The 57,237-nt window shown below is 49.9% G+C and carries 54 protein-coding genes, 1 tRNA gene and 1 pseudogene; 27 read left to right on the top strand and 29 right to left on the bottom strand.

The window, feature by feature from the left end; genetic code table 11:
• Positions 1-308: 308 nt before the first annotated feature.
• Together asnS and pncB are read right to left on the bottom strand one after the other, a co-directional pair.
• Complete coding sequence (gene asnS, locus CNE01S_RS05540) at positions 309-1,709, bottom strand: asparagine--tRNA ligase (protein WP_039291539.1); 1,401 nt, start codon at positions 1,707-1,709, stop codon at positions 309-311.
• 177 nt (positions 1,710-1,886) lie between these two features.
• Positions 1,887-3,089: a nicotinate phosphoribosyltransferase gene (gene pncB, locus CNE01S_RS05535; protein WP_061274345.1), complete on the bottom strand. Its 1,203-nt coding sequence runs from the start codon at positions 3,087-3,089 to the stop codon at positions 1,887-1,889.
• Positions 3,090-3,468: 379 nt separating this feature from the next.
• Between pncB and pepN the strand changes: the two genes are divergently transcribed.
• Entirely contained in the window at positions 3,469-6,081 is a 2,613-nt protein-coding gene (gene pepN, locus CNE01S_RS05530) for an aminopeptidase N (protein WP_061274148.1), read from the top strand.
• A gap of 61 nt (positions 6,082-6,142) precedes the next feature.
• Here pepN and ssuB read toward each other — a convergent pair whose 3' ends face one another.
• Genes ssuB through ssuE form a run of 5 tightly spaced genes read right to left on the bottom strand, consistent with a single transcriptional unit; the run spans position 6,143 to position 10,398 of the window.
• Positions 6,143-6,913: an aliphatic sulfonates ABC transporter ATP-binding protein gene (ssuB, locus tag CNE01S_RS05525; protein WP_061274146.1), complete on the bottom strand. Its 771-nt coding sequence runs from the start codon at positions 6,911-6,913 to the stop codon at positions 6,143-6,145.
• Complete coding sequence (gene ssuC, locus CNE01S_RS05520; protein ID WP_061274144.1) at positions 6,910-7,701, bottom strand: aliphatic sulfonate ABC transporter permease SsuC; 792 nt, start codon at positions 7,699-7,701, stop codon at positions 6,910-6,912. The genes ssuB and ssuC overlap by 4 nt, the downstream gene beginning before the upstream one ends.
• Before the next feature lie 9 nt (positions 7,702-7,710).
• A complete protein-coding gene (gene ssuD / locus CNE01S_RS05515; RefSeq protein ID WP_061274141.1) occupies positions 7,711-8,856 on the bottom strand; it encodes an FMNH2-dependent alkanesulfonate monooxygenase in 1,146 nt (381 codons plus the stop codon).
• Positions 8,853-9,830 carry a sulfonate ABC transporter substrate-binding protein gene (locus CNE01S_RS05510; RefSeq protein ID WP_061274139.1) on the bottom strand — a complete coding sequence of 326 codons (978 nt, stop codon included), beginning with the start codon at positions 9,828-9,830 and terminating at the stop codon, positions 8,853-8,855. The genes ssuD and CNE01S_RS05510 overlap by 4 nt, the downstream gene beginning before the upstream one ends.
• Positions 9,823-10,398, bottom strand: a complete 576-nt coding sequence (gene ssuE, locus CNE01S_RS05505; RefSeq protein ID WP_061274138.1) for an NADPH-dependent FMN reductase — start codon at positions 10,396-10,398, stop codon at positions 9,823-9,825. Before ssuE ends, CNE01S_RS05510 begins: the two co-directional genes overlap by 8 nt.
• 247 nt (positions 10,399-10,645) lie before the next feature.
• Between ssuE and pyrD the strand changes: the two genes are divergently transcribed.
• Both pyrD and zapC read left to right on the top strand, forming a co-directional pair.
• Positions 10,646-11,656, top strand: coding sequence for a quinone-dependent dihydroorotate dehydrogenase (gene pyrD / locus CNE01S_RS05500; RefSeq protein ID WP_039291554.1), 1,011 nt, complete (start codon positions 10,646-10,648; stop codon positions 11,654-11,656).
• 153 nt (positions 11,657-11,809) lie between these two features.
• The gene (zapC, locus tag CNE01S_RS05495) at positions 11,810-12,352 is read left to right on the top strand and encodes a cell division protein ZapC (protein WP_039291557.1); all 543 of its coding nucleotides are present in this window, start codon (positions 11,810-11,812) and stop codon (positions 12,350-12,352) included.
• Here the strand turns inward: zapC and CNE01S_RS05490 are convergent.
• Positions 12,349-13,464 (bottom strand): YcbX family protein, encoded by a 1,116-nt coding sequence (locus tag CNE01S_RS05490; RefSeq protein ID WP_061274136.1) that lies wholly within the window; start codon positions 13,462-13,464, stop codon positions 12,349-12,351. The genes zapC and CNE01S_RS05490 overlap by 4 nt on opposite strands.
• A 103-nt stretch (positions 13,465-13,567) precedes the next feature.
• Between CNE01S_RS05490 and rlmKL the strand changes: the two genes are divergently transcribed.
• The 6 genes from rlmKL to rmf all read left to right on the top strand — a co-directional run bounded on the left by rlmKL (position 13,568) and on the right by rmf (position 21,509).
• Positions 13,568-15,691, top strand: a complete 2,124-nt coding sequence (rlmKL, locus tag CNE01S_RS05485) for a bifunctional 23S rRNA (guanine(2069)-N(7))-methyltransferase RlmK/23S rRNA (guanine(2445)-N(2))-methyltransferase RlmL (protein ID WP_061274134.1) — start codon at positions 13,568-13,570, stop codon at positions 15,689-15,691.
• 5 nt (positions 15,692-15,696) lie between these two features.
• On the top strand, positions 15,697-17,604 hold the full coding sequence (locus CNE01S_RS05480) for an ABC transporter ATP-binding protein (RefSeq protein ID WP_061274132.1): 1,908 nt from the start codon (positions 15,697-15,699) through the stop codon (positions 17,602-17,604).
• Between the two features lie 16 nt (positions 17,605-17,620).
• Positions 17,621-18,889, top strand: a complete 1,269-nt coding sequence (gene pqiA, locus CNE01S_RS05475; RefSeq protein ID WP_061274130.1) for a membrane integrity-associated transporter subunit PqiA — start codon at positions 17,621-17,623, stop codon at positions 18,887-18,889.
• Complete coding sequence (gene pqiB / locus CNE01S_RS05470; protein WP_061274128.1) at positions 18,879-20,519, top strand: intermembrane transport protein PqiB; 1,641 nt, start codon at positions 18,879-18,881, stop codon at positions 20,517-20,519. Before pqiA ends, pqiB begins: the two co-directional genes overlap by 11 nt.
• The gene (pqiC, locus tag CNE01S_RS05465) at positions 20,516-21,082 is read left to right on the top strand and encodes a membrane integrity-associated transporter subunit PqiC (RefSeq protein ID WP_061274126.1); all 567 of its coding nucleotides are present in this window, start codon (positions 20,516-20,518) and stop codon (positions 21,080-21,082) included. Before pqiB ends, pqiC begins: the two co-directional genes overlap by 4 nt.
• 259 nt (positions 21,083-21,341) lie before the next feature.
• Complete coding sequence (gene rmf, locus CNE01S_RS24300) at positions 21,342-21,509, top strand: ribosome modulation factor (protein ID WP_008461244.1); 168 nt, start codon at positions 21,342-21,344, stop codon at positions 21,507-21,509.
• A 71-nt stretch (positions 21,510-21,580) separates the two neighbouring features.
• Here the strand turns inward: rmf and CNE01S_RS05460 are convergent, their stop codons facing one another.
• From CNE01S_RS05460 to CNE01S_RS05440, 5 genes are all read right to left on the bottom strand, one after another.
• Positions 21,581-22,651, bottom strand: a complete 1,071-nt coding sequence (locus CNE01S_RS05460; RefSeq protein WP_061274125.1) for an ABC transporter ATP-binding protein — start codon at positions 22,649-22,651, stop codon at positions 21,581-21,583.
• Positions 22,644-24,413: an ABC transporter permease gene (locus tag CNE01S_RS05455; protein WP_061274123.1), complete on the bottom strand. Its 1,770-nt coding sequence runs from the start codon at positions 24,411-24,413 to the stop codon at positions 22,644-22,646. Before CNE01S_RS05455 ends, CNE01S_RS05460 begins: the two co-directional genes overlap by 8 nt.
• A gap of 88 nt (positions 24,414-24,501) precedes the next feature.
• Entirely contained in the window at positions 24,502-25,590 is a 1,089-nt protein-coding gene (locus tag CNE01S_RS05450) for an ABC transporter substrate-binding protein (RefSeq protein WP_061274121.1), read from the bottom strand.
• Positions 25,591-25,822: 232 nt separating this feature from the next.
• Positions 25,823-26,341, bottom strand: a complete 519-nt coding sequence (fabA, locus tag CNE01S_RS05445) for a bifunctional 3-hydroxydecanoyl-ACP dehydratase/trans-2-decenoyl-ACP isomerase (protein WP_008461248.1) — start codon at positions 26,339-26,341, stop codon at positions 25,823-25,825.
• A 68-nt stretch (positions 26,342-26,409) separates the two neighbouring features.
• Entirely contained in the window at positions 26,410-28,164 is a 1,755-nt protein-coding gene (locus tag CNE01S_RS05440) for an AAA family ATPase (protein ID WP_061274344.1), read from the bottom strand.
• A 176-nt stretch (positions 28,165-28,340) separates the two neighbouring features.
• On the opposite strand from CNE01S_RS05440, the gene matP reads away from it, so the two are divergent.
• Entirely contained in the window at positions 28,341-28,793 is a 453-nt protein-coding gene (matP, locus tag CNE01S_RS05435; RefSeq protein WP_008461251.1) for a macrodomain Ter protein MatP, read from the top strand.
• A gap of 91 nt (positions 28,794-28,884) precedes the next feature.
• On the opposite strand, the gene ompA is transcribed toward matP, so the two are convergent.
• Both ompA and sulA read right to left on the bottom strand, forming a co-directional pair.
• Entirely contained in the window at positions 28,885-29,940 is a 1,056-nt protein-coding gene (gene ompA / locus CNE01S_RS05430; protein WP_061274119.1) for a porin OmpA, read from the bottom strand.
• Between the two features lie 357 nt (positions 29,941-30,297).
• Entirely contained in the window at positions 30,298-30,807 is a 510-nt protein-coding gene (gene sulA / locus CNE01S_RS05425) for an SOS-induced cell division inhibitor SulA (protein WP_061274117.1), read from the bottom strand.
• Between the two features lie 217 nt (positions 30,808-31,024).
• Between sulA and CNE01S_RS05420 the strand changes: the two genes are divergently transcribed.
• Positions 31,025-31,654, top strand: coding sequence for a TfoX/Sxy family DNA transformation protein (locus CNE01S_RS05420; RefSeq protein ID WP_061274115.1), 630 nt, complete (start codon positions 31,025-31,027; stop codon positions 31,652-31,654).
• On the opposite strand, the gene yccS is transcribed toward CNE01S_RS05420, so the two are convergent.
• Positions 31,639-33,777, bottom strand: a complete 2,139-nt coding sequence (yccS, locus tag CNE01S_RS05415; protein WP_061274342.1) for a YccS family putative transporter — start codon at positions 33,775-33,777, stop codon at positions 31,639-31,641. The two genes, CNE01S_RS05420 and yccS, sit on opposite strands and share 16 nt — an antisense overlap.
• Before the next feature lie 12 nt (positions 33,778-33,789).
• Entirely contained in the window at positions 33,790-34,236 is a 447-nt protein-coding gene (locus tag CNE01S_RS05410; RefSeq protein WP_061274113.1) for a YccF domain-containing protein, read from the bottom strand.
• A gap of 130 nt (positions 34,237-34,366) precedes the next feature.
• Here CNE01S_RS05410 and helD point away from each other — a divergent pair, with 130 nt between their 5' ends.
• Positions 34,367-36,421: a DNA helicase IV gene (gene helD, locus CNE01S_RS05405; protein WP_061274111.1), complete on the top strand. Its 2,055-nt coding sequence runs from the start codon at positions 34,367-34,369 to the stop codon at positions 36,419-36,421.
• Here the strand turns inward: helD and mgsA are convergent, their stop codons facing one another.
• Both mgsA and csgI read right to left on the bottom strand, forming a co-directional pair.
• Positions 36,422-36,880: a methylglyoxal synthase gene (gene mgsA, locus CNE01S_RS05400; RefSeq protein ID WP_008461260.1), complete on the bottom strand. Its 459-nt coding sequence runs from the start codon at positions 36,878-36,880 to the stop codon at positions 36,422-36,424. It abuts the gene before it with no gap.
• Positions 36,881-36,980: 100 nt separating this feature from the next.
• Positions 36,981-37,628, bottom strand: coding sequence for a curli synthesis inhibitor (gene csgI / locus CNE01S_RS05395; protein ID WP_061274340.1), 648 nt, complete (start codon positions 37,626-37,628; stop codon positions 36,981-36,983).
• Positions 37,629-37,796: 168 nt separating this feature from the next.
• On the opposite strand from csgI, the gene CNE01S_RS05390 reads away from it, so the two are divergent.
• Entirely contained in the window at positions 37,797-38,210 is a 414-nt protein-coding gene (locus CNE01S_RS05390; protein WP_061274109.1) for a CoA-binding protein, read from the top strand.
• 31 nt (positions 38,211-38,241) lie between these two features.
• On the opposite strand, the gene hspQ is transcribed toward CNE01S_RS05390, so the two are convergent.
• The gene (gene hspQ, locus CNE01S_RS05385; RefSeq protein ID WP_061274107.1) at positions 38,242-38,559 is read right to left on the bottom strand and encodes a heat shock protein HspQ; all 318 of its coding nucleotides are present in this window, start codon (positions 38,557-38,559) and stop codon (positions 38,242-38,244) included.
• A 61-nt stretch (positions 38,560-38,620) separates the two neighbouring features.
• Positions 38,621-39,811, bottom strand: coding sequence for a 23S rRNA (cytosine(1962)-C(5))-methyltransferase RlmI (gene rlmI, locus CNE01S_RS05380; protein ID WP_061274105.1), 1,191 nt, complete (start codon positions 39,809-39,811; stop codon positions 38,621-38,623).
• Between the two features lie 164 nt (positions 39,812-39,975).
• On the opposite strand from rlmI, the gene yccX reads away from it, so the two are divergent.
• Positions 39,976-40,263 (top strand): acylphosphatase, encoded by a 288-nt coding sequence (yccX, locus tag CNE01S_RS05375; protein ID WP_061274103.1) that lies wholly within the window; start codon positions 39,976-39,978, stop codon positions 40,261-40,263.
• Here yccX and tusE read toward each other — a convergent pair.
• Together tusE and yccA are read right to left on the bottom strand one after the other, a co-directional pair.
• Positions 40,260-40,589: a sulfurtransferase TusE gene (gene tusE, locus CNE01S_RS05370; protein WP_061274101.1), complete on the bottom strand. Its 330-nt coding sequence runs from the start codon at positions 40,587-40,589 to the stop codon at positions 40,260-40,262. The genes yccX and tusE overlap by 4 nt on opposite strands.
• A gap of 137 nt (positions 40,590-40,726) precedes the next feature.
• Positions 40,727-41,386, bottom strand: coding sequence for an FtsH protease modulator YccA (gene yccA, locus CNE01S_RS05365; RefSeq protein WP_016535682.1), 660 nt, complete (start codon positions 41,384-41,386; stop codon positions 40,727-40,729).
• Positions 41,387-41,613: 227 nt separating this feature from the next.
• Between yccA and CNE01S_RS05360 the strand changes: the two genes are divergently transcribed.
• The 5 genes from CNE01S_RS05360 (at position 41,614) to CNE01S_RS05340 (ending at position 48,613) form a co-directional block, all read left to right on the top strand.
• Entirely contained in the window at positions 41,614-43,239 is a 1,626-nt protein-coding gene (locus CNE01S_RS05360; protein WP_061274100.1) for an ABC transporter substrate-binding protein, read from the top strand.
• A 159-nt stretch (positions 43,240-43,398) separates the two neighbouring features.
• Positions 43,399-43,486, top strand: a tRNA-Ser gene (locus CNE01S_RS05355).
• 372 nt (positions 43,487-43,858) lie between these two features.
• A complete protein-coding gene (locus tag CNE01S_RS05350) occupies positions 43,859-44,779 on the top strand; it encodes a DUF6387 family protein (protein ID WP_061274098.1) in 921 nt (306 codons plus the stop codon).
• Between the two features lie 229 nt (positions 44,780-45,008).
• Complete coding sequence (locus CNE01S_RS05345) at positions 45,009-46,919, top strand: hypothetical protein (RefSeq protein WP_061274096.1); 1,911 nt, start codon at positions 45,009-45,011, stop codon at positions 46,917-46,919.
• Entirely contained in the window at positions 46,916-48,613 is a 1,698-nt protein-coding gene (locus tag CNE01S_RS05340) for a hypothetical protein (protein ID WP_061274094.1), read from the top strand. The genes CNE01S_RS05345 and CNE01S_RS05340 overlap by 4 nt, the downstream gene beginning before the upstream one ends.
• 263 nt (positions 48,614-48,876) lie before the next feature.
• Here CNE01S_RS05340 and mazF read toward each other — a convergent pair whose 3' ends face one another.
• Positions 48,877-49,209 (bottom strand): endoribonuclease MazF, encoded by a 333-nt coding sequence (gene mazF, locus CNE01S_RS05335; protein ID WP_061274092.1) that lies wholly within the window; start codon positions 49,207-49,209, stop codon positions 48,877-48,879.
• Positions 49,209-49,460 carry an AbrB/MazE/SpoVT family DNA-binding domain-containing protein gene (locus CNE01S_RS05330; protein WP_061274090.1) on the bottom strand — a complete coding sequence of 84 codons (252 nt, stop codon included), beginning with the start codon at positions 49,458-49,460 and terminating at the stop codon, positions 49,209-49,211. Before CNE01S_RS05330 ends, mazF begins: the two co-directional genes overlap by 1 nt.
• Positions 49,461-49,714: 254 nt before the next feature.
• Between CNE01S_RS05330 and CNE01S_RS05325 the strand changes: the two genes are divergently transcribed.
• The 5 genes from CNE01S_RS05325 (at position 49,715) to CNE01S_RS05305 (ending at position 52,229) form a co-directional block, all read left to right on the top strand.
• Positions 49,715-49,987 (top strand): helix-turn-helix transcriptional regulator, encoded by a 273-nt coding sequence (locus tag CNE01S_RS05325; protein WP_061274088.1) that lies wholly within the window; start codon positions 49,715-49,717, stop codon positions 49,985-49,987.
• The gene (locus CNE01S_RS05320) at positions 49,984-50,283 is read left to right on the top strand and encodes a hypothetical protein (protein ID WP_061274086.1); all 300 of its coding nucleotides are present in this window, start codon (positions 49,984-49,986) and stop codon (positions 50,281-50,283) included. Before CNE01S_RS05325 ends, CNE01S_RS05320 begins: the two co-directional genes overlap by 4 nt.
• 111 nt (positions 50,284-50,394) lie before the next feature.
• Complete coding sequence (locus CNE01S_RS05315) at positions 50,395-50,742, top strand: hypothetical protein (RefSeq protein WP_061274084.1); 348 nt, start codon at positions 50,395-50,397, stop codon at positions 50,740-50,742.
• Between the two features lie 39 nt (positions 50,743-50,781).
• Positions 50,782-51,147, top strand: a complete 366-nt coding sequence (locus CNE01S_RS05310) for a hypothetical protein (RefSeq protein ID WP_061274082.1) — start codon at positions 50,782-50,784, stop codon at positions 51,145-51,147.
• Between the two features lie 257 nt (positions 51,148-51,404).
• Positions 51,405-52,229 (top strand): hypothetical protein, encoded by an 825-nt coding sequence (locus CNE01S_RS05305; RefSeq protein WP_061274080.1) that lies wholly within the window; start codon positions 51,405-51,407, stop codon positions 52,227-52,229.
• Between the two features lie 187 nt (positions 52,230-52,416).
• On the opposite strand, the gene CNE01S_RS05300 is transcribed toward CNE01S_RS05305, so the two are convergent.
• From CNE01S_RS05300 to CNE01S_RS05290, 4 genes are all read right to left on the bottom strand, one after another.
• Complete coding sequence (locus CNE01S_RS05300) at positions 52,417-53,181, bottom strand: DUF4145 domain-containing protein (RefSeq protein ID WP_082763188.1); 765 nt, start codon at positions 53,179-53,181, stop codon at positions 52,417-52,419.
• Between the two features lie 303 nt (positions 53,182-53,484).
• The gene (locus CNE01S_RS25970) at positions 53,485-53,742 is read right to left on the bottom strand and encodes a DUF4756 family protein (RefSeq protein WP_342747899.1); all 258 of its coding nucleotides are present in this window, start codon (positions 53,740-53,742) and stop codon (positions 53,485-53,487) included.
• An 8-nt stretch (positions 53,743-53,750) separates the two neighbouring features.
• Positions 53,751-53,939: a DUF4756 family protein gene (locus tag CNE01S_RS25965; RefSeq protein WP_342747898.1), complete on the bottom strand. Its 189-nt coding sequence runs from the start codon at positions 53,937-53,939 to the stop codon at positions 53,751-53,753.
• A gap of 57 nt (positions 53,940-53,996) precedes the next feature.
• Positions 53,997-54,722, bottom strand: coding sequence for a DNA-binding protein (locus CNE01S_RS05290; protein WP_245874271.1), 726 nt, complete (start codon positions 54,720-54,722; stop codon positions 53,997-53,999).
• Positions 54,723-55,747: 1,025 nt separating this feature from the next.
• Between CNE01S_RS05290 and CNE01S_RS05285 the strand changes: the two genes are divergently transcribed.
• The 3 genes and pseudogenes from CNE01S_RS05285 to CNE01S_RS25620 all read left to right on the top strand — a co-directional run.
• Complete coding sequence (locus CNE01S_RS05285) at positions 55,748-56,014, top strand: hypothetical protein (protein ID WP_061274076.1); 267 nt, start codon at positions 55,748-55,750, stop codon at positions 56,012-56,014.
• Positions 56,015-56,416: 402 nt separating this feature from the next.
• Positions 56,417-56,998 carry a hypothetical protein gene (locus CNE01S_RS05280; protein ID WP_061274074.1) on the top strand — a complete coding sequence of 194 codons (582 nt, stop codon included), beginning with the start codon at positions 56,417-56,419 and terminating at the stop codon, positions 56,996-56,998.
• 15 nt (positions 56,999-57,013) lie between these two features.
• Positions 57,014-57,237: pseudogene (locus CNE01S_RS25620) on the top strand (SEN1982 family lipoprotein); the annotation flags it as partial.

Raw genomic sequence — 57,237 nt, 5'->3', positions numbered from 1 at the left:
TTTAATTTGCATAAAGTTATGGAGTGAATGTTTCTTGTTCACAATTGTTCATTTTTTGACTTGTTTTTGGATGTCTGGATGTCTGTGCGAAAAGTGAGCAAATATGCTATGCCAATCACTATTTAGAAGTACTAGCAAACTTAAGCGCAATTTTTGTTAAAGAGTGTGAGGTGGAAATAGTTGGTAACGGGGTTGTCGGAAATGAGGGTTGAAATTGACGTTTGTTTAATGAGCGTTGAAGAAAATAGACCTTTCCTTCTCAAATGTAAAAAAGGCCAGCGTAAAGCTGGCCTCTGATTTTCTCTAACTTAGAAGCTTGCGTTACGAGGAGTGCGTGGGAATGGAATCACATCACGCACGTTCTGAACGCCGGTGACATAGGCAATCAGACGCTCGAAGCCAAGACCGAAACCGGAGTGCGGCACGGTGCCGTAGCGGCGCAGGTCGCGATACCACCAGTAATCTTCTTTATTCAGCCCCATTTCAGCCATACGCGCGTCCAGCACATCCAGACGCTCTTCACGCTGGGAGCCACCGATGATTTCACCGATGCCCGGAGCCAGAACGTCCATAGCGGCAACGGTCTTACCGTCTTCGTTCAGGCGCATATAGAAGGCTTTGATGTCTTTCGGGTAGTTTTTCACTACCACCGGTGCCTTGAAGTGCTGCTCGGCCAGGTAACGCTCGTGCTCGGAGGAGAGATCGACGCCCCAGTAAACCGGGTTTTCGAACTTGTGCCCGCAGTTCAGCAGGATTTCGACCGCGTCGGTGTAGTTCACCTGGGCAAAGTCTGCGGAGATGAAGCGTTCCAGGCGCTCAATGGCCTCTTTGTCCACGCGCTCAGCAAAGAACTTCATGTCGTCCATACGCTCTTCCAGGACAGCCTTAAAGACGTACTTGAGCATCGCTTCGGCCAGCCCGGCAACATCGTCCAGATCGGCAAAGGCCACTTCCGGCTCCAGCATCCAGAACTCCGCCAGGTGGCGGCTGGTGTTGGAGTTTTCCGCGCGGAAGGTTGGCCCGAAGGTATAAACCTTGGACAACGCGCTCGCGTAGGTTTCGCCGTTCAGCTGGCCGGAAACGGTCAGGAAAGCTTCTTTACCGAAGAAGTCTTTATCAAAATCGACTTTGCCTTCTGCGGTGCGAGGCAGGTTTTCCAGATCCAGCGTAGAGACACGGAACATCTCGCCGGCACCTTCGGTGTCCGAAGCGGTGATAAGCGGGGTAGAGACCCAGAAATAACCATTTTCGTGGAAGAAACGGTGCAGCGCCTGGGCCAGCGTATGACGAACGCGGGCCACGGCACCAATCATGTTGGTGCGCGGACGCAGGTGAGCGACTTCGCGGAGGTATTCGATGCTGTGGCGTTTGGCCGCCATCGGATAGGTGTCCGGATCGTCAACCCAGCCGGTAACTTCCACTTTGGTAGCCTGAAGTTCGAAAGCCTGGCCCTGGCCCTGAGACTCGACCACCACGCCGGTAACAATCACGGAGCAGCCGGTGGTCAGGCGCAGAACGTCTTCATTGTAATTGGGCAGAGAATTATTAATGACGGCCTGTACAGGATCAAAGCAGGAACCGTCATAGACGGCGAGGAAGGAGATACCAGCTTTTGAATCTCTTCGAGTACGTACCCACCCGCGCACGGTGACTTCGCTGTCAACGGCGGCACGGCCCTGGAGTACGTCGGCTACAGGCACAACGCTCATAGTTTTCTCTCTATTAAATGGTCAATGACAAAAAAAATAGTAACCCACAGATGGGGGTTATCTATGTTACCTGTCGCGCGCCATCAGACAAGCAGAATTCGCGTTACTTATGAAGAAATAAAGGAAAGAGAGAAGGGCGGTGAATAGCAAAGCCGCTATTCACCGATTATCACTGAATCAACTGGCTTTTTTAACCAGCGGGAGGTCAAAGGCTTTGCGTAATGCTCGCACAAAGGCTTTGTCGTGGCAGATGGTTTTTCCTGGGCTGTCCGAAAGCTTAGCCACAGGCTTACCGTTACACTCCACAAGTTTAATCACGATATTCAGCGGCTTAACCTGTGGGATGTCGCAGGTCAGGCGGGTGCCAATACCAAAGCTGAGGTTAACCCGGGATGAGAAGCGGCGATACAGCTCCACGGCTTTGTTTAAATCCAGGTTGTCGGAAAACACCAACACTTTGCTTAACGGATCGATGCCAAGCTTCTGGTAGTGGGCAATGGCTTTTTCTCCCCACTCTACCGGGTCCCCCGAGTCATGGCGCAGCCCCTGATAGCGGGTAGCGAACTCTTTACCGAAGTCACGCAGGAAAGCGTCCATGGTGATGCAGTCAGTCAGGGCAATCCCGAGCTGATCGGGATATTCGTCCAGCCAGGCCTGCAGCGCCGCACGCTGGCTGTTCGCCAGGTCTGGGCTTATCTGCTGATGCGCCTGGAACCATTCGTGTGCCTGGGTGCCCATCGGCGTAAGGTCAAGGCGGCGAGCCAGATCGTAGTTGCTGGTGCCGATAAACCAAGGTTCCTGCTTGAGGCGCTCGACAATGGCCTGCTGCACTTCACGAGAGAAACGGCGGCGGGTGCCGAAGTCCATCAGGCGGAAATGGGAAAGATCCAGCCCGTCGGTCAGCGCGTTAAATTCCCGCAGCTTGGTTTCCAGGTGGTTAACAGCCATTTGCGGCGTCACGCCAGGGGCGCGATGCTGGTGAACGACTTCACTGATAACCGCCAGCAGGGGAACTTCCCACATAATGACTTCCCGCCACGGCCCGCTGAGGCGGATGTCTAAATGACCGTGGTTATTGGTCACCTGAACCTGAGAAGGGTCATAGCGGAAGTCTCGCAGCCAGTCGAGGTAATCGGCTTTGAAAAAGGGCAGGCTTTTCAACCAGTGGAATTCTTCGTCGCTGAGGTGCAGGTGCTGCATAGCGGCTACCTGCTCACGAATGGCGTCGGCATGAATGCCCAGCAGATCGTCGCCGCGGCAACGGAATTCCGCTGCGACGTTTACGTCGTAATAGCGGTGATAAACCGCTTGCTGCATATGAAGCTTATAGGCGTCAGTATCCAGAAGCGTTTGCAAAATCGGGGAAGCGTGTCGTGTCATGGCGCGTTTCAGCATCCTCTCACAGGAGCGTTTCCATCAGTCCGGGCAAATAAAGACGCGGGAGTATACCCTGATTATCCGTTTATTGAAGCAGGATCACAACATTAGGGGGGGCGGGGGGAAAGGGCAATTTGTGCCATAACGGGGTTATGCACAAAGTAACGCGTTGATATAACTATGTTTAGAGTACTAAACAAAATGTGCGATTACCGCCTGACAGCCGCATCTTCTATAAGGTGCATGGTCACCAAAGTGCTACGCTGAGCCGCTAAAATTTTTTGGGCGCAGATGGCCAAAGATGAAGATTCTGCGTAGCAACATTCCGGCAACAGGAATAGACTGAAGTTCGTTATCTTACGGACGATGTATAAGGTTTTTTATGACACAACAGCCACAAGCCAAATACCGCCACGACTATCGCGCGGCGGATTATACGATAACCGATATCGATTTGACCTTTGACCTTGATGCCACAAAAACTCAGGTCACCGCAGTTAGCAACATTGTCCGTCAGGGCGAAGCGGGTGCTCCGCTGCATCTTGATGGCGAAGACCTCACGCTGGTCTCCATTGCCGTAAACGGTAGCGCGTGGCCGCATTATCGCCAGGAAGATGGCGCGCTCATTCTGGAACAGGTTCCTGACGCCTTTACGCTGACGATTGTGAACGAAATCAGCCCGGCAACGAACACCGCGCTTGAAGGGCTGTATCAATCCGGGGAAGCGTTATGTACCCAATGTGAAGCAGAAGGCTTCCATCACATCACCTGGTATCTGGATCGTCCGGACGTACTGGCGCGCTTCACGACCAAAGTTATCGCCGACAAAAGCAAATACCCATATTTGCTGGCTAACGGCAACCGCATTGCCGAAGGCGATCTTGAAAATGGCCGCCACTGGGTGCAGTGGCAAGATCCGTTCCCAAAACCTTGCTACCTGTTTGCGCTGGTGGCGGGTGATTTTGACGTCCTGCGCGACAGCTTCAAAACCCGTTCTGGCCGTGACGTTGCGTTGGAACTGTTTGTTGACCGCGGCAACCTCGATCGTGCTGACTGGGCGATGACCTCGCTGAAGGCCTCGATGAAGTGGGATGAAACCCGCTTCGGCCTGGAGTATGACCTCGACATCTATATGATAGTCGCCGTCGACTTCTTCAATATGGGCGCGATGGAAAACAAAGGGCTGAATATCTTCAACTCGAAGTATGTCCTGGCCCGCGCCGAAACCGCGACCGACAAAGATTATCTCGATATCGAACGTGTTATCGGGCACGAATATTTCCACAACTGGACCGGTAACCGCGTCACCTGCCGCGACTGGTTCCAGCTGAGCCTGAAAGAGGGCCTGACCGTCTTCCGCGACCAGGAGTTCAGCTCTGACCTGGGCTCACGTGCGGTAAACCGTATTCAAAACGTGCGCACCATGCGTGCGATGCAGTTCGCCGAGGACGCCAGCCCGATGGCGCACCCGATCCGCCCGGACAAAGTTATCGAAATGAACAACTTCTATACCTTAACTGTGTATGAGAAGGGGTCAGAAGTTATTCGTATGCTGCACACGCTGCTGGGCGAAGAGAACTTCCAGAAAGGCATGCAGCTCTACTTTGAGCGCCACGACGGCAGCGCAGCAACCTGCGATGACTTCGTGCAGGCGATGGAAGATGCGTCCAACGTGGACCTGTCTCATTTCCGCCGCTGGTATAGCCAGGCCGGGACGCCGGTTGTCACCGTACGTGACGACTACAACCCGGAAACTGAGCACTACACGTTGACGATTAGCCAGATGACGCCGCCGACCGCCGAGCAGCAGGAAAAACACCCACTGCATATCCCGTTTGATATCGAGCTTTACGATAACGAAGGGAAGGTTATTCCGCTGCAGAAGGACGGCCACCCGGTACACCACGTGCTGAACGTGACCCAGGCCGAGCAGACCTTTGTCTTCGACAATGTTTACTTCCAGCCGGTGCCGTCTTTGCTGCGTGAATTCTCTGCGCCAGTGAAGCTCGAGTACAAATGGAGCGACCAGCAGTTGACGTTCCTGATGCGCCACGCACGGAACGACTTCTCTCGTTGGGATGCGGCGCAAAGCCTGCTGGCCAACTACATCAAGATCAACGTGAACCGCAGCCAGCAAGGGCAGCCGCTTTCTCTGCCGCTGCACGTGGCCGACGCATTCCGCGCCATTTTGCTGGATGAGAAGATCGATCCTGCGCTCGCCGCTGAGATCCTGACGCTGCCTTCGCAGAATGAAATCGCCGAGCTGTTCCAGACTATCGATCCGATCGCCATTGCGGAAGTTCACGGGGCGCTGACCCGTACTCTGGCGTCCGAGCTGGCCGACGAATTCCTGGCTATTTATAACGCCAATAAGCTCGATAGCTATCGTGTGGATCACAGTGATATCGGCAAACGTGCATTGCGCAATACTTGCCTGCGCTATCTGGCGTTTGGCGACGTTGAACTTGCCGAGCAACTGGTGCGCGAGCAGTATCAGCAGGCGGACAATATGACCGATTCTATCGCTGCACTGTCCGCCGCGGTGGCCGCACAGCTGCCATGCCGTGAGGCGCTGCTGGCTCAGTACGATGAGAAGTGGCACAAAGATGGCCTGGTTATGGACAAGTGGTTTGTGCTGCAGGCGACCAGCCCGGCAAGCAACACGCTGACTAAGGTTCGCGAACTGCTGAATCACCGTTCCTTCAGCCTGGGTAACCCGAACCGCGTTCGTTCTCTGATTGGCGCGTTTGCCTCAGCCAACCCGGCAGCGTTCCACGCCAAAGACGGCAGCGGCTACCAGTTTATGGTGGAAATGCTGACCGAGCTGAACAGCCGTAACCCGCAAATCGCTTCTCGTCTGGTTGAGCCGCTGATTCGCCTGAAGCGTTATGACGCGGAACGTCAGGCTAAGATGCGCGCCGCGCTGGAACAGTTGAAAGGGCTGGAAAACCTGTCCGGGGATCTGTTCGAGAAGATTGCTAAGGCTCTGGCATAAGTTCTGCTCCTCACCCTGAGGCTCTCCCTTTCATGGAGAGGACTGGGGTGAGGGTATAAACTCAGCCGGTGCGCACCGCGCGTGCCGGCTCCTCTGAACCTCGTTTCATGACTCTAGCCAGCACCTCAGCTTCCAGCTCGGCCAGCTTTACCGATCCCAGACGGCACGGGCGCGGTAAATCGACCGTTAGATCCAGGCCAATTTTCCCTTCTTCTATGAGCAGCACGCGATCGGCCATGGCGACCGCCTCGCTGACGTCATGCGTCACCAAAAGTACCGTGAAGCCATGCTCCTGCCACAACGAAACAATCAGTTCCTGCATTTCGATACGCGTCAGGGCATCCAGCGCGCCAAGCGGTTCATCAAGTAATAACAGGCGTGGACGATGGATAAGCGCCCTGGCCAGCGCAACGCGCTGCTTTTGCCCGCCGGAAAGGGCGGCCGGCCACTCGCTGGCTCGATTTTCAAGACCAACGGCGGTAAGCGCCTTGAGCGCCGCCTCTCGCCAGTCGTTTTTCAGCCCAAGCCCGACGTTGTCTATCACCGTTTTCCACGGCAGCAGCCTGTCATCCTGGAACATCAGTCGCGTATCTTCCTGGCTGTCCCTTAGCGGAGTATTACCTGCGAAAAGCGCTCCGTGATTGGGCGTTTCCAGCCCGGCAAGCAGGCGCAGCAGCGTACTTTTACCGCCGCCGCTGCGGCCGACCACCGCCACGAACTGCCCGGCGGGGATCCGGAGTTCAAGCTGATTGAGAATGCTTTTATCGCCGTAGCGTTTGCTGACGCCGTTGAGCCACAGCGGCGTGCCCTGGTTCAGACGAGCAGTTGTCATACCGTCTCCTCCTTTAATTGATAAGCCGGATGCCAGCGTAACCAGACGCGTTCCAGCAGCCGGGCGCTGACGTCGGCGAGTTTGCCCAACAGCGCATACAGCACGATGGCCACCACTACCACGTCGGTTTGCAGGAATTCCCTGGCATTCATCGCCAGGTAGCCAATCCCTGAATTTGCCGAGATCGTCTCGGCGACAATAAGCGTCAGCCACATCAGGCCTAAGGCGAAACGTACGCCAACCATAATGGACGGCAGCGCACCCGGCAGAATGACGTGCACAAACAGGCTAAACCCGGAGAGGCCGTAGCTGCGGGCCATTTCCAGCAACCCGCGATCGATATTACGGATCCCGTGCCAGGTATTGATATAAATTGGGAACAGCGTACCGAGCGCGACTAAAAAGATTTTGGCGGTTTCGTCGATGCCAAACCACAGGATAACCAGCGGGATCAGCGCCAGGTGCGGAACGTTGCGCAGCATCTGAATAGAGCTGTCCAGCAGGCGCTCTCCCCAGCGAGACAGGCCGCTAATCAGGCCTAAGATCAGGCCCAGCGATCCGCCGATGCTGAACCCAATCACTGCTCGCCAGGAGCTGATAGCCAGATGTTGCCAGAGTTCACCGCTGGCCGAGAGACTCCAGAATGCCAGCACTACGCCCTCGGGAGAGGGCAAAATGCGCGTCGAAAGCCAGCCTGCAGATGAAGCTAATTGCCAGAGAAGGACGATAGCCACCGGCAGCGCCCAGGGTGCCAGGCGCAGTAAGACTTTGTGAACGGCCGCTTGCATGGTGCCTCCCTAGCTTTGCGCCACTTTACGCGGGATAAAGTCGTTGGCGACAACTTCGCCTTTCTCTTGCACCTGTCGTGGCTGAGGAATTTCAGGGATCGCAACGTCAAGGTGAGGGAACAGCAGTTCGCTTGCGCGGTACGCTTCTTCCAGGTGCGGATAGCCGGAGAGAATAAAGCTGTCGATGCCCAGGTCGGCGTATTCATTAATACGGGCTGCAACGGTCGGCCCGTCGCCCACCAGCGCGGTGCCTGCCCCGCCGCGAACCAGCCCGACGCCAGCCCACAGGTTCGGGCTGATCTCCAGCTTGTCTCGCTTGCCGCCGTGCAGGGCAGCCATGCGATGCTGGCCAACTGAGTCGCTACGGGCAAAGGCGGCCTGTGCTTTAGCGATGGTGATGTCATCGAGGTGAGAAATCAGTCGGTTTGCAGCCTGCCAGGCTTCTTCGTTAGTTTCCCGCACGATAACGTGCAGGCGGATACCAAAGCGAACCTGCCGCCCCTGTGCCTCAGCTTTCGCCCGCACTTGCTCGATCTTTTCTTTTACCAGATGCGGTGGTTCGCCCCAGGTCAGGTAAAGGTCAACCTGCTCGGCCGCAAGATCCTGGGCGGCGTCGGACGATCCGCCAAAATAAAGCGGCGGGCGAGGCTGCTGCACCGGAGGATAAAGCAGCTTCGCGCCTTTCACTTTGATGTGTTTGCCATCGTAGTCGACGGTTTCGCCTTCCAGCACGCGCCGCCAGATGCGGGTAAATTCCGCCGAAGCCTCATAGCGTTCTTCATGGTCGAGAAATACGCCTTCGGCAGCCAGCTCCTCGGCGTCGCCGCCGGTCACCAGGTTGAACAATGCCCGCCCGTTGGAAAGGCGGTCAAGCGTGGCCGCCTGGCGTGCGGCAAGAGTAGGGGATACAACGCTCGGGCGTAGCGCGACCAGGAACTTAAGCCGTTGAGTGACCGGAATCATTGAGGCGGCCACCAGCCAGGCATCCTCGCAGGAGCGGCCGGTCGGAATCAGCACGCCGGTGAATCCTATTCGGTCGGCGGCCTGGGCAATTTGCTGCAGATAGCCATAGTCGACCGGACGCGCGCCCGTATCGCTGCCAAGATAGTGACCATCTCCGTGGGTGGGTAAAAACCAGAACAGATTCAGACTCATGACTTAGCTCCTTGTGTCGCGGCGGTGGGCTGCCAGATGCGGGTACGAATATCGACCTTCTTCGGCACGAGGCGGTTTTCATAAAACAGGTCAGCGGTATTTTGCTGTTTGCCTGCGGTAGCCTCGCTAACCGGGGTAATTTCTGAAGGAGGGCGATGATCAAAGTAAGTGGCGATCACCGCTTCCGGCAGGCCCATCGTTTTGGCGAGAAGCGTTACGCTTTCCGCCCGCTGCGTGCGGGTGAGTGCGTCGGCATCACTGAAGGTTTTCAGCACCTGCTGGAGGAATACGCCATTGGCCTGTGCGTAAGGACGAGAGGCTAAATAGAAAGATCCGGTTTGATTAAGTTCGCTGCCGTCAGTCAAGACGCGAACGCCGCCGTTTAACAGCGCCGCCGAATAATACGGATCCCAGATGGCCCAGGCGTCTACGTTACCCTGCTGGAAAGCAGCCCGCGCATCGGCAGGAGTCAGATATGCAGGCTGAATATCGGAAAACTTCAGCCCGGCTTTCTGCAGCGCGCGCAGCACCAGATTGTGCGAGCTGGAGCCTTTCTGGAAGGCTATCTTATGGCCTTTTAAATCAGCCACCGTTTTCAGCGGGCTATTCTCCGGCACCAGGATCACCTCTGCTTTCGGTTTGGGCGGCTCGGCGCCTACGTACAGCAGGTCTGCGCCAGCGGCCTGCGCGAAGATCGGCGGAATATCTCCGGTGCTGCCTAAATCAATACTGCCGACGTTCAGCGCCTCAAGCATTTGTGGCCCGGCGGGAAATTCAACCCACGAGACTTTGGTATTCGGGTATTGCTTCTCCAGTAGCTGGTGGCTTTTGGCTAACACCATACTGACGGAGCCTTTTTGGTAACCAATGCGCAGCTGCTCCGGGCTGCTGTCCGAGGCGTTGCTGTAAGTTGAAAAGGCGAGCAGGCCAGCAAACGCCAGCCACGGAGAACGACGTTTGAGCAGGTTAAACATGGCTCACCCCTCGAACGTTAAACGGGGACGGCACGGCAAAGTCGCGGCGATGAAGCGCCTGCCAGAAGGTTTCCAGCGCTTCGTCCAGGCGTTTTTGCAGGTTGGGCGTGAACTGGGGTTTGTGCTGGTAATCGGCTATCTGGCTATCGTCGGCAAAAACCCCATGCAGGATCTCCTGCGCTTTTAGCGCATTCAGCACCGGCTTAAGGGCGTAGTCCACGGCGAGCATATGGGCTACGGTACCGCCGGTGGCGAGAGGCAGAACAACCTTTTTCTCCAGGGCTCGTTCGGGGAGCAAATCGAGAAGCGTTTTTAGCGCACCTGAAAACGAGGCTTTATAGACCGGCGTGGCGATAATCAGGCCGTCGGCGGTACTGAGTTGTTCAGTGAGCGCCAGCAGCGCCGGGCTATCGAACCGGGCGTAGAGCAGATCTTCCGGCGCGAAGTTCTGTAAGTGCCAGTGATAGACTTCAACATCCAGGGCGCTCAGCTTCTCCCGCGCATACTCCAGCAGCGAGCTGGAACGGGACGGGTAGCGAGGGCTTCCGGCCAGGGTAATCACACGCATCACGACTCCTTATAACTAATTGTTTGCTTTTATCTAACATTGATAACAATTAGCGTGATACTCGCAGAGATGATTTCCGTGGCTAAGTGATTTTTCCGGGATAGATTTGCGAAAAAGCGCATATTGCGCGTTGGGAAAGAAAACGTTTGCTTCTATTCAGGCTTTTTTGCGACAGGTCAATTCCAATCATCCCCTGGATCGTGAATAATAGCGCCCCGGTCTGCACACCGGGAATCCAGGAGAGTTCATGTACTACCCCTTCGTTCGTAAAGCCCTTTTTCAGCTCGATCCAGAGCGCGCTCATGAGTTAACTTTTCAGCAATTACGCTTTGTCACCGGTACGCCACTTGAGTGGCTGGTTCGTCAGAACGTGCCGTCAAAACCGGTGACCTGCATGGGGTTAACGTTCAAGAACCCGCTGGGCTTAGCCGCGGGTCTGGATAAAAACGGGGAATGCATTGATGCCTTCGGGGCGATGGGCTTTGGCTCCATTGAGATTGGCACCGTGACGCCGCGTCCGCAGCCGGGGAACGATAAACCGCGCATCTTCCGCCTGGTGGAGGCCGAAGGGCTGATCAACCGAATGGGGTTTAATAATCTCGGGGTGGATAACCTGGTCGAAAACGTAAAAAAAGCGCATTTCGACGGCGTGCTCGGGATTAATATCGGCAAGAACAAAGATACCCCCGTTGAGCAGGGGAAAGATGATTATCTGATCTGCATGGATAAAATTTATCCGTATGCTGGCTATATTGCGATCAATATCTCATCACCGAATACGCCAGGGCTGCGTACCTTGCAATATGGTGAAGCGTTAGACGATCTTTTAAGCGCCATTAAAAATAAGCAACAAGCGCTGCAAGCGATCCACCATAAATATGTTCCCGTGGCGGTGAAGATCGCGCCGGATCTTTCTGAAGAAGAATTGATCCAGGTGGCAGACAGTTTAGTTCGCCATAATATTGATGGGGTGATTGCGACCAATACCACTTTAGACCGCAGCCTTGTTCAGGGCATGAAGCACTGCGACGAAACCGGAGGCTTGAGCGGGCGTCCCGTGCAATTAAAAAGCACGGAAATTATTCGTCGCCTGTCTCAGGAATTAAATGGCCGGTTACCGATTATCGGCGTCGGTGGTATTGATTCAGTCGTCGCTGCTCGCGAGAAGATGGCAGCGGGAGCTTCATTGGTTCAAATATACTCAGGCTTCATTTTTAAAGGCCCACCGCTGATTAAAGAAATCGTTACCCATCTCTGATCATTTACCTTTTACAGACAACCAGGGCTTTATTTTCGGCCCTGGTTGTTTTATATTCCGCTACTGTTGCTTATTTAAACATATTGGTCTTTTATTAATATGGTAAGAATTTGAGTGGCAATTGAGCAGCGGGATAAATGAAGGGTAAGTATTATGCGAATAAAACCGGACGATAACTGGCGTTGGTATTTCGATGAAGAGCACGATCGAATGATGCTCGATTTGGCCAATGGTATGCTTTTCCGTTCGCGCTTTCCTCGTAAAATGCTAACGCCGGATGCCTTTGAAAACTCAGGTTTTTGTGTTGATGATGCGGCGCTCTATTTCTCCTTTGAAGAAAAATGCCGTGATTTACCGCTAGGAAAAGAACAGCGTGCCGAGCTGGTGCTCAACGCCCTGGTGGCGATTCGCTTCCTCAAGCCGCAGATGCCGAAAAGCTGGCATTTTGTCTCCCACGGCGACTGCTGGCAGCCGGGGATCGGCGATGGAGCCTGCGTGTGGCTAAGCGAGAATATGCAGCAGGTTAACCTGTTGGTGGTAGAAACTGGCGACAATGCCGCGCTTTGCCTGCTTGCTCAGCAAGGTTTGACCCTGGCGGGCCGCACCATGCAGCTTGGGGATGCCATTAAAGTCATGAATGACCGGCTGAAACCGCAGCCTTTAAGCAGCGGCCTCAGTCTCGATCAGGCCGTTTAGCGCGGCGCCACGCTCACATTTCCTGCGGGCACGCAGCTGCAGCATAAAATGGTGCCGTCTGCGCCAATCGCGCCTTTCTTCAGCGCTTTCACTTCGCCATCCAGTAAACGAATCCGACAGCTTCCGCATATCCCGGCCCGGCAGGAATAGGGCACGCGGATCCCTTTGTTTTCCAACTGCTCCAGCAGAATTTGCTGGTTATTGCCCTGGAACGTGGTGCCTTCCCAGTCGATATTGACGCTGCTTTCGGGCTGGCTTTGAGGTTCGAGGCTTTCCACCACTTCGCCAGGGCCATAAACATTCGCCGGTTTGTGCGCCAGTACTTCCAGCTCATCACCAACGCGGATAACCCCGCTGTTGCGGGCAATGACATTCTGGCCGAAGTCCACGGCGCCGCTATTATCCTGCGCGGTGCGGAAGCCCTGCAGCGTTTTCAGTGGTTCCCCGCTCGGATGTTTGAGACCGCGTTCCGGGCTAACCGTCGTAAAAATACAGCGGCTGCAAGGTCTGACAACGTCAAAGGTAACACCGCCAATACGCACGACTTTCCAGGTATCTTCCGCCCACGCAGAAGCGCCGGTCACCACAATATTCGGGCGAAACTGGGTCATTTTAACGCTCGCCGGGCAGCGGTTTTGCAGGTCGCGCAGCGAGGCTTCATTGGTCAACAAGTAAGGAAAACCGTCGGCAAAAGAGAGCGGCACTTCTTCGTGACGTTTCACCCGGCGGGTTGGCTGCTCGCCTACCCAGCGAAGCTGCACCGGGCGAGAGAAGAACCCGCTTAGCCACTGGTTAATTTCATCGGGCGCAATCAGCGCGGTAAAGTGCGTACCCCAGACTTCTGTCGGCTCAGGAGTCGCCGCAAAATCCGCAAAGCGAATGCTGGCCGAGCTGCCGTCCGGTGCGGATAAATGTAGGCCGTCATGAATAAATGCGGGAGTGAACAGCACCATTTGCGGATGCTGACGAGCAGTAATAAAAGTGCCATCCAGCTCGGTAATCATAAAAATGCGGTCAAAGGCCAGGCCGCTGGCGGTTGCTTGCGCGTGGGAGAGCGCCAGGCCGCGCATGGATTTTACCGGGTGAATAAAGAGTTGAGACAAAGTAATCACGGCGCCCTCCGTGGGAAATAAATATAAGAGGGCAACTTTATGACATGCGTTGCGGATTAGCTATAATGCGCCACAATTTTCTTTTTACCTGATAAGTGACGATATGAATTCTCTGTTTGCCAGTACGGCGCGTGGGCTTGAAGAGCTGTTAAAAACTGAACTAGAAAACCTGGGGGCGCAGAGCTGCCAGGTGGTTCAGGGCGGCGTACATTTCCAGGGGGATACTCGTCTACTCTATCAAAGCCTGATGTGGAGCCGCCTGGCTTCGCGCATTTTGCTGCCGCTCAGCGAATGCAAAGTCTACAGCGATCTTGACCTGTACCTCGGCGTGATGGCTATCGACTGGCCGGCGCTGTTCGGGCCGGGCGCAACGTTTGCCGTGCACTTCAGCGGCCTGAACGAAACCATCCGCAACAGCCAGTACGGCGCGCTGAAGGTGAAGGATGCAATTGTTGACTCCTTTACCCGCAAGAATCTGCCGCGCCCGGATGTCGATCGCGAACAGCCGGATCTGCGCATTAACGTCTGGCTGAACAAAGATACCGCCAGCATTGCGCTGGATCTCAGCGGTGAAGGTCTGCATCAGCGCGGCTACCGCGATGCAACCGGTGCTGCGCCTATCAAAGAAACCCTGGCGGCGGCCATCGTAATGCGTTCAGGCTGGCAGCACGGTACGCCGCTGTTGGATCCGATGTGCGGCTCCGGCACGCTGTTAATTGAAGGGGCGATGATCGCCACCGATCGTGCGCCGGGCCTGCACCGTAAACATTGGGGCTTCCTGAACTGGGCGAAGCATGATGCCGATGTCTGGAAAGAAGTGGTGACCGAGGCTCAGGTTCGCGCTCGCCGTGGCCTGACTGAATATCCATCTCGCTTCTATGGTTCAGATAACGACAGCCGCGTCATTGAACGCGCCCGCGCCAACGCCCGTCGCGCAGGTCTTGGCGAGGTAATCAGTTTTGAAGTTAAAGATGTCGCTAAGCTAACCAACCCGCTGCCGGAGGGCCCGGCGGGTACGGTGGTCAGTAACCCACCTTACGGTGAGCGTCTGGAAAGCGAGCCTGCGCTGATTGCCCTGCACAGCCTGCTGGGTCGCCATCTGAAAAATCAGTTCGGCGGCTGGAATCTGTCGCTGTTCAGCGCTTCCCCTGAACTGCTGAGCTGCCTGCAGCTGCGTGCCGATCGTCAGTTTAAGGCCAAAAACGGCCCGCTGGACTGCGTGCAGAAAAACTACCAGCTGGCGGTTAGCCTTGCTGGCGTAGCCGCGGCCAGCGGTCAGATTGCTGAAGATTATGCCAACCGCCTGCGTAAAAACGTCAAAAAGCTTGATAAGTGGGCCCGTCAGGAGGGGATTGAATGCTATCGCCTGTACGACGGCGACCTGCCTGACTACAACGTTGCGGTTGACCGCTACGGCGACTGGGTTGTGGTGCAGGAATATGCGCCCCCGAAAACCATCGATCCGAACAAAGCCCGCCAGCGTCTGTTTGACGTCATCGCGGCAACGCTTGCGGTACTTGAGCTGCCAACCAACAAGCTGGTGTTAAAAACCCGCGAGCGTCAGAAAGGGAAAAGTCAGTACCAGAAGATGGGCGAGAAGGGCGACTTCATGGAGGTCAGCGAGTTTGACGCGCGCCTGTGGGTTAACCTCACCGACTATCTGGATACCGGCCTGTTCCTCGACCACCGCATCGCTCGCCGCATGCTGGGCCAGATGAGCAAAGGGAAAGACTTCCTGAACCTGTTCGCTTACACCGGTACCGCAACGGTCCATGCGGGCCTCGGCGGGGCGAAAAGCACCACCACGGTGGACATGTCTCGTACCTATCTTGAGTGGGCGGAGCGTAACCTGCGCCTGAACGGCTTGACCGGCCGCGCCCACCGCCTGGTCCAGGCTGATTGCCTTGGCTGGCTCCGCGACAGCGATGAGCAGTTTGACCTGATCTTTATCGACCCGCCGACGTTCTCCAACTCCAAGCGTATGGAAGATTCATTCGACGTGCAGCGTGACCATATTGCGCTGATGAAGGATCTGAAGCGCCTGCTGCGTCGTGGCGGTACCATTATGTTCTCCAACAATAAACGTGGCTTCAAAATGGACTTCGCCGGCCTGGCGGAGCTTGGCCTGGTTGCACAGGAAATTACACAAAAAACGCAGTCGCAGGACTTTGCGCGCAACCGCCAGATCCATAACTGCTGGTTAGTCACTCACGAATCCCGGGATTAATAGTCATGTCATTAATTAGTATGCACGGTGCCTGGCTGTCGTTTAGCGACGCGCCGCTGTTAGATAACACCGAATTACACATCGAAGAAAACGAACGCGTCTGTCTGGTTGGCCGTAACGGCGCGGGTAAATCAACGCTGATGAAGATCCTCAACCGCGAGCTGCCGCTGGACGATGGCCGCATGGTTTACGAACAGGATCTTATCGTGGCGCGTTTGCAGCAGGATCCGCCGCGTAACGTTGCGGGCACGGTGTATGACTTTGTGGCGGAAGGCGTGGAAGAGCAGGCCGAATACCTGAAGGCCTACCACGATATCTCCCATAAAGTGATGACCGACCCAAGCGACAAAAATCTTAATGAGATGGCGCGCATTCAGGAGATCCTCGATCATCAGGGCCTGTGGCAGCTCGACAGCCGCATTAACGAAGTGCTCGAGCAGCTTGGTCTGGAAGCGGATACCGACCTTTCCGCGCTGTCCGGCGGCTGGCTGCGTAAAGCAGCGCTGGGCCGGGCATTGGTCAGTTCCCCGCGCGTATTGTTGCTCGACGAACCGACTAACCACCTCGATATCGAAACCATCGACTGGCTGGAAGGCTTCCTGAAGGAGTTCCAGGGCAGCATTATCTTCATCTCCCACGACCGTTCGTTTATCCGCAATATGGCCACCCGCATTGTCGATCTCGATCGCGGCAAGCTGGTGTCTTACCCAGGCGATTACGATCAGTATCTGCTGGCGAAAGAAGAAGCCCTGCGCGTGGAAGAGCTACAGAACGCCGAGTTTGACCGCAAGCTGGCGCAGGAAGAAGTGTGGATCCGCCAGGGCATCAAAGCACGTCGAACCCGTAACGAAGGGCGCGTACGTGCCCTGAAAGCGATGCGCCGCGAGCGCGGTGAACGCCGTGAAGTGATGGGCAGCGCGAAGATGCAGGTCGAAGAGGCGAGCCGCTCCGGCAAAATCGTCTTCGAGATGGAAGACGTTAATTACCAGGTTGCCGGCAAAACGCTGGTGCGTGATTTCTCCGCTCAGGTTCAGCGTGGCGATAAAATCGCGCTGGTGGGGGCGAACGGCTGCGGTAAGACCACGCTGCTTAAGCTGATGCTTAGCCAGCTGCAGGCCGACAGCGGCCGCGTGCACTGCGGTACCAAGCTGGAAGTAGCCTACTTCGACCAGCACCGCGCCGAGCTGGATCCTGACCGCACGGTGATGGATAACCTGGCGGAAGGGAAGCAGGAAGTGATGGTGAACGGTAAGCCGCGCCACGTGCTGGGCTACCTGCAGGACTTCCTGTTCCATCCAAAACGCGCCATGACCCCGGTGCGTGCGCTTTCCGGTGGGGAAAGAAACCGCCTGCTGCTGGCGCGTTTGTTCTTAAAACCTAGCAACCTGCTGATCCTCGATGAACCAACCAACGACCTGGACGTCGAAACGCTGGAGCTGCTGGAAGAGCTGATTGATGGCTACCAGGGCACCGTCATGCTGGTCAGCCACGACCGTCAGTTTGTTGATAATACCGTGACCGAGTGTTGGATCTTCGAAGGTCAGGGCAAAATCGGCCGCTATGTCGGCGGTTACCATGATGCGAAAGGGCAGCAAGGTTCCGCTCAGCCGCTGCGTCAGGCTGCTGCGGCTAAATCCGAGAAGGCAGAACCGCAAAAAGCAGAACCTGTCAAACGTGCCAATAGCAAACTAAGCTATAACCTGCAGCGCGAATTAGAGCAATTGCCTCAGCGACTTGAGCAGCTTGAAGCTGATTTAGGTGCGCTACAGGCGAAGGTCGCTGATGCTGATTTCTTTAACCAACCGCACGATGTGACCCAAAAAGTCCTCGCGGAAATGTCCGCAGCGGAGCTGGCTCTGGAAGAAGCATTCGAACGCTGGGAGTATCTCGAAGCGCTGAAAAACGGCTCGTAATCTAAGGAGAGTTACGATGTGTGCCACGCACCACCATCGCTCGCATATTTTGTGTCGACAATGTGATTTGCTGGTGGCGCTGCCCGCTCTGCAGGATGGCCACAAAGCCTCCTGCCCGCGCTGTGGCACTCCGTTGGTCACACAGTGGTATTTGCCGCGCCAGCGGCCAACGGCTTACGCTTTGGCGGGGCTGTTTATGCTGCTGCTGGCCAACCTGTTCCCTTTCATTAATATGAAGGTGGCCGGGATCAGCAGCGAAGTCACGCTGATGCAAATCCCCGGCGTGATGTTTTCTGAGGATTACGCCAGCCTGGGCACCTTCTTTTTGCTATTTGTCCAGGCGGTGCCGGCTTTCTGCCTGATAACCATTCTGCTGTTAGTCAACCAGGCGAAGCTACCTTTCGGGCTTAAACGCTGGCTGGCGCGAGTCCTGTTCCAGCTGAAAAGCTGGGGCATGGCGGAAATCTTCCTCGCCGGCGTCCTGGTCAGCTTCGTTAAGCTTATGGCCTATGGCGATATTGGCGTGGGCAGCAGTTTTATTCCCTGGTGTCTGTTTTGTATTTTGCAGCTAAGGGCCTTCCAGTGCGTGGACCGGCGCTGGCTTTGGGATGACATTGCCCCCATGCCGCCGGTGCATCAGCCGCTCAAGGTTGGCGTATCGGGTATCAAGCAGGGGCTGCGTTCCTGCTCCTGCTGCACGGCTATTGTTGAGGCTGACACGCTGGTTTGCCCGCGCTGCGGGACACACGGTCACGTACGCCGCAGGCACAGCCTGCAGTGGACGCTGGCGCTGCTGATCACTTCTATCATGCTCTACCTGCCAGCGAACATTTTGCCGATCATGGTCACCGAGATGCTGGGCAGCAAATATCCCTCCACGATTTTGGCCGGGGTGATCCTGCTGTGGAGCGAGGGATCTTATCCGGTGGCAATGGTGATTTTCATCGCCAGTATTATGGTGCCGACGCTGAAAATGATCGCCATTGCCTGGCTGTGCTGGGATGCAAAAGGGCACGGCAGGCGCGACAGTGAGCGAATGCATCTGATTTATGAAGTTGTCGAATTTGTTGGCCGCTGGTCGATGATCGACGTGTTCGTGATTGCCGTCCTTTCTGCGCTGGTGCGTATGGGCGGGTTGATGAATATCTACCCGGCTATGGGAGCATTAATGTTTGCTTTTGTGGTTATTTTGACGATGTTTGCAGCGATGACCTTTGACCCTCGCTTGTCCTGGGATCGAGCAGACGATGTAACTGATGAGGAGTCTTCCGAGCATGGAAAATAAGAGCGGCGAGGCGAAAGTACAGAAGGTAAAAAACTGGTCGCCGGTTTGGATCTTTCCCATCGTAACGGCGCTGATTGGCGCCTGGATCCTGTTTTACCACTACAGCCATCAGGGGCCGGAAGTGACCCTGATCACCGCCAATGCCGAAGGAATTGAGGGCGGAAAAACCACCATTAAAAGCCGCAGCGTGGACGTGGGCGTCGTCGAGAGCGCGCAGCTTACCGATGATTTACACCACGTGGAAATTAAGGCCCGGCTCAATTCCGGGATGGAAAAGCTACTGCATAAAGATTCCGTCTTCTGGGTGGTAAAACCGCAGGTTGGGCGGGAAGGGATTTCCGGACTTGGGACACTGCTGTCTGGCGCCTACATCGAGCTGCAGCCGGGTACCAAAGGCGAACAGCCGGAAAACTATGCTTTGCTGGATGCGCCACCGCTTGCCCCGCCGGACGCCAAAGGTATTCGCATCACGCTCGACAGCAAAAAAGCAGGTCAGCTCACCCCTGGGGACCCGGTACTGTTCCGCGGCTACCGCGTGGGGTCGGTGGAAACCAGCACCTTTGATACCAATAAACGAGCTATCAGCTACCAGCTGTTTATCGCCGCGCCGAACGACAGGCTGATTACCAGCAACGTTCGCTTCTGGAAAGACAGCGGCATTGCCGTGGATATGTCTTCCCAGGGCATGCGTGTTGAAATGGGCTCGCTGACCACGCTGTTTAGCGGCGGCGTGAGCTTTGACGTGCCTGACGGTTGGGAGTGGGGCAAGCCGGTTGAGTCTGGTACCGACTTCCAGCTGTTTGACGATCAGAAAAGCATTCAGGATTCGCTGTTTACCGATCATATCGACTACCTGATGTTCTTCAAAGATTCTATTCGCGGCCTGCAGCCTGGCGCGCCGGTAGAGTTCCGGGGCATTCGTCTGGGTACCGTCGCTCAGGTGCCGTTCTTCAACGAGAGCATGCGCCAGAAGCTGAACGATGATTTCCGTATTCCGGTGCTGATCCGCATTGAGCCGGAACGCCTGAAAAATATGGTGGGGAATGAGGCAGATATTCCATCGAACCTGAAAGCGCTGATTCAGCGTGGACTGCGTGCCTCGATGAAAACCGGCAATCTGATTACCGGGGCGCTGTATATCGATCTCGATTTCTATCCGAATGAGAAAACGGTGACAGAAATTCCGAGCATCAGCGGTTATCCGGTGATCCCAACCATGAGCGGCGGTCTGGCGCAAATTCAGCAGAAGCTGCTGGAAACGCTGAACAAGATCAACAACCTGCCGATTTCGCCGATGCTGGAACAGGCGACGAACACGCTGGGTGAAAGTCAGAAAACCATGCGTCATCTGCAGCAGACGCTGGATAACCTGAATAAGATCACCGCCAGCCAGTCGATGCAGCAGCTGCCGGAAGATATGCAGAAAACGCTTCGAGAGCTGAACCGCAGCATGCAGGGCTTCCAGCCTGGCTCCGCGGCTTACAATAAGATGGTGGCGGATATGCAGCGTCTTGATCAGGTGCTGCGCGAGCTGCAGCCGGTATTGCGCACGCTGAACGACAAGAGCAATTCGCTGATATTTGAAGCGAAGGATAAAAAGGATCCGCAGCCGAAGAGGGCACAACCATGAAAAAGTGGCTCACGCTAGCCGCCGTAATGACGCTGTCTGCCTGTAGCGGCAGCGATAACGGTAAGACGTACTATCAGCTGCCGCAAAGCTCACAGCCTGTTATGCAGGCCGTGAGCCAGCCTGGAAGCCATTTACTGTGGGTGGATCAGATTACGGTCCCTGATTTCCTGGCGGGCACCGGGGTGGTTTACCAGACGACCGATGTGCAGTACGTCATTGCCACCAGTAATCTGTGGGCCAGCCCGCTGGACCAGCAGCTACGTAATACGCTGGTGAGTAACCTCAGCAGCGCGCTGCCGGGCTGGGTTGTTGCTTCCCAGCCTTTAGGTAACGATCAGGAGGCGCTAAGCGTGAACGTGACCGGCTTCCACGGCCGCTACGACGGTAAGGTAATTGTCAGCGGAGAATGGTTGCTGAAGCGCCAGGGTGAGATCATCAAGCGTCCGTTCCATATCGAACTGAAACAGCAGGATGACGGCTACGACGCGATGGTGAAAACCCTGGCCCAGGGCTGGCAACAGGAAGCGAAGAGTATAGCTTCGGAGCTCACACGCCTTAATTAATAGGTAAAATGATTGGTACAAAAAAGCTGCGATATTCACCATCGGGTGGTCGCAGCTTTTCTTTTTTTGTGAACCGGTTAGCCGCAGGACCGCCTGAATTTTTGTCGAAAAGATAACCAGAATAGCGAAGAAATATGACATTGGCGTGAATTTTGCGCATTGACGCTCTTCGGATTTCGCGTTATTGCTTATCCGTGGTTGCACATTTTGTAATCACTGTTTTCTTTTCCACCAGACAATGTAATGAGGGAAACGAGGCATGAAGAGACAAAAACGAGATCGCCTGGAACGGGCACATCAACGTGGTTATCAAGCAGGCATCGCCGGACGCTCAAAAGAGATTTGTCCATATCAGACTCTGAATCAGAGGTCCTATTGGATGGGAGGCTGGCGAGAAGCCATGGAAGACAGGGCGGTTACTGCGTAATCACTGTCTCTTTAGAAAAAGAAACCTCCGCCGTGCGGAGGTTTCGCCTTTTTGGACCTTTGTAAAATCAATCAGGGTTTAGGGAAAATCCAGACGTGCTGTTCGGGCAGCTGTAGATGATGCGGTTGAGCATCACGCATTTCATTGCCGTAGGCGCGGATAACGAAATCATCCCCCGCGGTACGGAATAAATACTCCCAACGGTCGCCTAAATACATGCTGGTCAACAGCGGCAGCGTCATGCCGTTTTCTCCCGGCTGGTCTGCAATACGGACGCGCTCAACGCGAATCACGGCTGTACCTTCCTGCCCGGCAACTACGCCAGCGCCTGCTTTGCCCCAAAGCGCCCAGTCGCTGCCTTCGATACGCGCTTTGCCGTCGCGAACCTCGGTCACCTTGCCGTTCAGACGGTTGTTGCTGCCCATAAACTCGGCGGTAAAGAGCGTTTGCGGCGAGCCATACATCTCCTGCGGCGTTCCCTGCTGCTCGATTTTGCCGTTATTGAGCAGCAGGATACGGTCGGAAATCGCCATCGCTTCGTTCTGATCGTGGGTGACCATTAACGCCGACAGCCCAAGCTTGATAATCAATTCCCTCAGGAAGACGCGCGCTTCTTCGCGCAGCTTCGCATCCAGATTGGATAGCGGCTCGTCCAGCAAAATCACCGGTGGGTTATAAACCAGCGCCCGGCCAATGGCCACGCGCTGCTGCTGCCCGCCGGAAAGCTGATAAGGATGGCGCTGGCCGAGGTGCCCCAGGCCCAGCTGATCCAGAACCGCCTGCACCCGCTGGTTGATTTCCGCCGTCGCCACTTTACGCAGCTTTAGCGGGTAAGCGACATTTTCAAAGACGGTTTTATGCGGCCACAGGGCATAAGACTGGAATACCAGCCCCAGGTTACGTTCCTCCGCTGGGATCTCTTTACGGGACGCACCGTCGTAAACGTTGCTTTTGCCGATAACAATAGTGCCCTGGGTGGGCTTTTCCAGCCCGGCGACGGCGCGTAGCAGCGTGGTTTTGCCGCTGCCGGAAGGACCAAGCAGTGAGACGACCTCACCGCGTTTGAGATCCATGGAAACGCCTTTCAGCACCGGGTTGTCGCCGTAGGTTAAGTGCAGGTTCTCGACCGATAACTCAATCATGTAATTTCACTCCAAAACGAAGGGCAATGCCGAGCCCTAACACCACGAACAGAATATTGATAAAGGAAAGTGCGGCGACAATATCGATGGCGCCTGCAGCCCACAGCGAAACCAGCATGGAACCGATGGTTTCCGTGCCGGGCGAAAGCAGGTAGACGCCGGTGGAATATTCACGCTCAAAGATCAGGAACATCAGCAGCCAGGAGCCAATCAGGCCGTAGCGCGACAGTGGGATGGTGACGTGACGGGTAATCTGTCCGCGGCTTGCCCCGGTGCTGCGGGCAGCTTCTTCCAGCTCCGGCCCAACCTGCAGCAGGGTAGACGAGATAAGGCGCAGGCCATAGGCCATCCACACGACGGTATAGGCCAGCCAGACGCTGAATATCGTGCTGCGCAGCGAGCGCAGCCAGACGATAAGGTTATCCCGCAGCCACTGGGACCACGGCATACCGGAAAGCCAGCCGGATTTCAGCGCGTTATCGAGCCACATTGGTAGGAATAAGAACACCCACAGGAAGGCCAGACCGGCCAGTAGACCAGGCACGGCACGGGGTACCAGCACGCTGTAGTCTAAGAAACGAGTGACGTTATCCGGCTTTCTGTGCATAGCGATGCCGATAAACAGGTAGCAGACCACCGCCAGCGCACCGCCGATGACGCCAATCGCCATAGAGTTGACGATGGCCCGCAGCAGGTTGGGCTGTTCCCAGATAGTGCGGAAGGTATTGAGCGACAGCTCATCCCACAGCGAAACGCCCACGCCCCAGTTGGAAATAAAGGAACGAAGGATAACGCCAATCAGTGGTACACCGATGGTAACGGTCAGCCAGAACGCCACGACTGCACCTGCGACCCAACGCCATTTCCCGAGCGGCAAGGCTCGCGCCTGGGAGGCTTTGCCTTTGACGGTTACAAAGCGGTTCGCGGTGCGCATCAGGCGGCGTTGCAGCATGACCAGCGGAATAGTGATACAAATCAGCACCACGGCGACGGCAGCCATCAGGTGATAAGAAGGCGTGCCGAGCTTATTGGTGAGCTTGTAGAGGTAGGTCGCTAGCACCATATTGCCTTCCGGATCGCCCAGCACGAGCATCAGGCCGAAAACTTCCAGCCCGAGGAAGAACAGCAGCACGGTGGCGTAAAGCATCGCCGGGCGCACCATCGGCAGACTGACGGCGGTCATGACCTGAAGCGGCGTTGCGCCTGCGGTACGGGCCGCTTCTTCCACATCAGACCCTACGCTGCGCAGCGCCGAGGAGATGTAGAGATAAGCATGCGGAACGTGCGTCAGGCCGGCAATCACCACGATGCTCGACATGTCGTAGATATTCCACGGCACGAAGCCGAGCAGCGACTGCGCCCACAGGGAGAAAAAGCCAACCGGGCCAGCGGCCACCACGTAGCCGAATCCCAGCACCATAGGAGATACGAAGATAGGTACCAGAATCAGCGGCTCAATGATCCGCCTGCCAGGCAGGTCGGTACGAACCATCAAGAAGGCCAGGATGCCACCCAGCGGGATGGCAATAATCACCAGGCCAAAAGCCAGAATAAAACCGCTTTTCAGCGCCAGGTAAAAATCGGAGTCGGTGAAGATAAACTCAAAGGACTCAAGGCTCCACTCTTTCGACGGCGAGAAGAACGGGGCCGAGAGAAAACTCTGTATAACGATAAACGACAGCGGAATATAGATAACCAGCGCAGTTATCAGCACCACGATGCCGCGCGGCAGGCTCTGCCACTTTCTGCGTAATGCATCCATGTAACGATCCCTCAGGTCAGTAAGCCTGAATAGCCTAATGTGTTCGGGTTAAGTGAGGCGCAGCCGGATGGTGCGCCTCATCAGAGGATTATTTCGCGGCGGCTTCGCGCCACTGCTTGATGTAGTCCAGACGTTTTTTCTGCTGCAGGTATTCCAGCAGTGTTTCATCAACTGGGATCGGCTTCAGGGCGTTGCCGAGCTTTTTAGTCATACCGTCGATGTCGTTGTCACCGTCGATATCATTGCGAATAGACGGAATATCAGCCTGGTTTGCGAGGATGCTTTGCCCTTTCTCAGACAGCACGTAGTCAATCCACAGCTTCGCCGCGTTGCTATTTTTGGCTTCACTGCTGATAAAGGAGACGCGTGACAGCACCAGGGTATAGTCCTTCGGGTAGGCAATACCGAGAGAGGTATCCGTTTTGGCGCGTGCTTCTGCGTAGGAGCCCAGGATGTTGAAGCCAATCAGGTTCTCGCCAGAGGAAACTCGCTCCATCATCGTCCCGGTTGAGGACTGGACCGAAAGGCCGCCTTTAGCCACAGCGGCCAGAGTTTTGAAGTAGTTTGGGTCGGCCTTGTAGTCCTGAACGGAAAGCATAAAGCCAAGACCGGATTTTTCGATATCGTAAGTGGTGACTTTTTTGCTGAATTTATCCGGCTGGCTGGAGATGAGTTTCGCCAGCGCCTCGTGGCTGTCAGGCACTTCATTGGCTGGGATCAGGCGTTTGTTGTAGATAAAAATAACCGGCTCGTAGGTGGTGCCGTACGCCTTGTCTTTCCATACCGCCCACTTAGGCAACTGGCCTTGCTCGGGGGATTTGTACTCCTGGGCATAGTCGGTGGCGAGCTTCAGGGCAGTGTCCATCGAAGAGCTCCAGACCACATCGCCGCTGGTGCCGCCGGCGGCCTGCTCGCTGATATAACGGTTGTACAGCTCGGTGCTGTTCATGTCGTTATATTCTACTTTGATGCCCGGATATGCGGCCTCAAAGCCTTGAATCAGCGGCGAGGCGGTTTTGGTGTCGGTGGTGGAGTAGAGCACCACTTTACCTTCTTTGGTCGCTGCATCGATGATTTTTTGATAATCCGCCGGATAGCCCTGAGGCACAGCAGAAAACGCGGAGGTAGAGAGCAGCACGGCAGAAGCAAGGCAAGATATACGTAACTTATTCGACATTATTGTTAACCTCTAGTTACATTTGAGAAACTAAAAATCAACATAACGCATAACGTTTTTCAGGCAAGAGGGGGCGTTTTTTATCTTCACGATTTGTGATTTCGAACGTTGTTTAAGCAATTAACACCATAAAAACCACGGCAGGAAAGCGTAATCCAGGCTGACGACAGAAACAAAAAAGCATCCATTGTTCACAATGGATGCTTTCGTGATGAAGCTAAATTGTACTGTATTAGAAAGCAGAAGTGTCTTTGAAAAGACCCACTTTCAGATCGGTCGCGGTGTAGATCACACGGCCATCAACCAGTACTTCACCGTCAGCCAGGCCCATGATCAGGCGGCGATTCACAACACGTTTGAAATGAATACGGTAGGTGACTTTCTTCGCGGTAGGAAGAACCTGGCCGGTAAATTTCACTTCGCCTACGCCCAGCGCGCGGCCTTTACCTTCGCCGCCAAGCCAGCCGAGATAGAAACCGACCAGCTGCCACATGGCATCCAGGCCCAGGCAACCAGGCATCACCGGGTCGCCAATGAAGTGGCAACCAAAGAACCACAGGTCTGGGTTAATATCCAGCTCGGCTTCCACGTAACCTTTATCAAAGTTACCGCCGTCCTCGGTCATCTTGACTACGCGGTCCATCATCAGCATGGAAGGTGCAGGTAACTGCGGGCCTTCAGCACCAAACAGTTCGCCACGCCCTGAGGCAAGAAGATCTTCTTTCGTATAGGATTCGCGTTTATCTACCATGTCTACAGTAAGCCTTTTTATAATGAAGCACGCAGGTTAGCTAACACGTGTACGCTCAACAAGTCCGATCAGTTGTGGTTGAACCAGTTGAGCCAGCGTAGCGGCCACGGAAAGCGCTGGCGAACATCCGGCGCCGAAGCCTGAGCAATACGCTCTTGCACCGCACGCATCAGGGTGTTTTGCCCTTCGCCATCCCACGGGAGATTGGTCAATAACGGCAGGGCATCAGCCACGTCGTCAATGGCCCAAATCGAGAATTTATTTTGCTCGACGGCCTCCAGTACATCTTTATGCAGCGACAGGTGACGCACGTTCGCTAAAGGAATAATGACTCCTTGAACGCCGCTAAACTCACGCTGCTGACAAATACGGAAAAAGCCTTCCACCTTTTCATTCAGGCCGCCAACAGGCTGCACGCGACCAAACTGATCCACAGAGCCAGTGATTGCGATATGCTGATAAATCGGAACGTTAGCCAGGGCGCTTATCAGGGCACAAAGCTCAGCCATGGAGGCGCTATCGCCGTCAACTTCGCTGTAAGATTGCTCGAATGTTATGGATGCAGAAAACGGTATTTGCTGGTCAAGCTGCAGTTCAGACATCAAGAATGCCTGCATGATCATCATGCCTTTGGCATGAATGTTACCGCCGAGTTCTGCCTTGCGCTCTACGTCTGTAAACTCCCCGTCACCTACGTGAACCACGCAGCTAATACGGGAGGGCTCACCAAACGCCCGTGGATGACCGGGGAATTCAATGACCGACAGGGCGTTGATCTGGCCGACCATTTCGCCTTCGGTTTCAATCAGGATTTGCTCCATCAGGATTTCATCCTGCATGCGCTCGGCCAGGAAACCTTCGCGCCATTCACGCTGCACGAGCATTTGCTGGAGCTGTTCGGCGTTAAAGCTGCCTTCTTCGGTAAACGGCGCGACTTCGCGCAGCTGGCGTGAAATCCAGGAAGGGCAGAGCGGCAGCATTTCCTGATCGCCCGTGTAGCGGACGGCCTCACGAATCAGCGGTTGCCAGGCATCGGCTGCGGGGGCAGGTAATGACTTCTCGGCGGCAATGGCATAGATCCACTGGCACCAAAGCGCCATGTCATCGGCAGAAGCAATTTGCAGATTATCTTCAAATTCACCGTAGATCGCGGCTGCGGCCAGATCCATCTCCATTTCCTGGAAATCTGCCAGCGAGTCGCGCTCGCCAACCAGTACCAGTTTGAAATCCAACGCTAATGACGGAATTTTTACCGGCAATGGACGAGTTTCGTCAGGTGAAATCCAGTCAAAACGCCCCTGGGTCATGATTTGTTTCAGGCGTAGCCACAGCAGCGGCTGGGCAAGGACGCTACGCATCGACAGCACCAGGACGCCGCCGTTCACGCGATGAATCAGGCCAGGCTCCAGCGACACCTCACCCGCAAACTGCCGGACACAGCCGAACAGTTGCTCTGGTTCAATCCAGTCAGCGGCAATCACTTCTCCACCAGACGCAAAGTTATCGTCGGCGTGCTCGGCCGGGCGCAGCGTGACCCGACTACCTTCAATGAGATAGTGTCCGCCGATAATCTCGTCGTCTTCATCGCGGGATGCTTCAACGGCTGCAGCGATAAGGTCCAGGTATTCTTGCTCTTCCGGTGCTTTTATTAGCATCAGGTCGACGGAAGAAACGGAAAGGTTGAGTTGCTCAATCCCGTAAACTAAACGAGGTTGAACCGCAGAAAGAGGGGCAGAGTCGGTATCATAAGGCTGTGCAAAAATTTCCTGATAGCTTTCGGTATCAGGCACCAGGGCACGCCAGTCAAGTCGATTAGTCGTCAAAGTCGCTATATTTTTTAATGAGATGTCAAAGGCGCGATTATACAAGAATCGTTCGGGTAGCACACGGATAAAGCAGTAACACAGTTTTATCCCTCTCACAGCTTTGATTTTCAGTTCAGCGAATGGCGGAAAAACTGTTATTCTGAACTAAGTTACACGGTCACACTGAGATCACAATGAAATATCAACAGTTGGAAAATCTCGAGAGCGGCTGGAAGTGGAAGTATCTGGTTAAGAAGCATCGCGAAGGAGAATTAATCACGCGATACATTGAGGCCAGCGCAGCCCAAGAGGCGGTAGAGCAGCTCCTGACGCTGGAGAATGTGCCGGTTCTGGTTCAGAGCTGGATTGATCAGCATATGAACCCGGCGCTGCATAACCGCATGAAGCAAACGATTCGTGCACGGCGTAAAAGGCATTTTAACGCTGAGCATCAGCATACCCGCAAGAAATCCATCGATCTTGAGTATCTTGTCTGGCAGCGTCTGGCCGGGCTTGCGCAGCGCCGCGGCAATACGCTTTCGGAAACGGTTGTTCAACTGATTGAAGATGCGGAACGTAAAGAGAAGGTGGAAAGCAAGATGTCGACGCTTAAGCAGGATCTGCAGGCCATGCTGGGCAAAAAATGACGCGATGAAAAAGCTTGCGACCGAGCCATCACGAAATCTCAGACAATAAAAAACCCCGCCATGGCGGGGTTTTTGTTCAAGGAAGGGTAACTTATGCCGCAGGCTGAGTTACAACTTCTTTGATACCTTTAACTTCGATCTCAACACGACGATCTGGAGCCAGGCAGTCGATCAGTTTAGCTTTAGGCGCTACGTTGTCACAGGTGTTGCCGGTAACTGGGTTAGCTTTGCCCATGCCACGTGGAGAGATTTTGTTCGCTGGGATACCTTTAGAGATCAGGTAATCAACAACGCTCTGAGCACGTTTTTCAGACAGTTTCAGGTTGTACTGCTCGGAACCGATACGGTCGGTGTAGCCCAGAACAACAACGGAACCATCTTTAGGATCCAGGTTGCTCAGCTGGGTGTACAGCTGATCCAGTGCCTGCTGACCTTCTGGTTTCAGGGTTGCTTTGTTGAAGTTGAACAGAACGTCAGACTTCAGAGTGAAGTGTTTGGTCTGTACTTCTGGTGCTGGAGCCGGAGCTGGAGCTACAACTGGTGCAGCTTCTTCCTGCTGGCCAAAGCGGTAGGAAACACCTACGCTCAGCATGCCGTTGTCAGGACGAACGCCAACGGTCTGTGCGTCACCGATGTTGTTAACCCACTGGTATTCCAGACGGGTAGCGATATCACGGGTAACTGCCCACTCAACGCCACCAGCGAATACTGGGGAAACACCAGTGTCGTGGTTTTTACCACCGATGGTGTTTTTAGAATCTGCACGCCATACCATGCCGCCCAGACGGGTGTAGATGTCCAGATCGTCAGTGATTGGGTAACCCAGTTTGGTGGTCAGCTGTACGCCCTGAGCCTTGAAGGCACCGCTAACTTCGCTGCCTTTGTAAGGCATACGGCCAAGCCAGTCGTAACCCATTTCAAAACCAACGTACGGGTTAACCTGATAACCACCGAAGGCACCAGCGCCCAGCTGGCTTTCGTGGGTGTTACCGTTGTTTTGCTGGGCCTTGTCATACCAGCCGGTATCGTGGAACTGAGACCAGCCCAGTTTGCCACCCGCATACCAGGTGTTATCTTTCGGTGCGGCCTGCGCTACGGTAGCGAAGCCAGCCAGTGCCACTGCAATCGCGATAGCTGTCTTTTTCATTTTTTGCGCCTCATTATCATCCAAAAGGCCATGAGCTCTAAACCAATTTAAAGCCCAGGGTTAAATCCTTCGCCCGGGTTTACGCTCAATTGTTACTCTACCGATATATCGGTGTTATGAAGAGCAACCCTGGCGAGGTAAAGTCTACAACGTAGTTGAAAAGTTACAAGTGTGAAGTCCGTCAGGCATATGAAAAAAAACGACTTGCATACATATTTTTTTACAAAGTGGACTGTTTTTTGAACGAGGCCTCTGTCAAGTGAACCCCGTCAAACCGCCATATGGCGGGCATTTTTGAGTCATGGCAGCGGATTATGTGGCATACGTAAAAAATTCCAGGATTTCTCCTAAATTTACTTAATGATACAAACTAGAATGAATTTTTAGGCCATTTCGTGGTCTTGAACCGGATGTTCTTGTGCTGGTTGGACGCATAATAAAGCCCATCGCGTTACCTGTTTCGGCTGCTATCGTTAGCCGTAAATGTTCTTCATCTGTTAATTCTTCTGGTAGCCAGCCGATAACAACGCTGTAATTTCCCGTCTGTAGAGCTTTCACCATGGCATCAACGGTACAAAGCGGATCTAACTGATTTGCCTGCATCACTTTTGCCAGCGGCAGCCCGGCACCCTGCAGCCATGCGCGGCTGAGTTTTTGCTGTGGCGTCAGCCATAGCTGCCAGCGAGATTGTTGTCCCAGCTGCTGTAATAAAGGTAGCAGAATAAACTGGGTAACCCATGGACTCTCTTCACTGTAGACCACTTCACTGATTAACCCCTGTACGCTGTTATCAGAGAGAGACTGCGCCGGGGAGTGCGGAGTAACTGCAACATGACGAAAGTGAGTTTGAGCGTTATGTGAGTGCATAGTGAGTCCCGCCTAATGAGTTACTGTATGCATATACAGTAATGCCTGTGCGAACAAAGATCAACCGAAATTTCGGAAAGTGTCTCGCATTTTCGGTACGCAAAAGCGCTATAGATGAAATTGTCGTTGCCATTATCTTTAACCTTACTTATTTTCAGGGATTAAGAAGATGAGTAACTCAAGCAGCTATTTACCAGTTGATATATAAGGACATATTATGAAAAAGGTGACATTTATTAGAATTCATAAATCACGGGAATATCTTTCTTCACTGGGGAAAATCGGTTATCGACCGTTATTTGGCGGTTATAGTCTGACCGTCGAAGGTGTGGTCTTTGCTATGGTGTCGGAAGGTGAGCTTTACCTGCGGGCTTGTGAACAGTGTGCGGAGTATTTTATCCAAAAATCGGCACCCCCTCTGATGCACAGTAAACGCGGGCTTCCCGTCGCGCTGAATTACTACCGTGTAGATGAAGAGCTTTGGAAAAATCCTGACAAACTCCTCCAGCTCTCTTCCCTGGCGTTAAGAAGCGCCCAGCGTGAGAAAACACAAATCAAGATACGTTCTCTCCGCCTGAAGGAACTCCCCAATCTTTCTCTGAATATTGAAGTTATGCTTCGCGAGGTGGGCATCAATGATCCACAAACGCTTCAACTCTTAGGTGCCAAACGGTCATGGCTAAAATTACGCAGCACCCGAAAAACGGTAGGTATTAAAGTCTTGCTCTCGCTTGCAGGTGCTATTCGTGGTGTTCATGAGGCGGTACTGCCTGCCGATGTTCGAAAAGAATTGACGGACTGGTGGCGCCGCTATGAGCAGCGCCAGCAACATTACTCTGAGCACTGAGATATTTGCTGTTGAAGACGTGAGATCTCAGGCAGAAGAGCAATCAATAACCCAATTTGTTGCAAGACCAGGGGTTCTTTTGTTTCTGCCCGAGTCTCAAGCAGTGAAATACGCGCGGAGAGGTCTGCCAGAGCAGTCTGAACACGTTCCTCATCGACAGGCAGGTGGTGCAGTGCGTCATCCACATAGCAGACGGCGTCATCAAGTAGCAGTAACGTATCACCGTGGTTAAGTTTTTCCCTGTGTGCACCTAATGCTGAAATATAGCTATTAAAGGAGTGATTCAGGCAAAGCAGGCGAAATGCCGCTTCCCTCATCTCATCTGAGACACGAGGTTCAGATGACATATTTGAAACAACGGAGGCCAAATCAGCGTCTCTGTTATGGGCATCCCGCCGGGCAATGCGATATTGCAGCCGGTTATCACGCCCCTGGTGGTACTGCTCAAGAATCGCATCCAGATAGCGACAATTGGCGTTGAACGCCCGTTCAACGACCCTGGAAAGTCGACGGAATCGCCAGTCAGGCCAGATGAAACTCACCGCTGCCCAGGCTATTGCGCAGCCTAATAGTGTATCAATAACTCGCGGGAGAGCGACTTCAAAACCTTCTCCCAACAGGTTAAAGCACAGCAGCACTAGCAGCGTAATAAACATGGTTGCATGGGCGTATTGCACATTGCGGAAAGCGAAGAACAGCACGCCGGTAATGACGATCAGTATCAGTTGGCCTTCAATGGACGGGACAAGCCAAAGCAAGGGCAGGCCAACGGCCACCCCAACCAATGTGCCGATGATACGCAGCGCTAAGCGTCTCCGGGTCGCACTGTAGTTCGGCTGACAGACAAACAGGCTGGTTAAAAGTATCCAGTAACCGTGCTGCAAACCCGTAAATTGAATAAACGCATAGCCCACGCAGAGAACCAGTGACATACGTACCGCATGGCGAAAGAGCGCGGATTCTGGCGTGAGATTAAGCTTTAGCCGCTGCCAGATATCATCGAAGCCGGTCAGCTTGTCGTCGGCTAAACGATTCTCTGGATCGTTCTGCGGCTCAGCAATGGCCTGTTCTGACTCAATGTTTGCCAGTTGCGCGTCAATTGCCTTCAGATTTGTTATTAGAAAGCCCAATGCTTTTATCTCTGAAGCGGTTGCATGACTCGCTCGAATCCGGTCCAGAGCGGAGTCCAGATGGGTAAATGCACGTTCAAACCTTGGATCGTGCTGATAGGGGACTCGCAACAGGATAGATCGAGAGAGCTGCTGGCAGGCCTGTGATTGCATCGTTAGCAGGCGCTGAAAGCGGAACATCACGTCGCTATAGCGAAACTTATCGCGCAAAGCCTGATATTGAATATGGGATGAACTCGCTCGTTCGTGAATATCCTGGGCCACGAAATAATAGTGAAGTGTTCGACGAGTGCCTCTCTGCCCCCGATCGCCGCGAAGTCGAGTCAGTAATGAGCTTTTCGTCTGGTTTAACGTGGTCACTAATTGGCTATTAGCCATGGCCAACTGGAGCATTGGAGCCTGGCTTTCTTCTTCGATATCAGGATCAAACAGCGTGGCTTTTATTTCCAAAAAGCTCGCGAGGCTTTCATAACAGCGTGCCAGGTTGTCCTGCAGTGGGCGAATCGGGAAAATCAAATGGCCTGCTAACGTCAGTAGGTTGTACCAGACGGCGCCTGCTAAAAGGAATAGCGGTTGTTGATACCAGTGCTCATAGAGGGAAATACCGAGCATCGTGTAGATGGCGATAAGCAGCGCCCCAAAGGCAATGGTGGCATAGCGTTGCCCTAATCCTCCAAGGAGAATAAATCCGCTGGTGGATACCGTTAGACCCACTGCAAACAGCCACGGCCAGGGGAACAGTAACTCAACGGATGCTGAAGCAATGAAAAAGCTGACTAAAGTGATCAGTAAATTTCGTAGCCTACCACTTACGCGGTCGTCGAGATCGGCCAGGGCGGCGGCCACAACGCCAAGCGTGAGGGGAATCGTCAGCTTGACTTCACCGAGCCACCACGGCAGTGCCGCGGTGCCTGCAAGAGCAATAAATATGCGCAAGTTATAAAGCCAGGCGCTGTTCCATGTATAACGACGTACCAGTGGGCTTAGGGTCAGCACAACTGCTCCTTACTGGAAACGGCGACGAGCATTGGATTCGCGGGCAGCTCTTGCTACTTCAACCGGCACAACCCGGCGGCCAACGGGCCATAACGCGATGGCCGCAATCTTGAAGTTCGCAATCCCTACAGGGATGCCGATAAGGGTAATACACTGCGCAATACCTGCCATGATATGCATAATGCATAGCCACCAGCCGAAGAAGATCAGCCAAAGCACATTTAACAGGGTGCCCCCCGTATTTAGCAGCGTATTTTTACCCTGTGGGTTAAGCTCATCCACATGAACGGCTTCATTGCCGTAGGGCACAAAGGAAAGCTTGGTGATTTCCCAACAGGAACGAGTCAGCGGCAGAGTGAAAATCAGCACGATGCTGATCAGCGTGGCAAACAACCATGAGAGGGTGGTCAAGAAGCCCCCCAGCACAAAGTTCAGAACATTAAGTACGGTACGCATAGTGACGCTTCCCTGACAGAAAAATAAAGAGTGATTAACCGTAGAAATTATAACGCGTTTTTACTCTGGAGCGTCATTCCATCGGCAGTTAAACTTGAGTCATAATTCCCACATCGGATCGGGCAATGTAATGGAACTCAAATCAACTTCTCTCGGCAAGCATTTGGCACAGCACCCTTATAATCGGGTCAAACTGTTACCTGCCGGCGTTGAGGTCAAAGGCGATCGCCATGAATACCTCATCCCATTCAATCAGTTAATAGCGATTAACTGCAAGCGTGGCTTGGTTTGGGGCGAGTTGGAATTCGTTCTTCCTGAAGACAAGGTTGTGCGCCTGCACGGTACCGAATGGGCGGAAACCCAGCGTTTTTTCCACCATCTGAATTCGCTTTGGCTTAACTGGAGCACGGAGATGAGCGAGGTGGCTGCTGAAGTTTTAATCGCTCAGCGAGAAGATATAGCCAGTCGTACCCGTAAAGAGGTGTGGTTCCGACGGAGCGATATGCAGGCGTTGCAGGATAACCTTCGCGCCGCTATTGCGGCCCTTCCGATTCCCCATTCCCGGCTCGGCGAATTTGAGAACTGCCGCGAAGCGTGGGCCATATGTAAAGTCTGGCTTGAACAAGGCGAAGAGCGTCGACACCAGCGTAATAATGCTTACACCGAACGGATGCTGGAAAAATATGCCGCTTTCTTTGAGCAGGTTGAAAGCTCGCCGCTGAATCCGTCCCAGGCCCGTGCCGTGGTGAATGGAGAGGATTCTCTACTGGTGCTGGCTGGCGCTGGTAGCGGCAAAACCTCTGTTCTTGTGGCGCGTGCTGGATGGTTGTTACAGCGCGGCGAAGCAACAGAGGAGCAAATCCTGCTTTTAGCCTTTGGCCGTCAGGCCGCACAGGAAATGGATGAGCGTATAGCTAGCCGGCTTAATACTGAGGCTATTTCCGCCAGAACTTTCCACTCACTGGCGCTGCACATCATTCAGCAGGGGAGCAAGAAAGTTCCTCGAGTCAGTGAACTTGAGAGCGACACAGCGGCTCGCCATCAACTGCTCATCGACAGCTGGCGGCAGCAATGCCGGGAAAAAAAGGCGATGGCCAAAGGCTGGTGGCAGTGGCTTAGCGAAGAACTTGAGTGGGATATCCCTGAGGGTGAATACTGGCAGGATAAGCGTCTGGCAAAGCGACTTGCCAGCCGGCTTGACCGTTGGCTTGGCCTGATGCGGATGCACGGTGGTTCACAGGCAGAAATGATAGACAGCGCACCGGAAGAGGTCAGGGAACTTTTCACTAAGCGTATTAAGCTGATGGCACCATTGTTGAAAAGCTGGAAAACAGCCCTTAAAGCCGAAGAGGCAGTTGATTTCTCCGGTCTTATTCATCAGGCAATTAATGTGCTCGAAAAGGGCCGGTTTATCAGCCCGTGGAAGCATATCCTTGTCGATGAGTTTCAAGACATTTCCCCCCAGCGAGCCGCCTTACTGGCCGCGTTAAGGCGGCAGAATTCCCATACTTCGCTCTACGCCGTAGGGGACGACTGGCAGGCTATCTACCGATTTAGCGGGGCGGAAATGACGCTCACCACGGCATTCAGCCATCATTTTGGTGAAGGTGACAGCTGCGCGCTGGATACCACGTATCGCTTTAACGATCGAATCGGCGAAATTGCGAACGGTTTTGTGCAGCAAAACCCGTATCAATTGCGTAAGCCACTCAATAGCCTCTCTAAAGGGGACAAAAAAGCAGTGACTCTGCTTGCCGATGACAGGCTCGATGATTTACTCGACAAACTCAGTGGCTACGCCTTGCCCGAACAGAGAATTTTGGTGTTGGCGCGGTACCACCATTTGCGCCCGGACAGTCTGGAAAAAGCTGCGACGCGATGGCCTAAGCTCAATATCGATTTTATGACTATCCATGCCAGCAAAGGGCAACAGGCGGATTATGTGATCATTCTTGGTCTGCAGGACGGAAAAGAAGGTTTTCCTGCACCCGCACGGGAGTCAATCATGGAGCAGGCGCTCCTGCCACAGCCGGAGGATTTCCCGGATGCAGAGGAGCGGCGTTTACTTTATGTCGCGCTGACGCGAGCACGCCATCGGGTCTGGCTTATGTTCAGCAAGCAGGAACCCTCTGTCTTTGTTGAGGCACTTAAGCGTCTTGGCGTGCCAGCGGCTAATCGCCCATGATTATTTCAGGCGTTCATTCAGGTAGCGTTGGTAATCCGGAATAAGAATATCCACGCTTTCATTGAAGCCCGGTGAATGAATAATAAAATCGGCGGTAGAAAGGTTGGTGGCGACCGGGATATTCCATACGGTCGCCAGACGCAGCAGCGCCTTAACGTCAGGATCGTGAGGAACGGCATTGAGTGGATCCCAGAAGAAAATCAGGACATCAATTTTGCCTTCGGAAATTAAGGCGCCTACCTGCTGATCGCCCCCCATTGGGCCACTGAGCATCGCATTGACTTCAAGACCTGTTGCTCGCTGAATTAAATTACCTGTTGTCCCGGTGGCATAGAGAGTGTGGTTGGCAAGCGTTGCTTTGTGGCGTTGCACCCATTTCAAAAGTGCATCCTTACAGTGATCGTGGGCAACCAGTGCGATATGTTTTTTTACCGCAAGGGTACGGGTCGTTAGTTCCATTCTCTGTTTCCTGGGTAGTTTTAGGCTGCTAACAGATTACTAAAAGCACCCGGGGCTGCAAGAGTAGAACGTCAAAAAAGCGAGGCATCTCGAGGCATTGCTATGGATTGGCTGTCTCATTTGCCCAGCGTAAAAAACGTGCCCGTGTCGGCTTATCTGCCTGACTGAACCAGTATCTCAACCGTTGTTCTGTGAGTGCTTCAGATTGTGCAGGTGGAAAGTCGGGAATCGCCAGGGCAAATTGCTGAACGCTTTCGTTGATTTTGATATTCGCGAATCCAGGCATTGACGCTTTTCTTCCTGATTTATTATAGCGCTGAGTTTCTTCTTCATAATCCGTTCCGGTTGGATCGGATTTTATCTCCAAAATGTCTGTTCGGGTGGGAATTGGGTGAGCCTGGCCATCCAGCAGCTTAATTTGAAAAGCGGCTACAGAATGATTGAGTTCTTTTAGCGGCAGAACAATATTGACCTGGTCTATCTCTTTGGTATCAAAACTAATCACCATCGGTGGGGATATCCCGGAAGGTCGATTACGTGTGCTGGATAATTTTTTTTCAATACGCAGAACCAACTGATGCGGCCCATTATCTATCTCAATGCTGTCAGCCCCTTTAAGGAGCGAACTGGAAACCCTTTTACCGTCCAGGACCAGTAAATCCACGTCGGCAGAAAGGCGCAGCGTGGTTCCCCATACCAGGGTTGGTATCATCAATATTAGCCCTGCAAGTGGCAGACCTGCTCTCATTTCACTCTCCCTGGTGAACATGCTGAGTGGATGTTTCAAAGTTTTTCCTGAGACCCACCTATTAACATATAGACATATTTTCAGAAATTGCGCGTCTGAGTTTCCAGTAGAAAGATGGCTGGGTGTCGGGCTTTGGCATACACTTCAGACAACATCTTAGGGGGCGCTATGAAACCAAATGATATCGAAAATATCCTGAAAACTACCCGTACCATTGCGCTGGTGGGGGCCAGCGACAAGCCCGATCGCCCGAGTTATCGGGTGATGGATTACCTGATTAAACAAGGCTATGAGGTTATTCCCGTGTCACCGAAGGTCGCGGGTAAAACGCTGTTAGGGCAGCAGGGCTATGCAACGCTTGCGGACGTACCGAAGAAAATTGATATGGTCGATGTGTTCCGTAATTCTGAGGCAGCCTGGGGTGTGGCGCAGGAAGCCATTGCCGTGGGAGCGAAAACACTCTGGATGCAGCTTGGCGTGATTAATGAGCAGGCTGCGGTGTTGGCGCAGAATGCGGGATTAAACGTTGTGATGGATAAATGCCCGGCGATTGAAATACCTCGTCTTGGGCTGGCGAAATAAGAAAAAACCCCGCTTCGGCGGGGTTTTTTTATCAGTTACGCAAGCGTGGGGCCTGAAGCTGTTGGCGTATCGAGGCGGCCAGTTCGTCCATTGACGGCTGTTCAGGGTGCTCGTCGTCATCTTCAGAACTGAGCTGAGCTTCGGCGAGATAGGTGTGAATCGCCTGGCCATCCTCATCTTCCATGACGACGTGGTACCACGGCGCCGCGCGGAGTGCGCTATTGTCGGCCAGATCATCTTCCTGCGGCTCATCGAGCGAATACTCGGGGTCGATGTCGACCACTACGCCCAGATAGCCCAGTAAAGAATGGCGAACCTGCTGGCCAATACCGTATTTGCTGGCAATCATAGTCACCTCCCGGGAACATTACTCTGCATACGAATATGCGGGCAATTTCCGCCTTTTCAAGCTACATGACTCGACAGGCAAACCCTTTCAGATACAGCCCTTCCGGGTAGGTTGCGATCACTGGGTGATCGGCCGCCTGACGGAACTGCTCTATAAATTGTACATCACGCCCGGCATCTACGGCGGCATCGGCGATGATTTTCTGGAATAAATCTGTGGTCATCAGTCCGGAGCAAGAGAAGGTCATCAAAACGCCGCCTGGATTCAGCAACTGAATCGCTAACATGTTGATGTCTTTATAGCCGCGACAGGCACCCGCCAACTGATTTTTGTTTTCAACAAATTTAGGCGGATCCATTACGATGACGTCGAACTTCTCGCCCTGGTCGCGATATTTGCGCAGCAGTTTGAACACGTCATCACGAAGAAACTCGGCTTTGCTGAGGTCAAGTTTGTTCAGCTCTACGTTTTTTCTGGCGATATCTAATGCGTCCTGGGAGGTATCCACGCTGACCACCTGACTGCAGTTACCCATCAACGCAGAAACCGCAAAACCGCCGGTGTAGGAGAAGCAGTTCAGTACGCGTTTATTATCCACGTAGCGGCGAGTGGCGAAACGGCTGTCTCGCTGATCGAGGTAATACCCTGTTTTATGCCCACCCTGAATATCAACCAACAGCTTCATGCCGTGCTCTTCAATCGGCAGCAGGGCAGGTGGCAGTTCACCGCTCACCGGCCCCTGAGTCAAATCCATGCCCTCTTTCTTACGTACCGTCACGTCAGAGCGATCGTAAATAGAACACTCTGGATAGAGAGACTGCAGGGCCGCAACCAGTGCCGGGCGCTGGTACTCTGCGCCTGCAGACAGCAGTTGCAGAACCAGGAACTTGCCAAAACGATCGATGGTCACGCCAGGCAAACCGTCAGATTCACCGGCAATCAGGCGATAGCTGTCCAGCCCATCACGCTTAGCTAGCCAGTCTCTCCACTGCTGCGCCTGCTGCAGACGGCGGGTGAAAAAGGCGATATCGATGCTTTCATCCTGATTGAAGGTCCAGACGCGGGCGCGGATTTGTGACTCAGGAGAGAAGGCGGCGCGGGCGAGCCACTTGCCCTGGCTGTCCACTACATCAACCGTTTCACCGAGACTGGCCTTGCCTTCCAGGCGTGCAACGGCGCCGGAGAATACCCATGGATGACGGCGCAATAACGACTTCTCGCGCCCTTTGGCTAACACTAAACGTACGCTCATAATTTATTTGCTGCTTCGCTAAGAAATGGGCGCCATTTTCCGGTTTAGGGCCGCTAATTGCAATTTATTCACGTGAAAGCCTCACGACGTAGGCTGTGACCAAAGAAAAAACGGCGTCGCCTGTTAGACTTAGAGCTGTTTTGAGTGTTCAGGCGGAGGCAATAATGAGTTCAAAAAAACAGTGCGTGAAGTGTTGGATACACGGCATGGTACAGGGCGTGGGCTTTCGTTACAGCACGCAGCGTGAGGGGGAAAAGCTAGGCTTAACCGGGTACGCCCGTAACCTGGATGATGGCAGCGTGGAAGTGGTGGCCTGCGGAGAGGCTGAGCAGGTTGAAAAGCTGCTGGCGTGGCTAAAAGCCGGCGGGCCTCGCAGTGCCAGGGTTGATAAGGTCCTGACCGAACCTCATCAACCCGAGCGCGAATGGGTCAATTTTGGTATCCGCTACTAGATACACTTCACCGGTTTTGGCAGGCCCGCAATCTTAGTGGCCTGTTTGGCCGGACCCTTCGGGAAGAGGCGATAAAGGTAACGGCTGTTGCCTTTCTCTTCGCCGAACTTGTTTGCCATGGCTTTAACCAGCATGCGAATGGCCGGAGAGGTATTAAACTCCAGATAAAACTCACGCACAAAGCGAACCACTTCCCAGTGCTCTACCGCAAGGGTAATGCCTTCTCTAGCGGCAATTACTTCCGCCAGCGGCTCGCTCCACTCATGGCTATTTTTCAGGTAGCCATCCGCGTCTGTCTCTATTTCTCTGCCTTCAAAGGTCAACATAGTTACCCGCTATTTACGTCAAATCGGCCGAAGTGTAGCAAATTTTCTCCGTGGGCTTAAGGATGGAATGCGGCAGGATGGAGGGCAAAAAAAAGAGAATGCACAGGGCATTCTCTTTTCTGGTAAAGCCGTATTAGTTAGTCGCGGCTGGCAAAACCAAGGATGCTCAGCAGGCTAACGAAGATGTTATAAAGAGAAACATACAGGCTTACGGTCGCGCGGATGTAGTTGGTTTCACCGCCGCGAATAATGTTGCTGGTCTCAAACAGGATGGCACCTGAAGAAATCAGGATAAACACCGCGCTAATCGCCAGATGCAGAGCAGGCAGCTGCAGGAAGATGTTAGCCACCATACCAATCAGCACCACCACCACGCCCGCCATCAGCATACCGCCGAGGAAGGACATGTCTTTGCGGGTCGTCAGCACATACGCCGAGCAGCTAAAGAACACCAGCGCGGTACCGCCCAGCGCCATGCCAATAACGTCGCCCATGCCGGCGGACAGATAGGCATTCAGCATTGGCCCCAGGATATAGCCCAGGAAGCCGGTAAAGGCGAATGCAGACAGAATGCCCACCGGTTTATCTGCGGTTTTATAGGTCAGGAACATCAGACCGTACATACCAACCAGCGTCAGAATTAACCCTGGAGAAGGTAGCATCAATACGGTGCTGGCGGTTGCCGTCAACGCTGAAAACGCCAGCGTTAAACTCAGCAGGAAATAGGTATTACGTAGCACTTTGTGGGTGCTGAGCAGTGACGAACGGTCACGCGAGGAGGTAATAATGCGATCCATTCTAAAACTCTCTCTTTTACAGGTGTTTTATGGTCATGAGCATAATGCCCACCTTTATTAGACAAAAGCCTTTTTACCCATCTTTACCTCGTGCACTTTATCACATTGTACAAAATTAATGCCATAACACCCACTTATAGGTGGCTGAAAAATATTGCTTTATTACCTAAAGCCGACTAAGAGTGTTAGCCGTACCGTCGTTAAATAACATCAATAAGGCGTAGGTCATGAAAGCAAACAACAACACATTTTCAAAATCATTGGTTGCTCTGGGTCTGCTCAGCGCGATTTCTAGCGTATGGGCAGCAGATGTTCCGCCAGGAACCGAGCTTGCAGCCAAACAGGAGCTGGTACGTAACAACGGCAGTGAACCGGCATCGTTGGATCCTCATAAAGTGGAGAGCGACGTTGAGGCTAATATCATTGGTGACTTCTTTGACGGCCTGATTCGCGTCAAAAACGATGGCACCATCGAACCGCATCTGGCGGCAAAATGGGACAATCAGGACAACAAAGTTTGGACGTTCCATCTGCGCCCTGGCCTCAAATGGTCCAACGGCGAGCCGATTACCGCGCAGGACGTGGTCTGGAGCTGGAAGCGCTTAGTGGACCCTAAAACGGGTTCCCCTTATGCCACTTATCCGGGCACTATGCATATAGAAAATGCCAATGACATTGCCGAAGGCAAAAAGCCGGTTGATAGCCTGGGCGTGAAGGCATTGGATGCCAACACCGTGCAGGTAACGCTCGATCAGCCAACCTCGGCCTTCCTGCTGATGCTCGGCCACACCTCGATGGTGCCTGTGAGCGAAGCGGCCGTAGAAAAATTTGGCGATAAATGGACCCAGCCGGCCAACTTCGTGAGCAGTGGCCCGTATAAGCTGTCGCAGTGGGTAGTCAATGAGAAAGTGGTCGGCGAGCGTAATAAAGAGTACTGGGACGACGCTCACACGGTGATTAATAAGGTGACTTATCTGCCGGTCACGTCTGGTACATCGGATATCAACCGCTACAAGGCGGGTGAGATTGATATCACCTATACCGTGCCGGAAACGCTCTTTGCCTCACTTAAAAAATCTATTCCGGATCAGGTTCATATCACACCTTACCTTTCCACTTACTATTACGAATTCAATACCACCAAAGCGCCGTTTAATGACCCGCGCGTTCGCCTGGCGCTGAATCTGGCACTGGATAAAGATATCATCGCCGGTAAGGTGTTAGGGCAGGGGCAAAAGCCTGCGTGGCTGGTCAGCCAGCCTAAAATTGGCGGGATAACGCTTAAGCCTGCGGAGTACGGCAGCTGGAGCCACGATAAGCGTGTCGCTGAGGCGAAGAAATTGCTGGCAGAGGCGGGCTTTAACGAATCTCACCCGCTGCAGTTCAACCTGCTTTATAACACCTCGGAATCTCACCAGCGTATTGCCATTGCTGCTAGTTCCATGTGGAAGAAAAACGTTGGCGTCGAGGCTAAGCTGCAAAACCAGGAATGGAAGACCATGCTGGATACCAAACGCACCGGTAACTACGACCTGGTGCGCTACGGTTGGATTGCCGACTACGATGATGCGGCGACCTACCTGAACAACTTCCGCACTGGGGACAGCCAGAACAGTTCCAAATACAGCAATCCTGCTTACGATGAGATTATCGCCAAAGCTTCACAGGCCACTACCCAGGAAGAACGCGCCAAATACTATCAGCAGGCCGAAGACATTCTTGCGAAAGATGTCCCGACTATCCCTATCTACCACTATGTGAAGGTTCAACTGGTGAAACCTTACGTGGGAGGTTATGCCCCGAGCACCTTGGGTAAATATCTAACTCAGGATCTCTACATCAAAAAACACTAATGTCGATGCTGCCCTTCAGATGGAGGGCAGCAAAAGCGGCTTGAAACTGAGCATGTTGCTGCTGTTTCAGGCAAATAACACAAATATGATGAAATTTCAGGCGATTGAACAAAATCGTGCTTTACATGAAGTATGGGTATGTTTATAGTTCGCCTCGTTGGAAGTGTGGCCGAGCGGTTGAAGGCACCGGTCTTGAAAACCGGCGACCCGAAAGGGTTCCAGAGTTCGAATCTCTGCGCTTCCGCCATTTTTATGGCAAAATCAATAACTTACAGAATGTTTTTGGTTATGTCCTGCATAAAGTACTGCATAAAAAGCTCGTGTAAACGGGCTTTTTTTGTATCTGAAATCTCCCGTATAGGGTGTGAAAAAAGATCCCATCATCTGTCGTATCCCTCATAAATAATCTCTTTCTGTCGAATCTGCTGTAAACATAGCAGCATAAGTGCACTGCTTGCGTTCTGTTAATTTCACATATGTAAAGACAACTTCCCATCCAGTGCATTTATGCGATTTCCACAGGCAGTGAGAACTGTTCTGGATTTTACGATTGTGCTAATAATCTGATTCCTTTTCAGTTTTCGTCCGGGCGAAAACAATGAACAAGAAAGGCATATAGATGAAAGCAAGCGAAGTCATGAAGGCGGTAAAAACGTGGTTTAAGGTGAGCAACTATGATGCTTTGCAGGAGATCACGATTGAAGACCTGAAGAGGGAAGCGTTTGCCCGATTTAGGTTAGCTAAACATGATTTTGATGGAGAGTTGAATGACGACGATGACCGTAAGATTCGCCAGCGTTATCTGGACTATGAAGCTAACATTTTGGCGGGAAAGCCTTTATTAGTCAGCCCAAGCAAAGATCCAGCCCCTACCTATGGAAAAGACTATCCACTCAGACAGGCAGTAGAAAACCCTCTCCAGAACGCGAAAATATATATTAAGCACATTACCGTGGCGGATGCTGCGAAATATGAGCGTCAATTAAGAGAGATAAAAATACTCCGGCGTATGGGGCTTAAAGAAGAGGGCGTAACCATGCCAGCCTCAGAAGAGATTGGTCGGTGGCGGTTGACTGATATCGAGATGCTTCATCCCCATAAGCCACTTTATCTGGAACTTAACATCAGAAGGCTTACTGACGAAGAAGTCATCGAGCATATGAAGCGTATGCTTCCAGAATGGCGCAGGACGCATGGTATCCCGGAACCGTTAACGGGAACATTCAGGTTCGGGCTTAGCACGATCAAGAGGCTAATTAACTTCAGGATCATCCCTCTGCTGGATCTGCTGTTCTGGGCCAAGAGAAACAACGAAAAAATTTCCTATGAACAGCTTGGCAGGCTTCTTTATCCCAATGATTCTGAGGACATAAGAGGTGGCTCTCAAATCAAAGACACGGACAAACCATTGGCTGACAAAGTGCTTACCCATGAGTTTGATAGGATGTTTAACATCTACCTGAGCAAAAATGACAGCATGATACACACCAAGGTTGCAGAGGCTATGAAGATGAACGAAAAAGAAGAAGAGAAAAAGTAGTGGTATCAAGCGATAACGATAGGTTTATTTGTATTAGTTCAAACTTGATAAGACATTTATCTCTGGCAACGCACAAGCAAATCTGACAGTCGGCTTTTAACGAGGAACAGACATACCATACGAATGAGGGTTGTTAATAATATTGCATCTTATGACAGGGCATGGTGTTCTGTATCTTAATTAGTGTTAGGTTAAGTATCGTTCCCCTTTGCTGTACAGGAGGTAGTTAATGAAGGGTAGTATTGTTCAAAATATCGCCCACAAGCTTTTTTTGGCAAGATCTGATACGCTAGAGTATGAACCAGATAAACATGAATTATCTTTATTACTTAAAGAAAAGTCAGATGGTTATTGTTTGAAGAATAATAAATTAATCTTTTCATCTTATGATGACAGAGACTATTATGTCGCCTATCACTATTTTTCAGAAATGGCTGATAAGAGTGTCAATTCAGATAGTTCAATATTATTGACTGCCTTTAGCATATGGGAACAAACTTTGCGTGGAGACAGTGCAATCGCTGGATTATTCCTCAGCTTATATGAAGATGAGCTTGATGTATGGCAATCATTACTTATGTCTGAACGTAATCCTTATGAAATTACATCGCTAGCGGATCAATTCATAAAATACGTAAAAAATATAGATATACAAAAACTCTTTAATTTCTTTTTCTCTATTTATAAAGAAAAAAATCAGTACGCAGGTCATTACTCATCATTACAGGAACGGTTGTCTAATACCCCACAGAAATGCCATGAAATAATCAAAAAGTTTCATTCGGATATACAGCCAGATACTATTCATCTCTACAATATTGCTTTATTCTCATTAAAAAAACAAGAGTACACTAAAGTCATTGATATTTTGATTGATGACATAGAAAAAAGCAATAGCGTACTTTCTCCTCAGTCCTTGTGGATTCTTGGTAGGGTTATAGAAAAAAGCGATAATAAATATAAGTATAGAAAAATACTTGAAGTTATTAAAAGTGCTATTTCGTCGCCTGTGTCTCTGATCTCTAATGCGGGAATGCAAGCGGCAGTTGATACTATAGGAAAAATACCTGAAATTCGTTTTGTTATTAGTGAGCTTTTCGAATCAAATAATCAGAAAATAATAGAGTTACTTTCCAATAAATTATCTATCACAAAACAATTAACTTCCCACGCTGATTTTCAATTTTGGTTAACGTGTATTTGTAAAGCTTCAATGAACAATGATGCTTTGAACAATGTTATTTTCCACATCTTTGCATCTTTAGCTAAGGATGAATCAAAGTATGGGTTATTAGCTGATTGTATATTTATCATGATACGAAATAATTCAATATCAGAAGAAAATAAAAGTATTGAAGTGTTTCTCCATGAGATAGTAAAGCATCAAGATTTGCTTAATAAATTATTTACATTAACATTAATTGATGAAAATCTCGAAGCAACCATTTTTTCTCGCTTGGTAGCAACCCACCTGTTTGTGCACGAAAACAAACATGTATTAGAGTGCTGTCTTGACACCATTAACAGTTTTACACAAAAGAACTTTATTTTCTTAGTACGAAGAATACTGGGTTTCATCTCAAACGAAACCCAGTTAACATCTTTGATACTGTCTTTATTAAAGGTGAAAAACCCAGAAAAAAGAACATATGCTCTTGTTAAGTCAGTGATAATACATGAAATAGCGATGGATTACCCCGGTTATGTACAAGATGAAATTAAAAGGCGAAAAGATAATATCAAAAATCAGCGAGGAAATATGGCAAAGTTATATGGAGAGATGCTAGCTGAAATAGATAAATACATTTCATCTTTTGCAATTTTACCTCGAATAAAAGAATTAGAACCACCTTCATTGCTTGTTAATAATTTTCAAAAAGAAAGAACCAAAGTAGAAGCAAGAAAAAATGATCTTCATGAAGAAAGTTCAATTATATTTAACATTGCATCTAAAATAATATTAAAGGCAGGTATTGGTTCATTTTACTACAATAATTTCAATAAAAAAGGTTATAGCGAACCATCATATTTGCACGAGTTTTCTAGTAGCTACTCTTTGCCTAGGAGATATGTTATGGACAATATTGGATATGAAATCAATATGGTTCAATTCAGATGTGCAAAAAAGGATATGGAATGAAAGTGTTAATTTCACAATATATCAGAACATTAAAGGAAAGAAATGAGCTTGACAGACTACTACCAAATTTATTGCTGTCAATGAATATTGTTCCTTTGTTCACGACACAAACTGGTACCAGACAGTACGGTGTTGATATTGCCGCAATCGGTAGAGATCCAGAAGATAATGTAAAAAAAATTTTTCTCTTTGTCATAAAGCAAAAAGATTTAGGGCGAACGGAATGGGATTCCGGTAAAAACTCGATCAGGCCTAGCTTAAATGAAATTTTTGATGTTTATATCAAGAACCATTTATTGCCTGAGCATAAAATACTACCAAAAAAAATTATACTTTCTACCAGCGGGGACATGAAAGAGGAACTCAGCCAGAGCTGGTCTGGTTATATTGATGACCATAAGTCGTATGAGTTTGATTTTTGGGGAGCTTCCAAGTTAGCAACCCTTATAGAAACTCACATGCTAAATGAGCATATTTTTAGTGATGATGATAGAAGCGATTTGAGAAAGGCATTATCTTTAATTTGTGAGAATGATTATTCTAAAGATGATTTTTATCATTTATTACTTCGGACACTTCAACTTGATATTAAAGGAAGAAAAATTAAAGAATTAACAAGTTCGGAACTTGAAAAATCAATACGAACTTGTTACCTTGCTACAAATATTCTCGCCTATTGGGCAATACAAGATGGAAATTCTAAACAAGCACTATATGTATCGGAACGATGCTTATTGTGGGTATGGCATCGTATTAATCTCGAAAAAAAACCACATCGATATTTTTCTACTATTGAAACTTTATGGCAAAGTTATATCAACATTTCTAATGAATATTTCTCAAAGCTTCAACCATACTTTTATGAAAAATATATCATATCGTCATATTCTACAGAGAGTTCATTAATCAATCTAACTATATTCGAGCAAATAGGTATACTTGCTAGCATTGGACTAAATAACTTTTTCGCGGCACTACGATGTGAAGATGAAGAACGGGCGGTCAGATTTACCAATGCAAACGTCGTTGCTGAAAGCTTATGCGCGCTTATCCGTAATAATCCTGCATCGGGTTCACCTCGTCTTGATGAAAACGCAATAGACATTACTTTGGCTTTCATATTCCTACTGCTTATGGGAAAAATTGATAGTGCTGAAAAATGGCTTAGGGAACTGATTGTAAGGCTTGATTTTGTGTTCAAGGTTGGCCGGAATCATCCTGTATCAACAGATTCCCTTGATGATCTCATTTGCCTAGATTGCAATAATGATGATACCTACCTGAGAGAAAAAACAACGAGTACATCTTGGATTATCCCTACTTTGATAGGATTGACTGTTATTCTGAAAAAAGAAGAAGGATATAATGTACTGATTAAAGGAATAAAAGAAGTTTATCCAAAGATGTGTTCTCAATTATGGCACCCTACAAATGATCTTTATCATCATTTGTATTTTCACCAAGCTCAATATGCCACAGGAGAGACAGAAGCCCCAATTACATTTCCGGATAGTATGAATGACTATCAAGACAGAATGAATGAATTGAGCGGAATGGATAGATACAATTTTTTCAAAGAATCAAGTGCCGTCAAGGCTGGCTTATCAGCTTTGGACTTTATAGCTTATCGGCATTTCAGAACACCAGTTCCTCCCGTTCTTTGGTATGGTTTGCAAAAAAATAATGCTCGTTAAACTTTATTTATGTTGTCATTCTTAAACCACCTCCTATGGAGGTGGTGATTATTTTTCACCAGTGACCTTTAATTATCTGTTAATTACTTGTAGTGTGCTGTTTGATTTGTTGCCATAGCCAGAAAACGTCCGCTTCTGGCACAAAGTTGCCTGTCAACTTAGGTTAAACATTGTACTGTAAGAGTGACAGATCAGGTTTGAGCTAACACAACTGATTTTTTCAAATATCCAGTGATATTTCTGAACACTACCGAGCAGGATTGCTAACCAATCAGAACCCTAGCTTTTGCTCTGATGATTTCTAACTCATCGGCTGTTACTTTGCCTTTCTTTGTTGCCTTACGGTTGCGCCAGTCAACACAAGTAACCTGATCGGCGAGAGCCACACTTTCACGGTCTCCAGATAATTCGACTTCAAATTTATATCCTTTGCTCTGGGTCGTGCAGGGAACACATAAGCAAAGTCCGGTAAGGTTATTGTAGGGGAAGGGGCTAAGAACAACAGCGGGGCGGTGTCCTCCCTGTTCATGCCCCACTACAGGATCAAAATCCAGCCAGATTAAGTCGCCAGAATCAGGAACAAAACGAGAAACCATTAAAGCAGCTCCTTACCGACTGGAGCGCCAAAATCGACTTTCTCATGAACGTTATCGGCGGTCATCCCTTCCAGCAACTCATCCAGCGTGAACTGATACTTTGGCTTTTTCTTGGGGATCAGCGCTATTTCCGTTTCCCTGATTTCCATGTCAAAGCTATCGTTATAGGTCATATCAAACGCTTGCATAACAGATGAGGAAAGGCGTATTGCAGGCGAGTTCCCCCATTTTTTAACCGGGACATCAATCATAAAAAATCCTCACTTAAATAAATGTATCTACAATGTAGCGCATGGAGAGCTGTCTGTCAATCTACATTGTAGATACATACCAATACGCTGCCGCAACTGGTTTTGTTCAAAACCAGCGAAATCCGCAAACTTCCATTTTCCCCTAAAATCACTTCTTGCCACTTTCTCATAAAAATCTTGTTTGCCAATGTCTGCATCTTGCGATCTCAAATTTCCTTAGTATGGCTCCTGTCGAAACAACGGAGGAAAAGACAATGAAAAACAACAACGAGCAAAGCTCTATGAGAAATGAAAAAGCAGTTAAACGATTTATCCGGGTACCAGAAGTGCTCAATCGGGTGGGGTTCAGTCGTACCACATTGTATGAGCGTATTAAAGATGGCAGCTTTCCTGACAGAGTAAAAATAGGGCTAAGGTCGATAGCTTTTATTGAAAGTGAAGTGGACGAATGGATTGAAAAAACAATCCAGAACACACGATATGATTTTTCAAAAAATAACATGGCAAATAATGAGGTGGTTTTATGATATTAGAAGTAAAAACAACAAAGCATTTTAATGAAGTGGCAGAAAGGCTATTCAATGAAAATATTAATAAGCTCAAAAGAGAAATGCCATCGTATCATAAGGAGCTTATGGTAAATAAAAAGGAAATGAAAAGGTTCATTGATATTATTATCGACACTACAAAGGAATATTTCTATGAAGGTCATGATGAGAAGAGTGGATATTGTCTGTTCAGAAATGTTAATCAGATAAGGGCAAGAGAACATTTACAGTCATTAGCTTTTACGCACAGTTATTTGTATAAGCTCATGCAGTAAGTCTGCACAAATAATCCTGACAGAAAACTAATAAACACATTTCAGACATCATCTGACGATGAAGGATACGTGTGTCTGGAATATACATTAAATACATAATAAGAGATAAATATGGAAACTATTTTTGTAAACGAAGAAAATGAATCAACTGCATTTATGATTACACTTGGTCTGGACATTTATTGTCATCTTATACATGGGAAAGCGAAATCAGACAAGGCAGGCGCGTTAAAATACGTGACAGAGATTAAGTATATCAGTGACGCATTTGATTACGTCATTGCTCATATCTGTGAACATTTTGATGCCTACAGTAAAAGTAATGGCAATGGTAAGGAAAATTTAGAAGAAGCTGATTTTGAAAAAGCAAAAAAGACGATGATGTACCTGCATGAGCAATATCTGGCGCAGTATTTGGTCAGGGATATACATCAAAACAGACTTTTCTTGAATAAGTGAAAATAGCATGAAAAATAATCTTAAATAAGAGGGTGTATTATGAGTAAGCAAACATTAAAAGATAAAAAAGAAATAAACAGACATATCGCGTGGCTGATGATGAACCAGTATAGTCAGATGGCATATAATCTTGTGAAAAGCAATGAAGTGGATCTTCCCTTCATGTTATCAGGGGATACGCCGCATATGATGTATACCATCTGCCAGAATAATATTAAAGCCGACTTTGCTAACTTTAAAGCAGAGCAGAATATTGAGTGCGAAAAACTGAGCCGGGCCGATACAAAGGCCATCATCAACATGACGCTTTATTTTCATGAAAGATTTGTTGTTCCTCATATACTGAGGATACTTTCTGATGATGATACATACTGGAAGCTGAAGATTGACTGGGAAGCGCGTTAAGTTGTAAGTGTTAGCACGAGCTTGAGTTGGCATGATCACAACACAGAGTTCAACCTGTTCTGACAAGCAGCTCTGTGCCAAAAGCGGTTGTCATTACAGTGGTTAGTTTTAGGTGGCCAAACATCCATTTGAATAACATTATGGTGTTAATCAACGGAAAACAGGTCACTGTCATCAGGTAATGTGGAGTTAATGACTTTCATGTGGTAAACGTATCTTCATTAGAACCATCCATTTCCTGTCTAAAAGATAAAGTTATGAATAGGTCAAACGAAGAAGATATTGAAAAAGCCAAATCACTAATTTCGACAGGCGCAGAGATAGCTGGCGCTGCAGTTGGCGGCGCAATTGGCTTTTTCGCAGCTGGCCCTGCGGGAGCTGCTGGGGCTGGTTCGGTAGGGGTGATTGTCGCGAAAGCTGGTGCAAAACTTCTCGGTGATGTGGCAGATCGTGCGATGTCTGCACGCGAAAAAGTCCGTGTTGGGGCTGCTGCTGCAGTTGCATTCAATAAAATTGAAAAGGCTGCTCAGTCAGGTAATGAACCCAGAAAAGATGGTTTCTTTAACTCTGAAGAAGGAAAACGCAGTAATGCAGAAGAAATCCTAGAGGGAACGTTAAGAAGGGCGCGTGAAGAGCATGAGGAAAAGAAGATTCTACTTCTCGGGAATTTTTACGCAAATATGGTCTACTCCCCGGGAGTCAGTACCGAAGAAGCTAATTATTATCTCCGGTTGTTCGATTCACTGACGTACCGGCAACTCTGTATTATGAGTTTGATCATGATGAAACCACATTATTCTGACTTTCAAAATCTTAGAAAGCATGACTACCGAACCAAAAATGCCAACATGCAGGCAAGTACTGTCGCACTGCTCCAAGAAATTTATGCCCTGTATAATTTGGGATTAGTCTGCGCTAGGAGTGCTGGCGGAAATAGCTACGTATCTTTGCTGGCATGGCATGACATCATCCCTTTCGGATTAGAATTCACAGGATTAGGTGAAAGGTTTTACAAGCTTTTTATGGGTGGTGGAAGCATTTCACTTTCTGATATTTCTACAACCGCAGAAGCTTTGCGCTAAGAATGAACATTTTGATTCAAAGCCTCCAGACCAGTCCCGTTCATTAACATAGGGTATTGTTAGAAGCTAGTCCTCGGTGATAACAATCATGAGCTTCCGTTCCTATGGCGCCTAATGAAAGAAAATTGATATGGATTTCGCTACGCGATATTGTATTCGCGACTTAGATTAACAGAGAAAGTGCACATTACTCACCTTCTGTATAAGGCTGAACTAATAAATCGGGAAGTGCATTGACTGCATTAGAGGCTTTTTCGATATGTTTTTTTTGTTTGGCTGGGATTTTTCCGGCAATTTTCATAATGCCATCATCGCGAAGCACAGACCGACGAATAAAATCCTCTGTTATTGTTAAAAGAGATTTAAACTCGCTTTTTGTCGGTGACCAAGCGCGATGCGCAGCGGCATTACCTGCATCTGTGACTATAAGCAACTGACTTTTTTCAGTTTCACCGATATAACCATCCTCTGCGAGTTTTTCGACTTTTTTCCCTAAAGGTAATGTAGGTAATATGTTCAGAACCTCTGAAGTGCGGTCAAAGGCGGTTCTTAAACCAATGGAAGCTAAAATATAAGATTCATTATAATAGGCCTGATACACTTCATTAAGTAAGATAGAGAGTTGATAGTCAATGGCTGCTAAATTTTCAATCCATTGCGGCGGTCGATGTTCAAGTGATCTCGGATAGGTTTCATATCTATAGTTAGGGGTGATAACAGTCTGACCTGCATCATCATAATCGTAATCCAAATCTTCGCTGTCCCATGATTTTGAATGATAAAACACCGTATCACATCCTTTACATTGTAACAGGCGATATTCTGTAACCCATTGCATAGAGTTTCGCCTGTCCCCACTCTCCCAACTCCGCTTTGTTTCTCCGATAACTATACAGTTTCTTTCTCCCAAGCATTCAGGACACTCAGCACGGAACGTTGCTTTATCCGTCATTCTATCACCTCAAGCGGGTTACCATTTTTATGGACTAAACTATATAAAATAGCATTACAGGATCTGTTAAACTGCGTTCTGGCGATTATATTTCTCTTGTAACCCCTAGATCATTTATGTGTTAGAAAGTAGCAGCTTTGATGGACCTATTCAACCTTTCAAGGTCCGTTCCTCACTCAAAGCAGACTGTCAGATCTGATAGTGTTCTGTCCGGGTAAACTGTCAGCGCCAAGTCTGAGCTAAAACGGTTTTATAAGTATCAGCACTACTATGGGGCCGATAAGTTCGGGTCATAAGTTCGGGTCATAATCTAAATCTTCGGTGAGGTGTGTTTTCATGTGCCGTATTGAAGGTTGACGTGATTTCGGAAAGTTGAGCAAGACTGTGCTCAATATCACTCTGAAACTCAAGCAAAGCCTCAGTTCTCTGCTTTAACAACATTGAGATGATTTCTTCATCACTTTTCTCACGGATAAATGTTCTGGCTAAGGAACGACGCATGATGCTCTCAGGTGTCTTTTCCTTTATTACCGGATTAAGTTCAGAAATAAATGTGCTCAATAATTCATTTATTTTTTATCAAGGCGACGCAGTTCTTTATGGGCAGAATAGAACTGATTAGTTTTACCAATGGGAGCATCTTCTCTTAATCGTCTATACTCCTGCCAGAAAGATTTTATATCGGGATATTTTTTTAGTTCCTGCGTGGTGTTCAGATAATCAATAATATCACTGTTGTCTGTTTTTGTTTTTTTCATAAAAGCCTCATTAATATAATAGGGTATATTTATATTTTACGAGGCATGATAAAAGTGTCAAATTAGCACGGAATGTATCTGCTCTTTTTCTTTTAATGTGTAGTGAAAATGTTCTTCATCTGACTTATTAACTTCCGGGTTTGGTTTTTCAGGATACTGTAGAGAAATATTTTCATCGGAATCAGAAACATAAACTGGTTCGTTTTTTGTTTCATGCTGATTATCTGCATCAGTATGGAAAGTATATACATTCTCAAAGGTGAGCTGGTCATTAACCTCAAAGCGTTGAGCCTTTTTAACGTTAGGGCGTTGCTTTTCATTAATGGTATGCGCCTGTCCTTTCAGAAATATATTTGAGTTCATAAAAAGATCTCCGTCTTTATCGATGATAATCCCTTTTCTTTTTAATTTTGTAAAGACAAGAGACATATTGGATTTCTTGATATCCAAATCACGGCACAGCTTTGCCTGTGAGATATGAAAGCAGTTCCCGAACTCCATGATGTTCAGGATTCTGGCTATCACCTTAAGTTCATTTTTAGAAATATTAAGCTCAGCCAGTTTCTGGAAGTTCTGTGTGAACATATGAACGTAATCAACATCTTTTTTAATCGATTTTATATTTTCCTTGCGGGTGTAGATATTGGTTGTGTCTTTATGCGTGCTGTAATAGTGCTCAAATATCTGCAATTTCTGTTCACTGCTGAAATCGTGGTCATCAATATAAAGTTTTAACTCAAAGGGAGACAGAGTGTTAAGTGAGGTAAAATCTATTGTTGTCATTGTATTTTCCTTTTATTATTGTTCTTTTTAATACATAACAGATTAAATACTATGGTCAATAACAAAGTCAAAAATAAATGGAAAAAGTTTTAATATTATGGAGAGCTATCCAGATAATCTAATACAGGCAAATGATAAGCACCGAACTATTGGAATAAGTTTAGTCAGACTGGAAACCCCGCCACTGTTCAGATAATGGTTTCAGGGTGAAACTAGGGTTATAGTTTTTGCTAACCTTAGTTATAGCTTTCGATAACCCGAGTTATAGATATCGATAACCATAGTTATAGGAAACTATAACTTTTTTTCTGTAATCTGTTGTTTTATATAGAGAATAACATCCGTAATATAGTAATAAGTTTAATATAGTAAAAGGGGATGTGTGCCGGATAAATGGCACCTGCTGTTTTTATGTTAATGTATGAGTTTTTCAGGGGGGAAATGATGTTAAGTTTTCAGCCTTTACCGTAGTGTTTTTTATCTGTTGTCGGGAACGCTTTACTTTAAATTTAATCAGTGCCATTCAGATTAAGGCACCTGACAATTTTCAGTATTATATTCCTGTCTATCTTATTACAGCGAAGTGATTGTTTTATACAATCACGACGCGCTGCGGATACTCTCAGCAGGTAATTTTTTTTCTTTTATTTTACAGGCGGCTGTTGCCGCTATTTTTATGGATAAATCCATCATTAACAGGGATGAACCCTGTTCCAGCGATGTGATTGTTTTGAACAATCACCAAATGCTGCGGTTGTAAAACAGTATCCTTTTTTTGATTCAGAGGATAAATTTAACTCAGGAAGATTCTTTTTCATGAAAAACTAAAGTTCATGATTTCATTTAATACCGGGTTTTAATCAGCGTCAGTGCGTAAGCACATGAGCGCCAGCTCATAAGATAAATATCTTTTCAAAAAAAGATTACAATAGAAAGTAATATGTCATTTTTCCGGTTTTAAATTTGATCTTTCCGATAAAAACAGTGTATTAAAAAATAATAAAACAAGATAAGGAAAACACAAAATGAACAACATTAAAACCATTATCCTATTTAATGCGCATGAAAAAACACCATTTCTCACCTGCGTAGTAAAAGAAATGGAAGAAGACGAATACGGAATAAAACTTACTCTCGAAAACGGTAATAACATCTATGTTAAAGATTACGATTTTTTCTTCCTGTCAGAACCAGCAAATGATAGTGATAAGGAACGAATGATAAATGTTTATGGAAGATTGATCTCCGAACTTAGCCAAGTCAGCGAAGAAACAATAAGATCGCTGATGTAGAAGCTGAAACCTACAGCAAGACCGCAAAACAGACTTACCTACTTTGCCCCCAGCTTCCGTTCTCCACCTGAAAACCATCCTATGGGTATCTGCCCACTTTGCTGGGACAAAATCCATCAACAAAAATGATCGGTAAAACAGATCGATAATTGATTATCGATAGATTTTGACGATTAAAATGGCTTTATTGATCGGTATTTTAATTGCCTAAAACGATCAATATGTAATTAATGATAGTTTTAAGCTATCAATTGTTTTGCATTCGATCGATACAAACGATATGACGAACAACAAAATTAATTGAATCATATCAATTGATTAAATGTTCAATACAGCCCTGTAATCCCAAAAATACGGGTAAGGGCTGTTGTTGGCTCTACTTTCCACATTTTGGGGATAGTTATGAAAGTAAGAACAGCAATGCCACTGTTGTTAGCTTCTGTGTTTCTGTCGGGATGCCAGCAGCTCAATGATGGCGTGAATAAAGTTAATGGGGCAATCAGTTCGTCCTTGTCATCATTAAACAATGCTGTTGATAAAACACTGGGTGGCTCCACCTCCAGCCAAAACTCAGGCCCGGCATCAGCAGTGTCTGGTCTTGGCACTGTTTGCAAAGACTATGAAGAAAACGCGATGGCTGCGGAGAAGAAATGGACCGGAAAGCGGATCTCAATTGCTAATGCCACTGTACTGGAAGTTACGAAGGGCAGAAGTGCCAGCGATATGATGACAGGTATGCCAAAAGCAGCCCATGCGAACTATTACCTGTTGTTTAAGACCTCAGATACCAACTACTGCGGTGGGATGGTCTGGATTGATTACTACTCCGGGCTTGATGATGCTGTTCTGACGTATAAGAAAGGCCAGAAGGTCAGTATTGCCGGGACCGTAAACAACTTCGAAGTCCGTGGATTCGCTACAGTCAATAACGCCGATATGCCAGTTCGTCTGGTGGTATTAAGAAACGGCACCATCAACCATTAATTCAGGGTTAATACTATGCGTAAATTTTTAGTCGCAGGGAGTCTTGCTGTTCTGTTATCCGGCTGTGGTGAAAAAGGCGACTTCGAAAAAGCGATTAACACAAAGATTAGTCAATCGAAGTCCTGTTTCTCACTGAGAAACAATAATGTCAGTTTCCCTGTCCAGCTATCTAAACCACGATTTGATGAGACTGGCACCGGAACGGGTTCTGTGATCCTCGATGGTCTCGTAGAGCAGGT

The sequence above is a fragment of the Cedecea neteri NBRC 105707 = ATCC 33855 genome, assembly GCF_001571265.1.
Lineage (GTDB): Bacteria > Pseudomonadota > Gammaproteobacteria > Enterobacterales > Enterobacteriaceae > Cedecea > Cedecea neteri.
Note: the sequence above shows the minus strand (reverse complement) of the source record. Positions and strands in the feature narration are given on the sequence as shown.

What these genes read in the sequence shown, in the direction of transcription:
- asnS (WP_039291539.1), bottom strand. Translation starts at nt 1,709, where the DNA reads ATGAGCGTTGTGCCTGTAGCCGACGTACTCCAGGGCCGTGCCGCCGTT.
- pncB (WP_061274345.1), bottom strand. Translation starts at nt 3,089, where the DNA reads ATGACACGACACGCTTCCCCGATTTTGCAAACGCTTCTGGATACTGAC.
- pepN (WP_061274148.1), top strand. Translation starts at nt 3,469, where the DNA reads ATGACACAACAGCCACAAGCCAAATACCGCCACGACTATCGCGCGGCG.
- ssuB (WP_061274146.1), bottom strand. Translation starts at nt 6,913, where the DNA reads ATGACAACTGCTCGTCTGAACCAGGGCACGCCGCTGTGGCTCAACGGC.
- ssuC (WP_061274144.1), bottom strand. Translation starts at nt 7,701, where the DNA reads ATGCAAGCGGCCGTTCACAAAGTCTTACTGCGCCTGGCACCCTGGGCG.
- ssuD (WP_061274141.1), bottom strand. Translation starts at nt 8,856, where the DNA reads ATGAGTCTGAATCTGTTCTGGTTTTTACCCACCCACGGAGATGGTCAC.
- CNE01S_RS05510 (WP_061274139.1), bottom strand. Translation starts at nt 9,830, where the DNA reads ATGTTTAACCTGCTCAAACGTCGTTCTCCGTGGCTGGCGTTTGCTGGC.
- ssuE (WP_061274138.1), bottom strand. Translation starts at nt 10,398, where the DNA reads ATGCGTGTGATTACCCTGGCCGGAAGCCCTCGCTACCCGTCCCGTTCC.
- pyrD (WP_039291554.1), top strand. Translation starts at nt 10,646, where the DNA reads ATGTACTACCCCTTCGTTCGTAAAGCCCTTTTTCAGCTCGATCCAGAG.
- zapC (WP_039291557.1), top strand. Translation starts at nt 11,810, where the DNA reads ATGCGAATAAAACCGGACGATAACTGGCGTTGGTATTTCGATGAAGAG.
- rlmKL (WP_061274134.1), top strand. Translation starts at nt 13,568, where the DNA reads ATGAATTCTCTGTTTGCCAGTACGGCGCGTGGGCTTGAAGAGCTGTTA.
- CNE01S_RS05480 (WP_061274132.1), top strand. Translation starts at nt 15,697, where the DNA reads ATGTCATTAATTAGTATGCACGGTGCCTGGCTGTCGTTTAGCGACGCG.
- pqiA (WP_061274130.1), top strand. Translation starts at nt 17,621, where the DNA reads ATGTGTGCCACGCACCACCATCGCTCGCATATTTTGTGTCGACAATGT.
- pqiB (WP_061274128.1), top strand. Translation starts at nt 18,879, where the DNA reads ATGGAAAATAAGAGCGGCGAGGCGAAAGTACAGAAGGTAAAAAACTGG.
- pqiC (WP_061274126.1), top strand. Translation starts at nt 20,516, where the DNA reads ATGAAAAAGTGGCTCACGCTAGCCGCCGTAATGACGCTGTCTGCCTGT.
- rmf (WP_008461244.1), top strand. Translation starts at nt 21,342, where the DNA reads ATGAAGAGACAAAAACGAGATCGCCTGGAACGGGCACATCAACGTGGT.
- CNE01S_RS05460 (WP_061274125.1), bottom strand. Translation starts at nt 22,651, where the DNA reads ATGATTGAGTTATCGGTCGAGAACCTGCACTTAACCTACGGCGACAAC.
- CNE01S_RS05455 (WP_061274123.1), bottom strand. Translation starts at nt 24,413, where the DNA reads ATGGATGCATTACGCAGAAAGTGGCAGAGCCTGCCGCGCGGCATCGTG.
- CNE01S_RS05450 (WP_061274121.1), bottom strand. Translation starts at nt 25,590, where the DNA reads ATGTCGAATAAGTTACGTATATCTTGCCTTGCTTCTGCCGTGCTGCTC.
- fabA (WP_008461248.1), bottom strand. Translation starts at nt 26,341, where the DNA reads ATGGTAGATAAACGCGAATCCTATACGAAAGAAGATCTTCTTGCCTCA.
- matP (WP_008461251.1), top strand. Translation starts at nt 28,341, where the DNA reads ATGAAATATCAACAGTTGGAAAATCTCGAGAGCGGCTGGAAGTGGAAG.
- ompA (WP_061274119.1), bottom strand. Translation starts at nt 29,940, where the DNA reads ATGAAAAAGACAGCTATCGCGATTGCAGTGGCACTGGCTGGCTTCGCT.
- sulA (WP_061274117.1), bottom strand. Translation starts at nt 30,807, where the DNA reads ATGCACTCACATAACGCTCAAACTCACTTTCGTCATGTTGCAGTTACT.
- CNE01S_RS05420 (WP_061274115.1), top strand. Translation starts at nt 31,025, where the DNA reads ATGAAAAAGGTGACATTTATTAGAATTCATAAATCACGGGAATATCTT.
- CNE01S_RS05410 (WP_061274113.1), bottom strand. Translation starts at nt 34,236, where the DNA reads ATGCGTACCGTACTTAATGTTCTGAACTTTGTGCTGGGGGGCTTCTTG.
- helD (WP_061274111.1), top strand. Translation starts at nt 34,367, where the DNA reads ATGGAACTCAAATCAACTTCTCTCGGCAAGCATTTGGCACAGCACCCT.
- mgsA (WP_008461260.1), bottom strand. Translation starts at nt 36,880, where the DNA reads ATGGAACTAACGACCCGTACCCTTGCGGTAAAAAAACATATCGCACTG.
- csgI (WP_061274340.1), bottom strand. Translation starts at nt 37,628, where the DNA reads ATGAGAGCAGGTCTGCCACTTGCAGGGCTAATATTGATGATACCAACC.
- CNE01S_RS05390 (WP_061274109.1), top strand. Translation starts at nt 37,797, where the DNA reads ATGAAACCAAATGATATCGAAAATATCCTGAAAACTACCCGTACCATT.
- hspQ (WP_061274107.1), bottom strand. Translation starts at nt 38,559, where the DNA reads ATGATTGCCAGCAAATACGGTATTGGCCAGCAGGTTCGCCATTCTTTA.
- rlmI (WP_061274105.1), bottom strand. Translation starts at nt 39,811, where the DNA reads ATGAGCGTACGTTTAGTGTTAGCCAAAGGGCGCGAGAAGTCGTTATTG.
- yccX (WP_061274103.1), top strand. Translation starts at nt 39,976, where the DNA reads ATGAGTTCAAAAAAACAGTGCGTGAAGTGTTGGATACACGGCATGGTA.
- tusE (WP_061274101.1), bottom strand. Translation starts at nt 40,589, where the DNA reads ATGTTGACCTTTGAAGGCAGAGAAATAGAGACAGACGCGGATGGCTAC.
- yccA (WP_016535682.1), bottom strand. Translation starts at nt 41,386, where the DNA reads ATGGATCGCATTATTACCTCCTCGCGTGACCGTTCGTCACTGCTCAGC.
- CNE01S_RS05360 (WP_061274100.1), top strand. Translation starts at nt 41,614, where the DNA reads ATGAAAGCAAACAACAACACATTTTCAAAATCATTGGTTGCTCTGGGT.
- CNE01S_RS05350 (WP_061274098.1), top strand. Translation starts at nt 43,859, where the DNA reads ATGAAAGCAAGCGAAGTCATGAAGGCGGTAAAAACGTGGTTTAAGGTG.
- CNE01S_RS05345 (WP_061274096.1), top strand. Translation starts at nt 45,009, where the DNA reads ATGAAGGGTAGTATTGTTCAAAATATCGCCCACAAGCTTTTTTTGGCA.
- CNE01S_RS05340 (WP_061274094.1), top strand. Translation starts at nt 46,916, where the DNA reads ATGAAAGTGTTAATTTCACAATATATCAGAACATTAAAGGAAAGAAAT.
- mazF (WP_061274092.1), bottom strand. Translation starts at nt 49,209, where the DNA reads ATGGTTTCTCGTTTTGTTCCTGATTCTGGCGACTTAATCTGGCTGGAT.
- CNE01S_RS05330 (WP_061274090.1), bottom strand. Translation starts at nt 49,460, where the DNA reads ATGATTGATGTCCCGGTTAAAAAATGGGGGAACTCGCCTGCAATACGC.
- CNE01S_RS05325 (WP_061274088.1), top strand. Translation starts at nt 49,715, where the DNA reads ATGAAAAACAACAACGAGCAAAGCTCTATGAGAAATGAAAAAGCAGTT.
- CNE01S_RS05320 (WP_061274086.1), top strand. Translation starts at nt 49,984, where the DNA reads ATGATATTAGAAGTAAAAACAACAAAGCATTTTAATGAAGTGGCAGAA.
- CNE01S_RS05315 (WP_061274084.1), top strand. Translation starts at nt 50,395, where the DNA reads ATGGAAACTATTTTTGTAAACGAAGAAAATGAATCAACTGCATTTATG.
- CNE01S_RS05310 (WP_061274082.1), top strand. Translation starts at nt 50,782, where the DNA reads ATGAGTAAGCAAACATTAAAAGATAAAAAAGAAATAAACAGACATATC.
- CNE01S_RS05305 (WP_061274080.1), top strand. Translation starts at nt 51,405, where the DNA reads ATGAATAGGTCAAACGAAGAAGATATTGAAAAAGCCAAATCACTAATT.
- CNE01S_RS05300 (WP_082763188.1), bottom strand. Translation starts at nt 53,181, where the DNA reads ATGACGGATAAAGCAACGTTCCGTGCTGAGTGTCCTGAATGCTTGGGA.
- CNE01S_RS25965 (WP_342747898.1), bottom strand. Translation starts at nt 53,939, where the DNA reads ATGAAAAAAACAAAAACAGACAACAGTGATATTATTGATTATCTGAAC.
- CNE01S_RS05290 (WP_245874271.1), bottom strand. Translation starts at nt 54,722, where the DNA reads ATGACAACAATAGATTTTACCTCACTTAACACTCTGTCTCCCTTTGAG.
- CNE01S_RS05285 (WP_061274076.1), top strand. Translation starts at nt 55,748, where the DNA reads ATGAACAACATTAAAACCATTATCCTATTTAATGCGCATGAAAAAACA.
- CNE01S_RS05280 (WP_061274074.1), top strand. Translation starts at nt 56,417, where the DNA reads ATGAAAGTAAGAACAGCAATGCCACTGTTGTTAGCTTCTGTGTTTCTG.